Genomic DNA, 56,330 nt, shown 5'->3' with positions numbered 1-56,330 from the left:
TTCGTCGCCGGCGCGATCTTCTCCGGCTTCGCCATGGTGGTGACCCTCATGGTCGTCGCCCGCCAGGTCTTCGGTTTCAAGGACCTGGTAACGATCAGCCACCTCGAGAAGATGAACAAGATCATCCTCCTGACCGGTACGCTCGTCGGCTACGCGTACGGCATGGAGTTCTTCATCGCCTGGTACAGCGGCAACGAGTACGAGGCCTTCGCCTTCGTGAACCGTGCGTTCGGCCCCTACGCCTGGGCGTACTGGATCATGATCTCGTGCAACGTGATCACGCCGCAGTTCTTCTGGTTCAAGAGGATGCGCCGGTCGATCCCGGTGATGTTCGCGCTCTCGATCTTCGTGAACATCGGCATGTGGTTCGAGCGCTTCGTGATCACGATGACGCTGCACCGCGACTTCCTGCCATCGTCGTGGGGCTACTACATGCCGTCCATCTGGGACATCCTCACGTTCATCGGCTCGTTCGGCCTCTTCTTCACGCTCTTCCTCCTCTTCCTGCGCTTCCTGCCGGCGATCGCCATCGCCGAGGTGAAGGGCGTGATGCCGGAGGCGGATCCGCACCACGGCCATGCGCACCACGGTGACGTGCGCCACGCCGAGCACGCGGAGGCTCACTGACATGGCCAAGCTCAAGGTCCTCGTCGCAGAGTTCGACACGCCGGCGCAGATCGTCGAGGCGGCCGGTGCGGTTTCGGATGCGGGGTATCGCGACTTCGATACCCACACGCCGTTCCCCATCCACGGCCTCGACCGGGCGATGAAGGTCCCCGGTTCGAAGCTGGGCTGGATCGTCTTCGCCCACGGCCTGCTCGGCTTCTCGGTCGCGCTGGCGCTGCAGTGGTGGACGAGCGCCGTCGATTACCCGATGGTCATCGGCGGCAAGCCCTACTTCAGCTACCAGGCGTTCGTGCCGGTCTGCTTCGCGCTGACGATCCTCTTCTCGGCGTTCGGCACGGTCTTCGGGATGTTCTTCTTGAACAGCCTGCCGCGGTGGTTCCACCCCGTGCTGGCGCACCCCGACTTCCGTCGCGCGACCGACGACAAGTTCTTCCTCTCGATCGAGTCGACCGACCCGAAGTTCGACGCGACCCGCACCCGTGCGTTGCTCGAGCAGATCGGTGGCAAGCGCGTCGCGCTCGTGGAGTCCCCGTAATGCGTCGCCACTCGATGCTCATCCTCGCGGTGCTGGCGTTGGCCGGCTGCCGGGGCGGCACCTCGGAGGAACCGCCGGTTCTTCCGCCGCCCAAGGCGCTCGACCATTACATCCTGCCGGTCACCAACATGAACGACCAGCCGAAGTACACGGCGCAGGGCAAGAACGACTTCTGGCCCGACGCCTCGGACAACCGGCTGCCGCCCGAGAACACGGTGGCTCGTGGCGCGCTCAAGGCCGACCCGGCCTTCTACCGGGGCATCGGCGCCGACGGGCAGCCCGTCACCGAGTACCCGATGGAGCTGACCCCGGCGCTGCTCGCCAGGGGCCAGGAGCGCTACGACATCTACTGCTCGGCCTGCCACGACCGCACCGGCAGCGGCCAGGGCCTGGTCCCGAAGCGCGGCTGGATCGCACCGCCGAGCTTCTACGACCAGCGGCTCCTCGGCTTCGGCCCGGGCCAGTTCTACCAGGTGATCAGCCAGGGCGTTCGCACCATGCCTGCGTACGCCAAGCAGATCCCCGAGGCGGATCGCTGGGCCATCGTCGCCTACATCCAGGCGCTCCAGACTGCCGCAACCGCTTCGCTCGACGACGTCCCGGCCGAGCAGAGGACCAACCTGCGATGAGCTCCAACCCCACGGCATCCTCGATGACGCCCTCCTACGAGGAGGCGCACGCTCCGGGCACCCAGGGGATCAAGATCCATTGGGAGGCGGCCCGCTCCAAGCGCGCCGCGATGATCGGCTTCGTGGTCGGCGCCATCGGCGTCGCCCTCACGCTGATCGGCATCGGCGTCGATCGCACCGCGGCCTTCGGGTCGTGGATCTTCGCCTACATGCTCTTCCTGGCCATCGCGCTCGGCTCGATGTTCTTCGTGCTGATGCACCACATCACCGCCTCGCGGTGGGGCACCACGGTGCGCCGGCTCGCCGAAGCCTCGATGTCGACCCTGCCGCTCTTCGCGCTGCTCTTCGTCCCGGTGCTGGTCGGTCTCCACGACCTCTTCCACTGGACCCACGCCGAAGACGTGGCGAAGGACGCGATCCTCACCGCCAAGGCGCCCTACCTGAACATCCCCTTCTTCTACATCCGCGCGTTCATCTACTTCGCGGTGTGGATCGGGCTGTCGGTCTACCTGACCCGCAAGAGCGCCCTGCAGGACAAGGGCAACGGCCTCCACATCCTCGGCCAGATGCGCACCGCGTCGGCGCCGGGCATGCTCCTCTTCGCGCTGTCGCTGACCTTCGCTGCGTTCGACTGGCTGATGTCGCTCTCGCCGCACTGGTTCTCGACCATCTTCGGCGTCTACTACTTCGCCGGCGCGGTCCAGGGCGCGCTCGCCATGATCATCATCGTCGCGATGTTCCTGCAGCGCGCGGGGCTCGTGCACCGGATGATCACCGTCGAGCACTACCACGACCTCGGCAAGCTGCTCTTCGGCTTCACCGTCTTCTTCGCCTACATCGCGTTCTCCCAGTACTTCCTGATCTGGTACGCGAACATCCCCGAAGAGACGGAGTGGTTCCTCCACCGCTGGGGTCCCTGGGCGGGCCTCTCCATCGCGCTGATCTTCTTCACCTTCGTGCTGCCCTTCTTCGTCCTGCTCTCGCGGGTGGCGAAGCGCACCGCTCCGATCCTCCTCCTCGGCGCGCTGCTGGTCCTCGTGGGCCGGGCGATCGACATGTACTGGCTGGTGATGCCCAGCCTCGATCACCACGGCCACGGCCCGCACCTGTCGTGGATGAACTTCACCGCGCTCCTCGGCATCGGCGGCCTCTACGTGGGCCTCCTCTGCTGGCGGCTCGGCAAGAACGCCCTCGTTCCGGTGGGCGATCCGCTCCTCCGCTCCTCCATGGGTCACGAGAATGTCTGATACGCACGGACACGATACGCATGGCCACGGCCATGCAGAGGCCGAAGCGGATCGTGCCAACGTCGGCATGATCGGTCTCCTCCTCGCGCTCGTCGCGATCTTCCTGGCGATCGCCTCCTACATGCTCTGGATCTACTTCCAGCGGCAGGCCGAGGCGGTCACCTACGAGCAGGTGCTGTCGCGTCCTTCCGAGGAGCTGCAGGCGCTGCGCGCCAGGGAGAGCGAGTGGCTCTCCACCTACGGCGTGGTCGACAAGGAGAAGGGCCTCTACCGGACGCCGATCGACGAAGGCATGAAGCGCTTCCTCCAGGAGGCCAACGCCCGCCGCTCGGCTGGCCAGCCGCAGGTCGTCGTGCCTGCGGCGGCGCCTGCCCCTGCGGCAGCCGAGGGCGAGGCCACCGAGGCTGCCGGCGAGAACGCGCCGGCAGAGGCCCAGGCGAAGTGAAGCGCCTGGTTGCGATCACCGCTGCCTGGGCGCTCGCCGCCCTGGCGGCGGCGGGTGTTGCCAGTCCCGCCGCGGCGCAGCAGGCGCCGGGCGGGCTGATGCAGCCCTCGGTCCCGAAGAACGTGCTGCCCTCCGATCTGGAGGCGGTGCGGGTCGACGAGCGCCTGGGCGAGATGCTGCCCCTCGACGTGGTCCTGACCGATCACGACGGGCGCCAGGTCAAGCTCGGCGACTACTTCGACAAGGGCCGGCCGGTGATCGTCAACCTGGGCTACTACGGCTGCCCGATGCTCTGCGGGCTCGTGATCAACGGGCTCAACAAGGGGCTCAAAGGTCTCGACTACCTGCCGGGCGACGAGTTCGACATCGTCACGGTGAGCATCGATCCGAAGGAGGGGACCGCTCTCGCGAAGCAGAAGCGCGAGAGCATCCTCGAGGAGCTCGGGAAGGACGGCGCCGGCAAGGGCTGGTTCTTCCACACCGCCACCGAGGTCGAGATCAAGCGGCTCACCGACGCGGTGGGCTTCGGTTACCGGTGGGACGAGAAGGGCAAGCAGTGGGCGCACGCTGCCGTGATCATGGTCGCCTCGCCCGAAGGCAAGCTCGCCCGCTACCTCTACGGCATCGAGTACACGCCGAAGGATCTGAAGCTCGCCGTCCTCGACGCCGCCGAGGGGCGGGTCGGATCGACCACCGAGCAGCTGCTTCTCTTCTGCTACCAGTATGACGCCAAGGCGGGGGGCTACGTCCTCTTCGCTCGCAACATGATGAAGCTGGGGGGCGTCGTGACGCTCGTGACCCTCGGCACCTTTCTGGTTGTGATGTGGCGGCGGTCCCCGCGCCGCGAGAGTTGAGAGTCATGCCGACCAACAACGATTCCATCCTCTTTCCGCCGCAGGCCTCCACGTTCGCCCAGGACGTGGACGCGCTCTACTACTTCATCCACTACCTCAGCGTGTTCTTCTGGGTGGGGATCGTCGCGGCGATCGTCTACTTCGTGTGGCGCTACAAGCGCGGCCACAGGGAAGGTGTCGGTCCCTCGCACAACCTGCCCATGGAGCTGACCTGGTCGATCATCCCGTTGATCCTCGTGATCGCGGTCTTCCTCTGGGGCTTCAAGGGCTTCATGGGGATGTCCCGCGCTCCGAGCGGCGCCGAGCAGATCCAGGTCACCGGCAAGAAGTGGCTCTGGAACTTCGAGTACCCGAACGGCCAGCAGGCGATCGGCGAGCTCCACGTCGAGGTCAACAAGCCGTACAAGCTGATCATGACCTCCGAGGACGTGATCCACTCCTTCTTCGTTCCGAGCTTCCGGAACAAGATGGACGTGGTCCCCGGCCGGATCACCACCTTCTGGTTCGAGCCCACCATGGTCGGCGAGCAGCAGGTCTTCTGCACCGAGTACTGCGGCGACGGCCACTCGGACATGCTCGCCAAGATCGTGGTCCACACCCCCGAGGACTACGCGAAGTGGGTGGAGGAGAACCAGAAGGAGGACACCACCACGCCGCTGCCGGAGCTCGGTGAGAAGCTCTATACGAGCAAGGCCTGCTTCACCTGCCACTCCACCGACGGTTCGGTGAAGGTGGGCCCGACGTTCCAGGGCCTCTTCGGCAAGCAGGAGCAGCTCACCACCGGCCAGACCGTACCGGTCGACGAGGAGTACCTCCGCGAGTCGATCCTCCAGCCGAACGCCAAAGTGGTGCAGGGCTACCAGCCGGTGATGCCCACCTACCAGGGTCAGCTTTCGGACCGTGAAGTCAGCGGTCTGATCGAATACATCAAGACGCTCTAATAAGGCCGGGCCTGCGAACTAGGCCTCAGGAAAGCGATTATGAGCACCACCACCGCTACGCCCGTGCCGGCAACCGAGATGGACCGCTGGCCGGACACCCACTACTGGAACGCGACCAAAGGCTTCAAGTCCTGGGCGCTGACCGTCGATCACAAGCGCATCGGGATGATGTACCTGGTCGCGATCCTCACCGCCTTCTTCCTCGGCGGCGTCTTCGCGATCCTGGTCCGCCTCGAGCTGCTCACGCCGGACCAGACCATCGTCGGCGCGAAGACCTACAACCAGCTCTTCACCCTGCACGGCGCGGTGATGGTCTTCCTCTTCCTGGTGCCGTCGATCCCGGCGGCGCTCGGCAACTTCTTCCTGCCGATGCAGCTCGGCGCGAAGGACGTGGCCTTCCCGAAGCTCAACCTGCTCAGCTTCTACGTCTACGTCCTCGGCGCGGCCTTCGCGATCTTCTCGCTCTTCGCCGGCGCCATCGACACCGGCTGGACCTTCTACACGCCGTACTCGCTGCAGACGAACACCGCCGTCACCTCGATGGTGCTGGCAGCGTTCATCCTCGGCTTCTCGTCGATCCTCACCGGCCTGAACTTCATCGTCTCGATCCACAAGCTGCGCGCCCCGGGCATGACCTGGTTCCGGATGCCGCTGCTGCTCTGGGCGCTCTACGCCACCTCGGTGATCCAGCTCCTCGCCACCCCGGTGCTGGCGATCACGCTGCTCCTCATCGCGATGGAGCGACTGCTCGGGATCGGCATCTTCGACCCGGCCCTCGGCGGCGATCCGGTGCTCTACCAGCACTTCTTCTGGTTCTACTCGCACCCCGCCGTCTACATCATGGTGGTGCCCGCCTTCGGCGTGATCTCCGAGATCATCGCGACCTTCACCCGTCGGCCGATCTTCGGTTACCGCTTCGTGGCCATCTCCTCCCTCGCGATCGCCTTCATCGGCTTCTTCGTGTGGGGCCACCACATGTTCGTCTCGGGGCAGTCCGAGTACGCCGGCATGGTCTTCAGCTTCCTGAGCTTCTTCATCGCCATCCCGACGGCGGTGAAGATCTTCAACTGGACCGCGACCCTCTTCAAGGGCTCGAACTGGCTCGCCTCGCCGATGCTCTACGCGATCGTCTTCCTGATCCAGTTCACCATCGGCGGCCTCACCGGCCTGCCGCTCGCGGCGCTCTCCACCGACGTGCACTTCCACGACACCTACTTCGTCGTCGCGCACTTCCACTACGTGATGATGGGCGGCACCGTCTTCGCCTTCATCGGCGGCCTGCACTACTGGTGGCCGAAGATGACCGGCCGCATGTACAACGAGAAGTGGGCGAAGATCGCGCTGGCGACCCTCTTCGTCGGCTTCAACGTGACCTTCTTCACCCAGTTCATCCTCGGCACCCGGGGCATGCCGCGCCGGTACTACAACTACCTGCCGGAGTACGCCCGCCTGCACGGCTTCTCCACCGTCGGCTCGTGGATCCTCGCGCTGGGCTTCATCATCATCGCGGTCTACCTGCTCAAGTCGCTGCGGAGCGGCGCCGTCGCCGGCGCGAACCCCTGGGGCGCTTCGACGCTCGAGTGGCAGACCGCCTCGCCGCCGCCGACCGAGAACTTCTTCGACACCCCGCACGTCAACACCGGCCCCTACGTCTACCCCGACGAGGAGCTGGCTCCCCGGAGGGCCGCGTGAGCACCCCCAGCGCGTCGATTCCGAGCAACGTCCAGCGCCACCAGGTCGGCCATCACTTCGCCAATGCAGAGCAGGAGTTCAGCTCGGCGAAGCTGGGCTTCTGGCTCTTCCTCTGCACCGAACTCCTGATGTTCGGTGGCCTGTTCGTGGGCTTCATCTACTACCGCACCTTCCTGGCCGAGACCTTCCTGGCGGCGCACCGGACGCTCTCGATCCCGCTGGGCACGGTCAACACCGTGGTGCTGATCACCTCGTCGTTCACGATGGCGATGGCGATCCGCTGCGCCATGGTGAACAAGCAGAAGCAGATGATGGCCTTCCTCTGGGTCACGCTGCTCTGCGCCGGCGCCTTCATGGTGATCAAGCTCGGCTTCGAGTGGCCCTCGAAGTTCGCCCACCACACGCTGCCGGGCCGGTACTTCGACCTGGCCCACGCGGTGGAGGCCTACCCCTTCCTCGAGGGGCTGGCGAGCCCGCACATCTTCTACAGCCTCTACTTCATGATGACGGGCCTGCACGGCATCCACGTGGTGATCGGCATGGGCCTCATCACCTGGCTGATCTGGCGCGGCTACAAGGGCCACTTCTACAGCGGCTTCTACACGCCGCTGGAGATGACGGGCCTCTACTGGCACCTCGTCGATCTGATCTGGATCTTCCTCTTCCCCCTCTTCTACCTGGTGGGCTGAAGCCATGGCGCACAACGAGATGCACGCGAGCCACGCCTCCGAGGAGCTCCACCACGAGCCGCTGCCCGTGAAGGTCTACGTCGGCGTCTTCGTCGGCCTGCTCTTCCTCACCTTCGTCACCGTGGCGATCGCCGGCTTCGATTTCGGCGACTTCAACATGGTGGTGGCGATGGCGGTGGCGCTGACCAAGGCCTCGCTGGTCGTGCTCTATTTCATGAATCTGAAGCACGACCACGACAGGCTGAACGGTGTGATCTTCCTCACCGGCCTCTTCTTCCTGGTGGTCTTCATCGGCCCCACGATGTGGGACGCCTTCACCCGCGACGCGCTCGATCCCGATCGGGCCCGGGCGGTCGAAATGGCGCCTCCGGCCGCTCCTGCGGCACCTGCCGCGGCGCAGTAGCGGGCGCTCCCGCCGGCGGATCGGCGATCATCCGGCCTCGCGAAGCGCCGGCCTCCTGCCCACCGGGCAGGGAGCCGGCGCTTCGTGTTTCATGCGCCGGGACTTCTCGCGGACGGCCAAACGTAGTAATTCCTCTGCCCAAACCGATTCACGGGCCGCCTGCGCGGGTCGATGGATCGCCGACCCGTACCTGCCACTCGTAGAAAGCAAAGGGGCGCGAATGGCCGCACAGGCAACTGCAGCGACCGCAGATCAGAGGCAGCCGAAGGGGCTGTACGTCCTCTTCTCCGCCGAAGCATGGGAGCGCTTTTCGTATTACGGCATGCGCGCCCTGCTGGTGCTCTACCTGGTCAACCACCTGAAGTTCGACCGGGAGAACGCGCTCCAGATCTACGGCCTCTACACCGGCCTCGTCTATCTGACGCCGATGCTCGGCGGCTACCTGGCGGACAAATACCTGGGCGCCCGCAAGGCGGTGCTCATCGGCGGCATCGTCATGGCCCTCGGCCACCTGGCGATGGCCTTCGAGCCGCTGCTCTACCAGGCGCTCGGCCTGCTCATCGTCGGCAACGGCTTCTTCAAGCCGAACATCTCGACGATCGTCGGCGGCCTCTACAACGAGAACGATTCCCGCCGGGATGGTGGCTTCACCATCTTCTACATGGGCATCAACCTCGGCGCCTTCTTCTCGCCGCTCGTCTGCGGCGTGCTCGGTGAGAGCGTCGGCTGGCATTGGGGCTTCGGCGCCGCCGGCATCGGCATGATCTTCGGCCTCCTCGTCTTCGTCTGGGGCCAGAAGCTCCTCGGCACCACGGGCTTCCCGCCGGGCCGCGAGGTGACCAAGGACAGCCGGCTCAACACGAAGGACTGGATGGATGTCGGCCTCTACACCGTCATCTCCTGCCTCGTCGTCTGGGCGGTGATCCTGATCGGCGGCCAGGTGGGCCAGGGCCCGATGCTCATCGGCGGCATCGCCGTCACCGGCGTCGCGCTGGTGGGGCAGCGCGCCTTCACCAAGCCGGATACCAGCGCCACGCCGCTCACGAAGGACGACTGGCAGCGGATCGTCGTCATCGGCATCCTCGCCTTCTTCAACATCTTCTTCTGGATGGGCTTCGAGCAGGCGGGCGGCACGATGACGCTCTTCGCCGACACCCAGACCAACCGGCATCTCCTCGGCTGGGAGATCCCCGCCTCCTTCTTCCAGTCGATCAACCCGATGCTGATCGTCTTCCTCGCGCCGGTCTTCTCGATCGGCTGGAAGAAGCTCGACGAGTCGAAGTACTCGCTCGCCACCCCGGCCAAGATGGCCCTCGGCATGATCCTCCTCGGCCTCGGCTTCGTGGTCATGTACATCGCCCAGGGGGTTGCGCAGGAGACGGGCATGGTCGGCCCGCTCTGGCTGGTCTCGGTCTACTTCCTCCACACGGTGGGCGAGCTCTTCCTCTCGCCGATCGGCCTCTCGATGGTGAGCAAGCTCTCGCCGGCCCGCCTCACGGCGATCATGATGGGCGTGTGGTTCGCCTCCTCCGCCGTCGCCAACTACTCGGCGGCAGCCCTCGAGTCGGCGCTGCACCAATTCCACGTGCCGCTCTACGGCTTCCTCATCTTCAGCTCGATCGGCGCCGGCGTGATCCTCCTGCTGATCACCCCGCTGCTGAAGAAGTGGATGCACGGCCGCGCCTGATCAGGACGGGCGACCGGTAGCATCGAACGGGGCAGCGGGCGACCGCTGCCCCGTTTTCACTTCGGCACCCGCTCCTGGACCATCTCGATCAGCTGATCGAGATCGAAGGGCTTGCGCACGAAGCCGGCGGCGTGGAGCGCCGCGGCCGTGCGCGCCACGTCCGGCGTCGCGGAGAGGATCACCACCGGGATCTCCGCCAGCGCCGGGTCGCGCAGCTGCTCGCTGCGAAATTCCCAGCCGCTCATCTCGGGCATCATCAGGTCGAGGAGGATGAGGCGGGGGCTCACGCCGTTGCGCAGCTGCTCGATCGCCTCACGGCCGTTGGCGGCGATCGCCACCCGGAAGCCCTCGATCTCGAGGAGCTCCCGCAGCGTGTCGCGGATGTCGAAGTCGTCGTCGACGACCAGCACCTGCGTGTCCCCGGCAGCCGTCACGTGCCTCCTAGTCGGCGCTCGGCGCCTCCACGTCCACCAGCGGCGGGCGCTCTTCCTTGCCGGCAAGATGGTGGGCCTGGGCCTCGCCCGGCCGCCGCCGCCGCTCGAAAGCCTCCAGCCGTACCGGCCGCCCCTCCGCTGCCGAGCGGAAGATCGCCTCCACGATCCGCACGTCGGCGAGGCCCTCCTCGCCGTCGGGCTCCGGCTGTCGATCCTCCAGGATGCAGCCGGCGAAGTACTGCAACTCGGGCCCGAATTGATCGACGATCTCGAAGCGCCGTTCCTCCACCTCGCCCCCGTGGTCGAGCTGACGAACCCGGGGCATCCCGTATTCGTAGGCATTGTCGAGGCGGAGATCGCCCTCCGTTCCCACGACCCGGTAGGTGGCCACGGCGCCGCAGTCGAAATCGACGGTGAAGGTGGCGGTGCGGCCACCCGAGAAGCGGAGGACCGCCGTCGCCCCCGCCTCCACCTCGGCGAAGCGCTCGTCCCCGGGCCGTCCCGGCAGGGTCCAGGCGAAGACCTCCTCCGGCTCCGCACGGAAGAGGTAGCGGGCGGCGTTGACGCAATAGACGCCGAGATCCCAGACCGGACCGCCACCCCGCGCCCCGCTGGAGCGGATGTTGCCCCCCTGGAGCTGGTAGCCGAAGGCCGAGGTGAAGAAGCGCGGCGTGCCGATCGCGCCCCGGCGCAGCAGCTCGATCGCCTCGAGGTTCGCCTCCTCGAAGTGGAGGCGGTAGGCGATCATCAACTTCACCCCCGCGTCGTCGCAGGCGCGGATCATCGTCCGGCAGGACGTCTCGTCCAGGGCCATCGGCTTCTCGCAGAGCACGTGGACCCCGGCCCGTGCCGCCCGGACGGTGTAGTCGCAGTGCATGTCGTTGGGCAGGGCGACGTAGACCGCGTCCACCTCCTCGTTGGCGAGGCAGGCGTCGTATTCGTCGTAGCCGTAGAGGTGCCGGACGCCATAGTGGGCGCCCAGCTTCTCGCGCTTCTCCCGCTCGTCCGACACCAGGGCGACCAGCCGTGCGTTCGGCGCGTTGGCGAAGGCCGGCAGCACCTGCTCCTGGGCGATGTGCCCCAGCCCCACCACCGCGTAGCCGACTTTCTCCGCCATCGATTGCCCCCTTCGCCGCCGCCGCCGTGGACGGGGCAAGGCCAACGTTCGGACGACGGCGCGCGGGTGCAACGAGTCCGGGATCAGTTCAGCGGGAGGCGGACGCGGAAGGTCGAGCCGACCCCCGGCTGACTCTCCACCTCGATCGACCCGCCGTGGGCCTCCACGAGCTTCTTGCTGGCGGAGAGCCCCAGCCCCACCCCCGGGATCTCCCCTGCGACGGAGCGCCCCCGGCGGAAGGGCTGGAAGATCCGGGCAAGCTCGGCTGCCGGAATGCCCAGCCCGCGATCCTCCACCTCGACGATCGCCGTGCCCTCGCTCCGTTGGAGCCGCACCTGCACCGGGCCGCCCTCCGGCGAGTATTTGATCGCGTTGCTGAGGAGGTTGCCGAAGACCTGCGCCATCCGGACAGGGTCGAAGGCGAGCTCGACCGGCTCGGCCGGGAGCTGCAGCGCGATCGGGTGGGCGGGGTCCCCGTCGAAGAGCTCGCACGCCTCCTCGATCGACTCCCGCAGGTCGGCGACCTGGAGATCGAGCGCGAGCTTGCCCACCTCGAGGCGGCTGACGTCGAGCAGGTCGTCGACCAGGCGGCGGAGCTTGTCGATCTGCCGCCGCACCACTTCCAGGCGGCGTTGCAGCCGCTCGGGCTGCTCGGCCTCGCGCTCCGCCATCTGCGCCGCGGTCTTCAGGGCGGTGAGCGGGTTCTTGAGATCGTGGGCCACCGCGGCGAGGAAGGTGAGCTGCTGCTCCCGCTGGCGGTCGAGGGCATCGGCCATCTCGTCGAATTGCTCGGCGATCCGCCGCACCTCCACCGGGCCGCTGCGGATCGCCCGTGCCGAGCGATCGCCTGCGCCGTAGCGGGCGATGGCGGCGGAGAGATCGCGGAAGGGGCGGTAGATCGACCGCTGCGCCCAGAAGAGGAGCGCCGCCACCAGCATCGTGAAGAGGCCGGCGATGACGAAGCCGCCGATCGCCGCCGCGTGCCGCCAGAAGCCGGCCCGGTCCACGGCCTCGCGTGCCTGGGCGAGGTTGATCGCGCTGAGACGATCGGACTGGATCAGGGCCTGGTCGAGGATCTCGCTCGCCCGCCGGTATTCGGTGATCGCGTTCTCCTCGTTGGTGTGGACCTCGTCGAGAAAGCGATCGATCGCGGAGCGGAGCCCCTCGAGGACGAGCGCCTCGTTGTCGGAGTTGACGTTCCGCGCTGCGGCGGCGAGTCCGCGCCGCACCTCCTGCTCGTGCAGGTCCGCCGCGAGGCCGTGCCCCTGCCCCGGCGCCACCTGTTGGAGGAAGCGCTCGCGGTTGGCGAGGAGCAGGGCCAGCTCGATCTGCTCCACCGCCCGAACGCTCGCGTCGAATCCGGCGAGCTGCTCGGTGGTGGCGGCGCTCTGCCGCACGAGCAGCAGCAGGCCGATCGCAGCGCCGAGACCGATGAGCAGGATGGCGATCGCCATGGCGGCGATCGCCGAGCGGATGCTCAGCGCACGGGACTCGCGGGGAGCGGGAGCCATGCGCACATGCTATCCCCCCGCGCACGCGGAGGCCCTCGGATTCAGCGCACCGCCTGGACGGTGCCCTGCACGTCGAGGGGCGACGTGGTGAGGAAGCGGACGCTCGGGTTCTCGCGCTCCGCCACGCCGAGCTCCCAGTCGTTGCGAAGCAGCACCACCGGGTGGCCGTCCGTGTCCTCGACGTGGGTGCCGACGATGTCGCGGGCGGCCTTGCTCACGTCGCTCACCCCGTCGAGCCAGCGCGCGTGGGTGAGGCCGAGGCGCTCCACCACCACGTTCACCGAGTACTCGCTCTCGAGGCGGTGCTTGAGCACCTCGAGCTGGAGCACGCCCACCACCGCCACGATCGGATCGACGGCGCCGGCGCCGCGGCGGAAGAAGATCTGCACCGCCCCCTCCTCGGCGAGCTGGCCCAGGCCCTCGACGAGCTGCTTGCGGCGGAGCGGATCCTTGAGGCGCAGGGTGGCGAAGATCTCCGGCGAGAAGCGGGGCACGCCCACGAAGGCGGGGCCCCTGTCGGTCGCCAGGGTGTCGCCGATGCGGAGGAGGTGCTGGGTGTCGACCACGCCGACGATGTCGCCGGCGTAGGCCTCCTCGACGTCGACGCGGTCGCGGCCCATCAGCGTGTGGGCTGCAGCCAGCTTGATCTCCTTGTCGAGGCGCAGGTGCCGGACCTTCATCCCCTTCTCGAAGCGGCCGGAGCAGACGCGGATGAAGCAGAGCCGATCGCGGTGCGACGGATCCATGTTCGCCTGGATCTTGAAGACGAAGGCGGAGAAGGCCTCGTCGTCCGCTTTGCGGCGGCTGCCGTCGCGGGTCTCCCGGTCCACCGGCGGCGGCGCCAGGGTGACGAAGCGGCGCAAGAACGGACCGATGCCGAAGTTGGTCGCCGCGGAGCCGAAGAAGACCGGGGTCTGCTCACCCGCCAGGAACATCTCCATGTCGAAGGGCTCGCCGGCAGCCTCGAGGAGCTCGAGATCCTCCTGGAGCCTGGCGTAGAGCGAGTCGCCGATCCGCGCGGGCAGGGCGGGATCGTCCTTGTCCATGACCTCCTCCTCGACCACGGCGGCGCCATGGTGGCCGCCGGCGAAGAGGTGGACCTTGCCGTCGAGGCGGTCGTAGACCCCGACGAAGCCGCGGCCGGAACCGATCGGCCAGTCGAGGGGCACGGTGTGGATCCCGAGGACCTGCTCCACCTCGGAGAGGAGCTCCAGGGGATCCTTGCCCTCGCGATCGCATTTGTTGATGAAGGTGACGATCGGCGTCTTCCGCAGGCGGCAGACGTGGAAGAGCTTCTTCGTCTGCGGCTCCACGCCCTTGGCGTTGTCGAGGAGCATGATCGCCGCGTCCGCTGCCACGAGGGTGCGGTAGGTATCCTCGCCGAAGTCCTGGTGGCCGGGGGTGTCGAGGAGGTTGCACGCAGCGCCCTCGTACTCGAACTGGAGCACCGACGAGGTCACGGAGATGCCGCGCTCGCGCTCGATCGCCATCCAGTCGGAGGTGACCTGACGCTTGGTCCTGCGGGCCTTCACGTCGCCGGCGAGGTGGATCGCGCCGGAGTAGAGGAGGAGCTTCTCGGTGAGGGTCGTCTTGCCTGCATCCGGGTGCGAGATGATCGCGAAGGTGCGGCGGCGGGCGGCTTCCTGGGAGATGTGCTGCGACATGATCGCTCCCTCAACGGCTTGGAGGGGGCGTTCTATCCGAAAATCGCCGGCAGGGGGCACCTCGCTTCGCGCGCCGCGCCCCGCGACAGGCGACGGGGCCGCCCGATCCAGGCGGCCCCGCCCGGCGCTGCCCGCGTGTTACTGCTGGGGCTGCGGCGGCTGCTGCGCGCCCTCGGGCTGCGGCGCCGCCCCGGGCTGCTGCGCACCCATGCTCTGGATCTCGAGGGTCTGGACCGTGTTCTCCTCGCCCTCCTGCTTGTAGGCGGCGCGCACGCTGGCGCCCTGCTGCAGCTGGTCCTTCTGGACGGGCTGGCCGTTCATCGTGATCTGCGCCTGCTCGCCGAGCTTCATCTCCATCTGCTCACCGGCGGCGGTGCGCACGGTGATCTTCTCGTCCGAGACCTCGGTGATGGTGCCGGTGGCCGTCATCATCTGCTGCTCGGCAGCGGGCTGCTGCGCCGCGGGCTGCTGGGCCTGCGGCTCACCGGCAGGGGCCTGCGCCTGCGGCTCCTGCTCCGCTGCGGGCTCCTGGCCCTGGTTCTGACAACCGGCGACGACGAAGATGGCGGCGAGCGCCAGGAACATTCGCTTCATGCATGCCTCCCGTGCGGCGAAATGCCGCGAACGCACCGCACAACGTGCATCCCGGCGGCAAGCGGTGCCACCGGTGCACGCCCCTCGCGGGCCGGGCTGCCTGCAGGAAAGCCTCGTCTTCCCGGCTCTCTACCGCGCCGGCTGCTGCGTGCCCGCAGGTCCCTGGCTGCCAGGGGTGGCGGAGGGGGTCGGCGTCGGCGCGGGTTCGGCCCTGTCGATGTCCACCCGCCGGGCCACGTTCTCGCCTTCCTCCTCGCGGAAGGAGGCGCGCACCGAAGCGCCCTCCCGGATCGTGGAGGCGGGAACCTCCCTGCCTCCCAGCATCACCTGCGCGCCCTCGGCGATCCGCATCTCGACCACCTCGCCGTTCGCCGTGCGGAGGGTGAGGCCGTCGGGCTGCGCCTCGGTGACCACGCCGCCCACGGTGATCAGGGCCTCGGTCTCGCCGGGCGCCGCCTCCTTGCCGCTCTCGCCCCTGCAACCGGCGAGGGCCGCCACTGCGAGCCCCGCCACGAGCCACCGCTTCATCGTCCACCTCCGTGCGGCATTTCCGTGCCGCTGTGCAGGAAAGCTGCTCCCTCGGCGGCCGAGGTGCCAGCCGGGCGGTAGCCGGCACCCGCCAAAGGGGGGGAGGAACGAAAAAGGCGCCCGGCCAATCTGAGGCCGATGCGCCTTCTTGCCCCTTCCGCCCGAAGCGGCTCAGGGGTGGTTCGCGTGATCCGCGCCCGGTGGCTCGGTCATCTCCTTGCCGATGTTGCCCCGGTGGTTGGGCTCGCGGCTCGGTCCCAGGCCGAAGCCGCCCTGCGCCTCCGCGAACTCCCGGAGCACGTCGTCCGGATCCCGGTATTGCCGGTCCGGCAGCGACTTGAGGAAATTGATGGCGTCGACCGGCGCCTCGCCATCCTCCGCCGCCTGGACGAGATCCTCCCGGGTTGCCGGGTACTCGACCGTCTCGAGGATGTACGACGCGCTGCGCTGCAGCCTCTCTCCTACGCCTCGGGCCATCCGGCGCCTCCCTTCTTCCCGTGGAATGTTACCCACAAAACATGGGCATCCCCGGAGAGCGGGACCACCGTCGTCAGATCTGCACGACCTCGACGACCTCGGGGAGCTCCTCGCGGAGGCGGCTCTCGATCCCCATCTTCAGGGTCGCGGTCGAGGAGGGGCAGGAGGAGCAGGCGCCCTTCATGAAGACGTAGACCACGCCGTCCTGGAAGCGCTCGAAGCTGATGTCGCCGCCGTCCATGGCGACCGCGGGCCGGATCTCCTCCTCGATGATCTCCTTGATCCGGGAGACCACCGGGCCGTCCTCGGCGTTGGCGGCAGCGGCCTGCTCGAGGACCGCGGGATCGACCGGATGCTCGCCGGCGTCGAGGTGCGCGTGCAGCGCCGCGTGGACGCCGTCGTTGAGGGCGGCTGCATCGGCCTCGTCGGCCATGGTCACGGTGACGAAGCTCGGTCCCACCATCACCGCCTTCACCCCGTCCACCTCGAAGAGGCGCAGCGGCAGCGGCGAGGTCTCGGCGGCGGCCTTCTCGGTGAAGTTGGCGGTGCCGCGGGGGAGGAGCGGGCGGGCGACCACGTACTTGAGGGTCGAGGGGTTGGGGGTGAACTCCAACCGGATGAGGTCCTGGCTCTGGGCGTTCATGCGAGTCTCCTTCGGTCGTCCATGGGAACACGAATCGTCCGGCCCAGCTTCCGGGGCGGGCAGATGGCGACCCTGCTGCTTCCCATAGCGGTCCGGAACGCCGATTTCCAGTGAAGTGGCCGGTCTGCTCCGCTGCCCGCCACCCGGATCCCCCCGCCCCGCGAAAAACCCACCGTCCCCACGCTTGTGGCCACCCCGGTGCGGTCTCACCTTCTCCGCCGGGAGGAGCGATGGACGAGCAGATGGACGTAACGAATACCGTCACGCCGGACCGGATCCTCGAGCTGGAGGATCGGCCCGACTGGGCGCTCGATCTCCTCGATTTCGAGCTGCACAGCAACGCCTTCCGGGACGGCCAGCGCATTCCGCCCCGCTATACCGCCGACGGCGACGACCTCTCGCCGGCCCTCGCGTGGGGCAGGCCCCCGGAGGGGACGAAGAGCCTCGCGCTGGTGGTCGACGATCCCGATGCGCCGGGGGGGCTCTTCACCCACTGGATGGTCCTCGGCCTGCCCGCAGCGCCGGGCGATCTGGTCGAGGGCCGGGGCACCGATCCGTCGGACGTCGCCGGGGCGCAGACCCTGACCAACGATTTCGATCGGGTGGGCTGGGCCTCGCCGGCGCCGCCGCGGGGCCATCCGCAGCACCGCTACCGGTTCCGGCTCCTCGCCCTCGACAACGAGCCGCGGCTGCCCTCGTCGTCGCGGCGGGGCGATTTCGACCAGGCGATCGAGGGCCACGTGATCGGCGAGACGATCCTCACCGGCCACTACGGCCGCTGAGCTCGTCGCCCGGGAACGACGAAGGGCCTCTCACTCCCGGTGAGAGGCCCTTCGTGTGTGCGGCTTTTCGCCCGGGAGCCTACTTCGCCTCGACGATCTTCGCGCTCTTCACGTAGTCGAGCTGCGGGAACTCCTTGCGCAGGTAGGCGTTGCCCTCGGTCTGGATCCGGCCCTGGTTGGGGCCGCGGCCCCGGGGGGCCCCTTCGCCGTAGCCCTTGTAGAGACCGTCGACCACGTCCATGCCCTCGACCACCTTGCCGAAGGGGGCGAAGCCCATCCGGTCGAGGAAGGCGTTGTCCTTGTAGTTGATGAAGATCTGCGTGGTGCGCGAGTTCGGGCCGGAGGTGGCGAAGCTCACCATGCCCTTCTGGTTGCTCTGCTTCACCGCGTCGTCGGGAAAGGTGGCGGTGCGCCACTTGCCGGCGACCTGCGGATCGCCGTGGATGCCGAACTGCACCATGAAGCCCTCGACGGCCCGGAAGAAGGCGGTGTCGTCGAAGAAGCCGTTCTTCACCAGGTTGTAGAAGCGGTCGGCGGCGAGCGGGGCCCACTCGCGCTGCACCTCGATCACGAAGTCGCCCTTCGTGGTGGTGAAGTGCGCGCGGTACTGCGCCGGCGCCTGCTCGGTGAGCTGCGCGGGCTGGAGCAGCGGCGAATCCGCCGGCACCGCCGGCTGCGCTGCCGGCGCGGCGGGTGCCTGCTGCTGCTGCTGGGCGGGGGGCTGCTGCTGCGCGGGCTGCTCGGCCTGCTGCTGCTCTTTGCAGCCGGTGAGGGCGAGGAGGACGGTGGCGGCGAGAAGGAGCAGGGTGCGGTTCATGCGGGGCTCCACGTCGAGCGGATGGGGATGTCGGGCAGGCCTTGCCCGTGTGGGGCCGAACCATAACCAGCGGCGCGCGCTCCGTCGCCCTCTCTCGTGACGGACGGGCGGGCGCAGCGCCGATCCGCCGCCCGGCAAACGGGGCAGCCACGGAGCGGCGCGAATGGAGTAGGCTCCCGCGCCATGAGCGGCGACGAGAAAAGCCTGCAGGAGCGCCATGCGCCCGCCTCGATCTGCTTCGGCTGCGGCCCCGCCAACGAGCGCGGCCTGCGGATCCGCAGCTTCCCGCAGGGCGACGTGGTGGTGGCGGACTGGAAGCCGGAAGCCTGGCACGAAGCCTTCCCCGGCATGCTCAGCGGCGGGATCACCGGCACGCTCCTCGATTGCCACAGCAATTGGACCGCAGCCTGGCACCTGATGAAGCAGGCGGGGCTCGCGGAGCCGCCGTGCTGCGTCACCGCCGAGTACGCGGTGCAGCTGCGCCGGCCGATCCCCTCGGGCGAGACGGTCCACCTCGAGGCCCGGGTGGTCGAGTCGAAGGAGGACCGCGCCGTGATCGAGTCGAGCCTCGTCGCCGGGGGCAAGGTCTGCGCGACCTGCCGCGGCACCTTCGTCGCCGTGAAGCCGGGTCATCCCGCGTACCACCGCTGGGGATGAACGTGATCGCTCGCTTCCGCCGCTGGGCCCTGGTCGGCGTCGCCCTCGGGGCGCTGCTCTATCTCGGGCTCTCGCTCCACGCCGGGCTGCCGGCGGTGGCGGACGAGCTGCGCCGCTTCGGCTGGATCTGGGCGGCGCCGATCCTTTTGCTCTCCCTCTTCAACTACGGCCTGCGCTTCGTGAAGTGGCACTACCTCCTCGGCCGCCTCGGCGTGCGGATCGGCTGGGCCGAGGACGTGCAGATCTTCCTCGCCGGCCTGGCGATGACGATCACGCCGGGCAAGGCGGGCGAGCTCCTGAAGCCGCTCCTCGTCCGCTCCTCCACCGGCGCGCCCCTCACCCGCACCGTGCCGGCGCTGGTCGCCGAGCGCGGCACCGACGCGATCGCGGTCCTCGGCCTCGCGGCCCTGGGCGTGACCCACTACTTCGCGGAAGGGGCCTCGGCGCTGCTCACCGTCGGCGTGGTGGGGCTCGTCGGCCTCCTCGTCCTCGCCTCGGAGCGGCTCTCTCTCGGGACGATCCGCCTCACCCGCCACGTGCCGCTCCTCTCCCGCGTCGAGCCGCGCCTCGAGGAGATGTACCGGGCGATGCGCACCTGCCTCGCGCCGGTGCCGCTCATCTTCACCGTGCTCCTCTCGATCGTGGCGTGGGGCGCGGAGTGCGTGGGCTACCTGCTCGTGCTCCAGGGCTTCGGCGTGGAGAGCGCCAACCTCTCGGTGGCCACCTTCCTCTACGCCTTCTCCTCGATCGCCGGCGCGCCCTCGCCCGGCGGCCTCGGCGTCGCCGACACGGCGCTGCAGGAGGGGGCGATGCAGCTCATCGCCGGGATCACGCGCCCCGAGGCGCTGGGCAGCGCGCTCCTCTGCAGGCTCGCCACCCTGTGGCTCGGCGTGGCGATGGGCGGCGTGGTGCTGCTGCGCTACGGCGCCACCCTCGGCGACGCGGCGGCGGATGCTGCAGCGCCGGAGGCGAAGCGGCCCGCAGCCTGATCAGCCGCGGAGCGCTGCGATGGCGAGCAGGAGCCAGGCGGCGAGGAAGGCGAGGCCGCCGATCGGCGTGATCGCGCCGAGGACCCGCACGCCGCTCAAGGCCAGGGCGTAGAGGCTGCCGGAGAAGAGCACGATCCCGGCGAGCATCGTCCAGCCCGAGGCGTCGACCAGGCTGCCGGGGCGCTGCATCGCGAAGAGCCCCACCGCGAGCAGGCCGAGGCCGTGGAACATGTGGTATTGCGCGCCGGTCTGGAAGACCGCCAGCAGGTCCGCCGGAAGCCGTGCCTTGAGACCGTGGGCGCCGAAGGCCCCTGCTGCCACGGCGAGGAAGGCGTTCACCGCGCCGAGTGCCAACCAGATCCGTTCCATGCACGGGCGCTTAGCATGCCGGCAGGGCTCCGGCCGAGCGAAAGCCACCCGTGCGCTGGCGCAGCAGCGCTGCCCCGGCGCGAAACCGTTGACAGATTCGCCGGTCCGGTCCACCGATCCGGCTGGACGCGGCACGTCGCCGCAATAGGATGCGCCCCCATGGCCAACGAACGCAGGGACGGACAGGCAGGAACGCAGGGAGGCGGCCCCGGGGGCCGCGGTGGCTTCGGCGGCGGCGCCGGCGGCAGAGGTCCCGGTGGACCGGGCGGCTTCGGCGGCCGCGGTGGCCCCGGCGGGCCCGGCCGTGGCGGCTTCGGCCGCGACGATCGCGGTGGCCGCGGCGGCAGGCGTGGCGAGGACCGGGGGCCGGTGGGTTTCGAGGGCGCCGCCCTCGAGTTCGCCCGCACCATCGACAAGCCGCTCCTCGCCGCCGACTACGAGGCGCAGCTCGCGCCCCTCGAGAAGCTCGCCACCCAGGCCCGCAAGGGCGGCGGCAAGAACCGCTCGATCGACGAGCTGCCCCACGACTCCCGCGGCAAGCTGCTCACCGCGCTCCTGCGCGTGATGCGGCAGACCAAGCCGGTCGAGGGCGACGAGGAGAAGGAAGGCAAGCGCAAGCAGGTCTTCGCCACCCTCGCCTCGGTGTGGGCCGGCCTGAACGACGAGCGCCGCGCCGAGATGGCGAAGGAGGAGGCGGGCGACGCGCAGATCGCGCCGCACCTGCTCGCGTGGACCGGCGAATGGGACAAGGTCGCGGCGCTCGCCGAGCACGAGCGGCGCTTCGGCGACGCGGCGAAGCTCTACGAGGAGCACGACCGCCTCGACGACGCGGCGCGCCTCTACCGCAAGGCCGGCGACGTGATGCGCGCCATCGGCATCTACACGAAGCAGGGCAACCGCGACGCGGTGGTCGAGGCGGCGAAGGATCTCAAGCCCGAGCAGCAGGAGCAGGTGCTCCTCGATGCGGGGCTCGGCGACGTCTACATGGATCTGCTCGTGCAGGCGGATCGCTGGGAAGACGTGGGCCGGCTCTACGAGCGCGCCGAGCAGTGGGCCGACGCGGCGCGGGCCTACGAGAAGGTGGGCCGCACCCACAAGGCGATCCGCGCCTGGGATCAGGCGGGCGAGACCGCGGAGGCGGAGCGGCTGATCGAGGCCGAGGTGCAGGAGCGGCTCGACGCCAGCGATCGCAACGGCGCCGCGAAGCTCTGGGCCCGCTTCGGCAGGTCGGCGAAGGCGGCGGAGCTCGCCACCAACCCGCTCGATCGCTTCCGCTGGATGCGCGAGGCGGGGCAGGTGGAGGAGGCGAAGGCCCTCGCCCGCGAGGAGCTCGGCAAGGTGCAGGAGGCGAGCAAGGGGCCGCTGGACCAGGCGCCCTGGCTGGCCCGCTCCGGCGACACCGCCAACGCGCTCCGGATCTACGACGAGCACCGCAAGCCGGAGGACGCTGCGGCGCTCTTCGAGGAGCTCGAGGATTGGGAGCTCGCCGCCCGTTGCCACGAGGTGGCGGGGAAGACCCGGCGCGCTGCGGATCTCTTCGAGCGCGCGGGGAATACCGAGGCTGCCGAGCGGCTCCGGGCGATGGAGCCCGAGAAGCCGAAGGCCCCCGCCCGCAAGCCCGGTGGCGGCGGCGGTCGTGGTCCCGGTGGCGGCGGTCGCGGCGGCAGGGGCCCCGGCGGCGGCGGCCGCGGTCGTGGTGCTGGCGGCGGCGGCAGGCGGCCGCCCCGCGGCGAGGGCTGATCGCGGGCCGACGACATGAGGAGAGCGGGCCGGGCCTTCGGGCGCCGGCCCGCTTTCATTTGGCCCCGGGGGTTGCGGCGCAGGGCCGGATCTGGAAGCTTGCGCGCCCTTCTGCGGGTTGATCGCCAGATGGACGCGCGCTACGGAACTGCGCGCACCGCCCACCCGAGACGAAACCGGAGCAACATGGCCACCAGCTGGGAGCTGAAGCAGCAGATCGAGGCGCGCCTCGCCGACGAGCAGGGCACGCTGATCAAGGACGCGCCGGTGCGCGTGGCCCTCTGCTACCCGAGCCCCTACCACGTGGCGATGTCGTCGCTCGGCTTCCAGACGATCTACCGCGAGATCCACCAGCATCCCGCCGCCACCGCCGAGCGCTCCTTCCTCCCCGACGACGTGGAGGCGTGGCGTGCCTCGCGCACGCCGCTCTTCACCTACGAGAGCGGGCGCCCCGTCTCCGAACACGACATCGTCGCCTTCTCGGTGGCCTACGAGATCGAACTCGTCGGCCTGCTCGACGTGCTCGATCTCTCCGGCCTGCCGGTGCTCCGGGAGGAGCGCGGGCCGGAGCATCCCCTGGTGGTCGCCGGCGGGCCGCTCACCTTCTCCAACCCGGTGACGATGGCGCCCTTCGTCGACGTGGTGGTGATGGGCGAGGCGGAGGAGACGATCCACGCGCTCCTCGCCCACTACGAGGGCACCCCCGATCGCGAGCGGCTCCTCGACCAGCTCGCTGCGCTGCCGGGTTTCTGGGTTCCCTCCCGGAGCATGGTGGTGCCGGCGGTGGGCAAGGCGGAGGACGCGCGCCTGCCCGCGCGCTCGCAGATCATCACGCCGCATACCGAGCTGCGCTCGATGTACCTGATCGAGGCGGAGCGCGGCTGCTCCCGCGGCTGCACCTACTGCGTGATGCGGCGCACCACCAACGGCGGCATGCGCACGGTGACGCCGGAGCGCGTGCTCGAGCTCATCCCGGCGGAGGCGCGGCGGGTGGGGCTGGTGGGCGCCGCGGTGACCGATCACCCGAAGCTGCCGAAGCTGCTGCGCACCCTCGTCGAGGACGGGCGCTCGGTGAGCATCAGCTCCCTGCGCGCCAACCGACTCACCGACGAGATCGTCGGGCTCCTGCGCCAGTCGGGGGCGAAGAACCTCACCACCGCCAGCGACGGCGCTTCCGAGCGGCTCCGCGACGCCATCGATCGCAAGACGAAGGAGAAGGATCTCCTCAACGTCGCCGAGCTCTGCAGGAAGCACGGCTACCAGCAGCTCAAGCTCTACCTGATGGTGGGGCTGCCCGGTGAGACGCAGGCCGATCTCGACGAGCTGCTGCGCTTCGGCACCGAGCTCTCGAAGATCATCCCGCTCGCGTACGGCTGCGCGCCCTTCGTGGCCAAGCGCAACACGCCGATGGACGGCGCGCCCTTCGAGGGCATCCCGGCGATCGAGAAGAAGCTCGAGTACCTGCGCCGCGGCTTCAAGGGGCGGGTCGACATCCGCGCCACCTCCGCCCGCTGGGCGTGGGTCGAGTACATGGTGGCGCAGGGCGACGAGCGGGCGGGGCTGGCGGCGATGGACGCGTGGAAGGGGGGCGGGAGCTTCGCCGCCTGGAAGCGCGCCTTCAAGGAGCGGGGCGTGCAGCCCCACGCGGCGCGCCGCGTGGAGGACGGCAGGCTCAAGCTCCCGACGCTGGCCCACTGGCCCCAGGTGGCGGCGCCGGCCTGACAACACCGCGCTTCAGAAGTAGTACGAGGCGCCGACGGTGAGCGGCACGTAGTATTTGTCGCCGGGCAGATCGTAGAAGGGCAGCTCGGCGCGCACGTCGAGGCTCAAGCGCGACTCGTAGAGACGCAGCGCCTCGATGCCGACCTCGACGAAGGCGCCGAGGCCGGTCTTGCTGCCGTTGTAATCGCCGTCCTCCACCTCGAAGGCGGACCAGCCCACGCCGCCGCCGAGGAAGGGCGTGACGTTGGTGGGGAGGAAGAACCAGCGGCCGCCCACGCCGAAGGCGAAGAAGGCCGCCTCGTCGCCGTCGTTGCTGCCGGCAGCGAAGCGCAGGTCGCTCAAGGCGGCGAAATCCTCGCTCTCGAAGCCCCAGCGCAGCAGGAAGCCGGCGCCGGGCACCACGTTTGTCCCCGGCACGGCGATGCCGACGAGGCCGAGGCCGAAGAAGCTCTCGCCGAATTTCTTCTGGTAGCGGCGGGTCTCCTCGCCGACGAGGGTGCTGACCGTAGCGGTCTTGTCCACCGATTTGTCTTCGACGATCGCCCGCACCAGCCGCGGCGCCGCCACGGGCGTCTCCTCGATCCCGGTGAGGAGGAGGTCGCTCTCGGCCTCGATGGCGCCGTTGGCGTCGACGTGCTGCAGCGAGAGGAAGACCTTGTGCCCGAGGGGGCGGAGGTTCACCCGCCACGCTTCGCCGGTGGCCTCGAAGGCCGGCTCGCCCACGGCGATCCCCTCCTTGCGCAGGTGGCTGCAGACGATCCCCGCCACCGTCTCCGCGTCCGCCGGATCGAAGGTCGGCGCCGGACCGATGAGGCAGGCAGCCTGCGCTTCCGCCGCTGCGGGAAGGGCGAGGGTGGTGGCCAGGGCTGCGAGCGCTGCGCGGTACATGCGACCTCCGTAGGGTCCTTTGGTGTAGCAGAGACTGTGCCCGCTGGTGAATCACTTGTGTCGACGCGGGGTTGGAGAACGGCTGCCGGTTCGCCGCCTCCGGTACCCCTGCCATCCATGTCAGCGTCGAGATGCTGGGGTAGAGTGCGCGCCCACGGAGAGACGGATGACCAGGGGAAGACCGGCCATGGAGAGGAAGGAATGAAGCGGCTCCTGGTGGTCGGCTGCGGCGGCATCGGCGGGGTGATCGCCGCCACCCTCGCGGAGCAGCAGGTGCCGCTCGCGGTGGTGGCCCGCGGCCCCATCGCCGAGGCGCTGCACCTGCGCGGCTTCGACCTGCGCGACGAGAAGGGGCGAAGGCTCGTCCGCGGCCCCGTCGAGGTCCACGAGTCCCAGCCTCCAGGGCCCTTCGATTTCGTGCTCCTCGCGGTGCCGCCGGATCGCCTCGAGGAGGCGGCTCGCGCCGCGCTGCCCTCGCTCGGGCCGGACGGCGCCCTCGTCTGCCTCCAGAACGGCCTCGCCGAGGAGCGGCTCGCTGCAGCCGCCGGCGTCGATCGGGTCGTCGGCGCGGTGGTGGCCTGGGGCGCCTCGGCGCCGGAGGCCGGCGTCTACGAGCGCACCTCGAGCGGCGGCTTCACCCTGGGCCGCCTCGACGGCGCTGCCGATCCCCGCCTCGACAGCCTCGCCTCGCTCCTCGAGCACGTGGGGCCGGTGCGGATCACCGAGAACCTCCGCGGCGCCAGGTGGAGCAAGCTCGCCCTCAACTGCGCGGTCTCTTCGCTCGGCGTCATCGGCGGCGACCGGGTCGGCGCGCTCCTGCGCTTCCGCTTCGTGCGCCGCCTCGCCCTCGAGGTGATGAGCGAGGCGGTGGCGGTGGCGGAGGCGGAAGGGGCCCGGCTCGAACGGATCGCCGGCACCGTCGATCTGCAGTGGATCGCGCTCACCGAAGCGGAGCGGGCCGCAGCCGCGGGGACGCCGACGCTGCTGGCCAAACACGGCCTCCTCCTCGCGGTGGGGGCCCGCTACCGGCGGCTGCGCTCCTCGATGCTCGCGGCGATCGAGCGGGGGCGGGTGCCGCCGGTGGACTTCCTCAACGGCGAGGTGGTGGAGCGGGGCGTGCGCCACGGGATCGATGCCCCGGTGAACCGGGCGATCGTGGAGCTGGTCCACGCCATCGCGCGCCGCGAGGAGCGCTCGGGTCTCGCCGCCCTGGAGCGGCTCTACCAGCAGACCCGCGCCGGCCGCCGCGCCGCCTGACGATCGGCAACCTCACGGCACGTCGACCCGGAGCAGCTCCCGGAAGAGCACCTCGCCCACGTCGAGGAAGAGCCGGGCCCCTGCTGCGAGGCCGCCGCAGTGGTAGGGCTCGCGGGCGAGGGTGAGCGCCACGCAGCGGCCGAGCACCGCCTCCCAGAAGGGCTCCGAATCCGGCGGCAGCAGGAAGTCGCGGATCAGCTCCCGGGGCCACGGCAGGATCGACGTGGGATCCGCGTCGCTCGGCGTGGTGAAGCAGTCGAGATCGACGTCGAGGAGCACCGGCCCGCCGCCCTCGAGCCAATCGGCGAGCTGCTTCGCCTCGGGCGTCGCGGAAGGCGTGCCCCAATCCGCAGCGAGCTGGTCCACGGTGCGGGCGCGGAGCAGGCGGTGCACGCCGCCGCGCCGGTCGGTCCAGCTCTCCCCTGCGTGTGCGCCGACCGGCGAGGCCCTGGCGATGGCGAGCACGTCGCCGACGATCCCCGCCTCCATCGCCGCCACCACGTGATCGGTGTTGCGGATGGTGAGCGACCAGCGGGCGTGCTCGTCGATCGCCCGCAGCCCCGCGCTGCGATCGGGGACCGCCGCCGGCGCCTCCGGTGGCACCAGGTCGAAATGCCGGTCGAGGGTGACGAGGAGGGCAGGGGGCTGCCCCTCGAGCGCCGCCGCCCAGGCGGGCAGGGCGAGGCGGTGGGGATCGAAGACCCACGCGGAGGTGGGGCCCCGCCCGCCACGGAGGGAGAGGCGCGTGATCCCGGCGAGCCGGGCTGCGTCGTGCGAGGGTGCCATCGGGCGAGAAGGTAGCCCGGCCTGCGCCGCCCTGGCATCCGAGATCGTGGCGCCTCGCCCCACGTCCCTCCACACCATCGGAAATCCGATGGGGAGCGGGGACGCCCCGTCCACGAAATCCCCACTCCACGTAGCTATCCGCCTCGCTCTGCGCAGCAGGACGCTTTGTCGACTGCGGCACGCCCCTTGCGAAGTCGGCCTGAGCCGTGGCGACCGAGGGGATGGTCCACGGGAGGAGCCTTTCATGACCCAGAAGCGCAACCTGGTCGTGCTGCTCGCAGCGCTGGCCCTCGCCGCCACCGGCTGTGGCGACGACGAGAAGAAGCCGGCGAACGTCGGCGGCAGCGGTGGCGCCGGCGGTGGCGGCGGTGGCGGTGGCAGCGGTGGGGAGCAGCCCCGGCCCGATGGCCCGACCCTCGGGACCAGCGAGCACCTCGGCACCTTCCTGATGTCCCAGCCCCAGGCGGTCCTCGTCGCGGCGTCGAAGTCGATGGTGCTCATGGGCACCAAGGGCGTGATCTACGACCCGGCCAACTTCGGAAAGCCGGCGATCGTCCCCGAGGAGCGGGGCGGGATCGACACCACCGTCGAAGCAGGCCTGCTCGTCCTCGACACCACCACCGGCCAGGCCCGGGTCCTGGGCGAGGACGACGGTCTCCCGAAGATCGTCTACGGCAATCCCTTCGAGAGCTGGGGCGAGCACGTCACCTCGGTGATCGATCTCGACTGGGCGATCACCGATCGGACCTTCGTCGGCGCCGGCTGGAACTACCTGCTCAAGGGAAATATCGCCGACGACCACACGATCACCTTCCAGAGCGCCACCGTCCGCGCACCCGGCAAGGAGAGCGACGCCGTCGTCTTCCACACCGCCGTCGTCGGTGAGACGGTCTTCGCCGGTGGCGATCAGGGCCTCGCCATCGCCGCCCTCGAGAACCTCGAGGTCACCGGCTGGGTCGACTTCGGCCTGCCCGAACGCACCATCCACGCCCTCGATGCCGGCACACTCGCAGGCGAGGGCGTGGTCTCGGTCCTCTACGGCAAGCCCGATTCCCCCTACGCCGAGTGGATCGGCCTCGCGAAGCCCGACGGCAGCTTCACGCAGATCCCCGTGCCCGAGGGCTTCTTCCCCTCGAGCACCCTGGTCCGCGAGAACCGCGTCCTCTACGGCTTCCGGACCCCGGACAAGGCCGGCGCGATCTTCAGCTGGGAGGCGAACGACCAGGGGATCTGGGAGCTCACCCAGGCGATCGGCCCGGTGGAGCTGATCACCGACGGCAAGGAGTGGCCCATCCTTCCCAACCGGATGGTCTACTTCGAGGGCGGCATCGTCGTCGGCGGCGGCCTCTCCGAGGCGACCCTCGGCGGTCCCGGCGGCGGCGTGGCGCACATCCGCTACGACGAGGTGCACGGCTTCGTCGGCCGCGCCACCGATCTGCTCTCGAAGAACAGCCCGCTCTTCGACCAGCTGCCCTGGATCGTCGACGTCCTCGCCCCGACCTCCACCGGCGATCTCTACATCGCCGGCCGCCAGCTCTGCAGCGAGCACAAGACCCGGCAGCTTCCGCTGCTCCGCTTCGAGGCGATCGACGACCGCGATCAGCTGGTGCAGCCGTGGGTGAGCGGCGTGCGCTCGATCGCCGTCGATCCCGTGAACGGAGAGACCTGGATCGGCATGCGCGACGCCGGTGTCGGCGCCTGCGAAGGCCTCTCGATCAACCAGTCGCTCTGCAGGCTCCGCGCGGATGGCGCCTGCGTGATCAGCACCCCGCAGGTGAACGTCAACGCCGACTATTTCGCCGTGACCCCCGGCGTGGTCGACATCGCCTTCGGTGATCCCGACCGCCACCAGGTCGCCCTCGCCACCTACCGCGACGCGCTCTTCCTCCAGACCGGCTCGTCCAGCCGCGCGATCCCGACCCACTTCGCGCCGCACCTGAACCTCACCATGACCGGCATCGACTGGGGCGAGAGCGACGGGACGACCGATCGCCTCTGGGTGAGCTCGATCATGGAGTACGACGACTTCAACGGCCCCGTGGTCAGCGACCGCGGCCCCCATGGCCTCGGCTACATCGAGATGAACGAGATGGGCGTGCCCACCGCGATGCGCCGCTACGTGCGCAACGAATCGGACAGCGCGGTGGAGACCGACGTGCCGGGCCTCCCCTCGAACATGACCTGGGACGTGCTCGCCCTCGACGGCAGCAGCGCCCTGGTAGCGATGGGGATCGAGCGCCTCTCGAAGAACTACGACCACATCCTCGCCGAGCCTGCCGACAACGACACCCACGGCGGCGTGGCCCTCGTCGACGGGGAGTCGGTCGAGCTGATCGCCGCCCCTGAGGGCTTCACCATGAACGAGATGGTGGCCCTCGCCCGCGCCGAGGACGGCACCATCTACGCGCTCGACGCCCACGAGGGCATCTTCACCGTCGACCCGGCCGAGAAGAAGGCGGCGCTGTGGAGCACCGCCACCTGGGAGGCCACCGAGGAGAAGCCGGAGCGCGGCCTCTCCCTGGCGGTGGACGCGAGCGGCAACGTCGCCGTCGGTACCACCCACGGCCTCCACGTCTTCGGCGCCGACACCGGCGTGACCCGGGCGATCGAAGACATGGAGGCGGGCTTCGTGTGGGCGGTGACCTTCGTCGAGCCGGGTGTCCTCTACGCCGGAACCGACGAGGGCCTGCGGCGCATCGCCATCGGCGACGCGGCGCTTCCCGCGAAGGGGCCCGAGCTGCTGGCGAGCTGGCCCTTCCCGCTGCCGATCGAGATCTGCGGCGACGCCGGCGGCTGCGCCTGCGCCACCGACGCCAACTGCGCGCCCAACAGCGACTGCCTCTGCAGCTCCGCAGGCGGCACCTGGGCGTGCATCTGCACCGAGGCCGATTCCTGCAACGGCGCACCGGGCGGCGAGGGCTGCGAGTGCAACCCGGGCAGTGCGGATCCGTGCGCCGGCGACCTCGTCTGCGAGACCGCCGAGAGCGGCCAGAGCCTCTGCGAGAAGCCGGACGAGCCGGAATGCGGCGGCGTTGCCGGCTGCTCGTGTGGCCTCGGGACGCCCTGCGCCGAAGGCTTCACCTGCAACTTCGCCTTCGGCTTCTGCGAGGTCGACCGCGGCTGCGAGGCGGATTGCAGCTGCACCGGCCCCGGCACCGTCGGCGGCTGCCAGGAGGGCCAGGCCTGCGTGCCCATGGGCATGGGCCGCCAGGAGTGCGTCGACACCGGGCCCGCAGGCTGCGAGGCCGACTGCAGCTGCACCGACATCGGCAGCACCACCGACGGCTGCCACGAGGGCCAGATCTGCGTGGAGATGATCGGCGGCCAGCAGTGCGAGCCCGCGCCGAGCTGCGAGGACGATTGCAGCTGCGCGGGCCCGGAGACCGAAGGTGGCTGCCCCACCGGCATGGTCTGCATGGACTCGATCGACGGCACCCGGAGCTGCGAGCTCCAGGGCCGCGGCTGAAAGAAGCGAATACGGCGCCGCCCCGGTCTGCGGCGCCGCAGGGAGGGCGGGTGCTTCGACCCACCCGCCGCCCCTCGCGGATCCGGCACCCCTGGGCCGGGTCCAGGCGAAGAGCCCCCGCCGTCCCCATCGGCGCGGGGCTCTTCGTCTATCCGGCGGTCGATCCCGTGCGAAGCGGTGCACTGGCGCGCGGGCGGAAAATCGCCCTATCTGCGCCCTCGACCTTGCTGCTCTCTTCTCGATCGACGGCTCCCGCTGGCTGCGTTCGCAGCCCGGCAGCCGGACCAGAAGAGGTAGCTGTACATGCGGTCGAAACACGGTGGCGCGCTGCTCGCAGCGCTGGTGGTGGGAACGGTCGGTTGTGCGGACGACGCGCCGAAGCGGGTGCGGGGCGGCGGCGCTGGCGGATCGGGCGGTGGTGGCGGGCAGGAGCGGCCCGCAGGGCCGGAGCTCGGTGCGCGGGAGCAGCTCGGCACCTTCCTCGAGTCGCAGCCCCGGGCGGTCCTGGTCGGTGCGGAGAAGCCCCTCCTGATCATGGCCACCAGCGCGGTGGCCTTCGACCCGGCCTTCTTCGGCAAGGTGGCGCGGACCGAGGAGGCGGTGGCGCTCTCCGCCGGGCTGCTCGTGGTGGATACCTCCACCGGCACCGCCCGCGTCCTCGACGAGAAGGACGGCCTGCCGGCAATGCAATACGGCGATCCGGCGCAGCCCTTCGAGGCGGTGGCCTCGATCTTCGATCTCGACTGGGTCACGGTCGACCAGCGCTTCGTCGCCGCGGGCTACGAATCGCTGATCGCCGGCAGCGTCGCCGCCGACGGCGCGCTCACCTTCCAGCACGCGAAGCTCCGCGCCGAGGGCAAGAGCGCCGACGCGGTGGTCTTCCAGACCGCGGTCCTCGGTGATCTGGTCTTCGCCGGCGGCGACCAGGGCCTCGCCATCGCCGCAGCCGAGAACCTCGCAGTGCAGCGCTGGGTCGACTTCGGCACGCCCGATCGCACCATCCACGCGCTCCACGCAGGCAGCATCGGTGGCGAGGGCGTCGTCGCCGTGCTCCACGGCGCACCGGACGCTCCCGCCGCCGACGCCATCGGCGTGGCGAAGGCCGACGGGACCTTCGAGGCCATCGACCCGCCCGAGGGCTTCCTGCCGATCAGCACCCTGCTCGTCGACGGCCGCGCCTTCTTCGGCTTCGTCACGCCCGACAAGGCCGGCGCGATCTACGAAGCCACCAGGGACGATCGCGGCTGGAGCCTCGAGCTCGCCGCCGGTCCGATGGAGCTGGTCACCGACGGCAAGCGCCATCCGGTGGTGCCGGGCCTGCTCGCCTACGACCCCGACCAGCGCGCGATCCTCGTGGGCGGGCGGATCGTCGAGGGTGCCCCCGGTGGCCCGGGCGGCGGCTTCGTCGCGCTCCCCTACAGCGAGGAGGCGGGGATCCGCGCCCGTGCCACCGACGTCGTCACCAAGAACGATCCCTATTTTGCCGAGCTGCCGTGGCAGTTCGACGCGATCGTCCCCGACGGCAAGGGCGGCGTCTACCTGGCGGGCAGGCAGCTGTGCAACGAGCACAAGATGCGGCAGCTGCCGCTCTTCCATCTTCGCCGCGCCGCCGGCGTCACCGAGCTGGTGCGCCCCTGGATCGACGGCGTGCGGAGCATCTCGGTCGATCCCGTGAACGGCGAGACCTGGCTCGGCCTGCGCAACGAGGTCACCGGTCTCTCGTGCGAGGGCCTCGCGGTGGGGCAGTCCCTCTGCCGCCTCCGCGCCGACGGCGCCTGCGTGATCACCACGCCGCGGGTGAACGCCGACGAGAACCTCTTCGCCGCGACCCCCGGGGCGTCGGCGGTGGCCTTCGGCGATCCCGATCGCAACCAGATCGCCGTGGCGACCCTCCGCGACGCGCTCTTCGTGCAGGACGGCGCGCTCTCCCACGCCATCCCCTCGCAGATCAACCCCGGCCTCAACCTCAACCTGAGCGGCGCCGCGTTCGAGGGCGAGGAGCTCTGGGTGAGCTCGCCGATCGAATACGACGAGATGCACGACGAGAAGGTCAACGATCGCGGCCCCCACGGCGTCGGCATCTTCAGCCTGGGCGACGAGGCGCCTCCCAAGGCACAGCGCCGCTACGTGCGCAACGAATCGGACATCCAGGAGGAGCTCGACGTGCCCGGCCTCCCCTCGAACATGGCGTACGACGTCCTGCCGCTGGGCAAGGGCCGCGCCCTGATCGCGCTGGGGATCGAGCGGGTCTACGTGACCCACGACCACATCCTCCCTGCGCCTGCGAAGAGCGCCGCCGCAGGCGGCATCGCCCTGGTCGACGGGGAGAAGGTGGAGATCATCGCCCCGCCCGCAGGCGTCGCCCTCGAGGAGGTGGTGGCCCTCGCCCGCGGCGGTGACGGCACCCTCTACGCACTGGATGCCTGGGAGGGCATCTTCACCATCGACGTCGAGACGAAGAAGGCGAAGCGCTGGAGCACCGCGACCTGGGAGGCCACCGAGCCCTTCGCCGAGCGGGCGCTCTCCCTGGCGGTGGACGCGGACGGCCACCTCGCCGTCGGCACCACCCACGGCCTCCACGTCTTCGGCGCCGACACCGGCGTGACCCGGCCCCTCGCCGACATGGAATCCGGCTACGTCTGGTCGGTGGAGTTCGTGCAGCCCGGCGTGCTCTACGCCGGCACCGACGAAGGCATGCACCGGATCGCCGTCGGCGATCGCCAGCTGCCGGCGAAGGGCCCCGCCTCGCTGGAGCGCTGGCCCTTCCCCCTCGAGGTGGAGATCTGCGGCCCCGCGGGCGAGTGCGCCTGCGTCCAGGACAGCCAGTGCGCCACCGGCAGCGACTGCCAGTGCGGCGACTTCGGCAAGGGCTTCGAATGCCTCTGCACCCCGGCGGACGCTTGCGTGGCGGAGCCCGGCGCCCTCGACTGCGCCTGCGATCCCACCGCTGCGGACCCTTGCGTCTACGACCTCGCCTGCACCACCGACGACGCGGGCCAGAGCACCTGCCAGTTGCCGGGGCCGCCGCCCTGCGAAGGCACGGAGGGCTGCCCCTGCAGCGCCGAGGGGGAGTGCGCCGAGGGCTTCGAGTGCAACTTCATGTTCGGCCTCTGCCAGGCGGTCCCTGCCTGAAAGGCCGCCTCTCACCACGGGTATGAATCGGGGAGGGCGAAAAATCGCCCTATTCGCCCCCCGACCCCGCCCCCGATCCTCGACGGGCCGCCCGGGAGGCCGCGCAACGTGCGCGGACCTCCGACCGGGCGGCCCGAAGGCAAAGGGGGAGGTGCCCGTACATGTTCTTCAATCGTGGTGGTGTCGCGCTGCTGCTCGCAGCGCTGGCAACGGCTGGCGTTGCCTGTAGCGAGGACGAAAAGCCGCAGCGGGTCGCCGGAAACCCGGGCGGCAGCGGGGGAGGCGGGGGCAGCGGCGGGAGCGGCGGCGAGACGCCGCGCCCGGAGGGCCCCGCCCTCGGCGACCGGGAGCAGCTCGGCGCCTGGCTCGGCGCCCCGCCCCGCGCCGCCCTCGTGGGCAACGAGAAGCCGCTCCTCGTCGTCGGCACCAGCGCCGTGCTCTTCGATCCCGCCCACTTCGGCAGGGCGGAGGTCCCTGCGACCACGGTGGAGCTCGCGGTGGGGCTGCTGGTCGTCGATACGTCGACCGGCGAGGCCAGGGTCCTGGGCGAGGACGACGGCGTGCCGGTGATGCGCTACGGCGACGCCTCGGTGAACCTCGGCGAAGCCGCTACCTCGATCTTCGATCTCGACTGGGTCACCGTGGACGAGCGCTTCGTCGCCGCCGGCTACCAGTCGCTCATCGCCGCCGACGTCGCCGCCGACGGCAGCTTCTCCTTCCAGCACGTGAAGCTCCGCGCCGAGGGAAAGACCGCCGACGCGGTGGTCTTCCAGACCGCCGTGGTCGGTGACCTCGTCTTCGCCGGCGGCGACCAGGGCCTCGCCATCGCCTCCGCCGAGAACCTCGAGGTGCAGGCCTGGGTCGACTTCGGCGCCCCCGACCGCACCATCCACGCCCTCGCCGCCGGCATGCTCGCCGGCGAAGGGGTGGTCGCCGTCCTCCACGGCGATACCGACGCCCCGGTTCCCAACTCCATCGGCCTCGCGAAGGCCGACGGCTCCTTCGTCTCGATTCCAGTGCCCGAGGGCTTCCTGCCCACCAGCGCCGTCGTCACCGAGAGCCGCGCGCTCTTCGGCTTCATGACCCCGGAGAAGACCGGCGCGATCTACCAGTGGAAGAAGAACGCCGAAGAGGTCTGGACCTTCGAGCAGGTGGCGGGCCCGATGGAGCTCACCACCGACGGCGAGCGCTACCCGGTCGTCCCCGGCCTCCTCGTCCACGACCCCACCCGCCGCGAGCTCCTCGTCGGCGGCAGGATCGTGCAGGGCGCCATCGGCGGTCCCGGCGGCGGCCTAGTCTACCTCGCCTACACCGAGGACGCGGGGATCTACGCCCGCGCCACCGACATCCTCCCGAAGCAGGAACCCTACTTCGAGCAGCTGCCCTGGCAGTTCGACGTGATCGTGCCCGACGGCAAGGGGAGCCTCTTCATCGCCGGCAGGCAGCTCTGCAACGAGCACAAGATGCGGCAGCTCCCGCTCCTGCAGCTCCGCCGGGCCGAGGGCGCGATCGAGCTGATCCGGCCGTGGATCGACGGCGTGCGCAGCGTCGCCATCGACCCGAAGAACGGCGAGACCTGGCTCGGCCTCCGCAGCGAGCTGCCCGGCATGGCCTGCGAGGGCATCGCCGTCTCCCAGTCGCTCTGCAGGCTGAAGGCCGACGGCTCCTGCCTCGTCACCACGCCGCGGGTCAACGCCGACGCCGACTTCTTCGCCCCGATGCCCGGCGCCGCGGCCGTGGCCTTCGGCGATCCCGACCGCAACCAGATCGCGGTGGCGAGCGTTCGCGACGCGCTCTTCGTGCAGGACGGCGCTCTCTCCCACGCGATCAGCTCCCAGATCGATCCGGGCCTCAACCTCCGGCTCACCGCCGCCGCCTTCGACGACGAGGTGCTGTGGGTGAGCTCGATCTTCGAGCACGACAAGATGTACGACGAGAAGGTGAACGACCGCGGCCCCCACGGCGTCGGCCTCTTCCAGCTCAACGAGGAGGCGAAGCCGAAGCCCGTCTTCCGCTACGTCCGCACCGAGTCCGATCTCCAGGAGGAGATCGACGTGCCCGGCCTCCCCTCGAACATGGCGTACGACGTCCTGCCGCTGGGCAAGGCGCGGGCGCTGGTGGCGCTGGGGATCGAGCGCGTCCACCAGAGCTACGATCACATCATCCCCGCCCCGGCGGAGAACGACGTGGGCGGCGGCGTGGCGATCGTGGAGGCGGAGACGGTCGAGGTGATCGCCGCCCCAGAGGGCAGCGCGATGCGCGACGTCGTGGCCCTCGCCCGTGGCGAAGGCGACGTGATCTACGCCCTCGACGCGAACGAAGGCATCTTCACCATCGACGTCGAGGCGAAGACGGCGGCGCGCTGGAGCACCGCCACCTGGGAGGCGCCGGTGCGCGCCCTCTCCCTCGCCGCCGACACCGAGGGGCACCTCGCCGTCGGCACCACCGACGGCCTGCACGTCTTCGGCGCAGATACCGGCGTCACCGAGGCGATCGTCGAGATGGCAGCGGGCTACGTCTGGTCGGTCGACTTCGTCGCCCCCGGCGTGCTCTACGCCGGCACCGACGAGGGGCTGCACCGGATCGCCGTCGGCGATCGAGAGCTCCCGGCGAAGGGGCCCGCGACGCTGGATCGCTGGCCCTTCCCGCTCGAGGTGCAGATCTGCGGCACCCAGGGCGGCTGCGTCTGCACCCGGAGCAGCCAGTGCGCCACCGGCAGCGACTGCGCCTGCACCGACGCGGGCGAAGGCTTCGCGTGCACCTGCACCGAGGCGGATCGCTGCGTCGCGGAGCCCGGCGCCGATCGTTGCGCCTGTGATCCCGCCGACCCGGATCCCTGCGTCTACCAGCTCGAATGCCTCACCGACGAACGGGGCAACAGCAGCTGCGAGGTCCCGCCGCCGCCGCCCTGCGACGGCACCGAGGGCTGCCCCTGCAGCGCCGAGGAGGATTGCGCCGAAGGCTACGAGTGCAACTTCGCCTTCCGCCTCTGCCAGCTCGCCGGCGGCCCGCAGGCCTGTATGGACGATTGCACCTGCACCGGCGAGAACACCACGCAGGATGGCTGCCCCATCGGCTACCACTGCCAGGGGCAGCTGGGCGGCGGGAGCATGTGCGAGGTCGACCCGACCTGATCGACCCCAGGCCGATCGAAGAAGGGGCGGTCCACCGACCGCCCCTTCTCCACAGCTTTCGCAAAGTCTGTGGGAAAGCTGCGGATCAGCCCGGCGCGAGGCCCGCCCAGAAGACGCCACCGGCGCCTTCGGGGTGGGCCCGCTTCTCGCCGGCGTGGAAGGAGCGCAGCTCCTCCAGCGTGTCGCGCACCTCGATCGCCGCGCCGAAGCCGCTCGGATCGTCCACGTCGTAGATCAGCGTGCCCGGCGCCTGGAGCCGCCAGACCTCCTCGAGCAGCGTCGCCTCGTGGCGATCCGGCGCGCTGCGCTTGCCGTCCTCGCCGAGGTGGGCGACGCGCACGCCGAGGAGCCTGCCGCGGGCGACCCCCTCGAGCATCTCGTCCACCTCGCGGATCTGCTCGTCGCCGTCGTGGCTCGTGGCGCCCGCCATGTCCCAGCAGAGGCCCAGGTCGCTGGGGAGGCGGCGGACCACCCGCTCGTCCACCCGGGCGAGATCGAGCACGAGCCGGGCCCCGTTCGCCTGCACCCGCAGCTTGAGCGCGTCGAGATCGAGGAAGGTGCCGTCCTCGCGCACGCCCCAGGAGTGGGTGCTGGCGGTGACCACCTCGAGGCGCAGGCCCCGCACCACGTCGGCGAAGGCGGCGAGCTTGCGCTCGTCGGTGAGCTGGTTGAGCACCGCCGGCCCGATGTGGAGCCAGGAGGCGGTCACCCCGGCGATCTGGAGGCAGCTGGCGATCCGCCGGGCCTCGCCGGGATGGAAGACGTCGAAGTGGCGGGGCTCTGCATGGAGCTCGAGGGCGGTGAAGCCGTAATCCCGGGCCATGCGCAGCGGCGCATGGTCGAGGGGCTCCGCGGCGAAGAGGCGCGTCGAGAGCAAGGCACGCATGGAAACCTCCGGGCAGCCCGCGAGGACACGGGCGGCGTCTACCCGGCAACTTAGTTCCGGCCCGGCCGGGAGGGATCTGCCGGTACCGGCACGGCCCGCCGCAGGGGGCCCGTCCAGGCGAGCAGCGCAGGCGGCGCCCGGCGCGGGGTCACGGCGAGGCCCCTGCTGAAGGGCGAGGCTGCAGGCAGGCAGACGCCCCGTGGCCCCGCCACCGCAGCGGGGACGCGGTGGCAGACCCCCGCGCCGTCGATCACCTGCACCGCCGGGTGGAAGTGGCCGATGACGAAGGGGCCCTCCCCCGGGGGCGGCGCCCTGTCGCCGTGGTGGAGGAGGAGCCCGTCCACCGCGCCGTCCGCGATCGCCTCCACCTCGGGGAAGTCGACGAGGAAGCCGCGGTCGTGGTTGCCCAGCACCACGGTGACGGGGACGCCGAGGGCGTCGAAGACCTCGTGCACGTGGGCGCGCTCCTCCGCCGAGGGGCGGGGCGCCTCCACCACGTCGCCGAGGAAGATCACCCGCTCCGCCTCGCTGCGCCGCACCGCCTCGACCAGGCGATCGGGCAGGCCGAGATCGAAGGCGGGGACCAGCGCTCCACGGCGGCGCAGCGTGTGGGCGAAGCCGAGGTGCGCGTCGGCGACGAGCAGGGTGCGGCTCGGCGCCGAGAGCGCGATGCCGCCGGGGAGGAGGAAGAGCCCTTCGCGGATCTCACGCACCTTCGATCTCCCAACCGGCGAGCGCCGCCTCCGAGAGCTCCGCCAGGGCGCGGGAGGGATCCTGCGCGCGGAGCACCTCGCGGCTGATCGAATAGACGATCGGCAGCGCGAAGGGCGAGGGCCTGGGCAGGTCGTGGACGGGAAGGGCGCCTGCGTGGAGCCGCGCCGCCGCCTCGACGGCGCCGGGCAGATCGAGCTCGTCCTCGAGGTAGGCGCGGTGCACCTCGCGGAGCAGCGGGTGCGCCGGATCGTGCGCGCGCAGCGCGCGGTAGAGGGCCCTGCCGCTCCAGAGCTGCGAGCGCCCGGGGCGGCGCCGCAACCGCGGCAGGAGCTGGCCCACCTCCGCCACCGCACGGAAGCGCCGGGCCAGCGACTCACCGTCCTCCAGCGCCCGCTCCATCTCCTCCACGAGCCCTTCCGGATCGAGGGCGCGGTGGAGCGCCTCGTCGTCCTCGGCGACACGGCGATCGACCTGGAGGAGGATGCCGAGATCGTCCACGTTGCCGAGCGCGCTGCCGTCGCCCGCGAGGCGGCGGGCGATCACCTGCGCCAGCACCGCGTTGATCGCCCGGCCTTCGTGGAGGTGGAAGACGAGCTGCGCGGAGCGGCGGGCGACGAGCCGCTCGACGTGGGGACGATCGCGGGAGGGCAGGGCGGAGGCGTGGCGCTGCAGCTCGCAGAAGCGCGCCACCGACGCCGCGAGGCCCGGGGGCATGCCCGCCTCCCGCAGGGCGGCGATGGCGCCCTCACGGCCCGCCGTGTCCAGGCCCCGGTCCACCGCCTCCACCAGATCCGAGAGCACCGCGGCGAGGCCGGGGGTGAGGGGGAACCGGCTGCCGTGCCAGCGGGGCAGCTTCACGGTGCCGCCGCCCGCGGGGGTGGCCAGCGCCTCGCCGCCGCTCATCGAGACGAGCTGGAGCACCTTGCCACCGAGGACGAAGCGATCGCCGGGCTTCATGTCGGCGAGGAAGCTCTCCTCCACCTCGCCGAGCCAGCGGCGCCCCGTAAAGACTTGAATGCGGGCCTCTTCGAAGATGGTCCCGATCGCCTGGGCCCAGAGGCGGAAGGTCTTCGGTGAGACCGGCTCGAGCACGCCGTCGCGCACGCGGATCCGCGCGGCGCCCGGCGCCTCCTCGCCCACCGAGAGCGGCAGCCCGCCGCAGAGGTAGCGCACGGTGGCGTCGAAATCCCCGCGATCGAGCGCGGCCCACGGCGCCGCCCGGCGCACCGCTGCCCAGGCCTCCTCCACCGGCGTGTGCCGCAGCGCGAAGCCCACCAGCTCCTGGGCGAGCACGTCCAGCGGCGCCCGTGGCGGGTGCACCGCCTCGAGCCGCCCCTCGCTCGCGCCCCGGCGGATCGCCGCGCATTCGAGCGCATCGGGGAGCGAGACCGGCACCAGCGCCCCCTCGGCCACGCCGCCGGGCCGGTGGCCCGCGCGGCCGATCCGCTGCAGCGTGCGGGAGACGCCCTTGGGCGCGCCGACCAGCAGCACCTGGTCCACCGCGTCGAGATCGAGGCCCAGCTCGAGCGACGAGGAGGCCACCACCGCCTTCATCTCCCCGGCCGCGAGGCGATCCTCCACCAGCGCGCGCTCCTCCTTGCCCAGCGAGGAGTGGTGCACGCCGATGCGGTCGCCCTCTTCCGGCAGGAGCACCGAGAGGGCGAGGCCGAGGCGCTCGGCGGCGGAGCGGGTGCCGGTGAAGACCAGCGCGCAGTTGGCCTTCTCCACCTCCTGCGCCACCGCGTGGGCGGCGCGGGCGGGGCCGTGTCCGGCGGGGGGCAGCTTGCGCCCCTTCGGCGGCCCGACGATGCGCAGGCGGTGGGTCCGGCGCAGATCCACCTGGGCGATGGTGCAGGGGCGCCCCTCGCCCACGAGGAAGCGCGCCATCCGCTCCGGCGGGTGCGCGGTGGCGGAGAGGCCGATCCGCTGTGCCGGCGCCGTGGCCCCGCCGTCCCTGCGGAGCAGGTCGAGGCGCTCCAGCGCGAGGCTGAGCTGCGCGCCGCGCTTGCTCTCCGCCAGGGCGTGGAGCTCGTCGACCACCACCAGATCGATCGCCCCCAGCAGCCGATCCGCCGCGGGATGGGCGCAGAGCAGCGCCAGCGACTCGGGGGTGGTGAGGAGCACGTCGGGCGGCGCCACCTGCAGCTTCTTGCGGCGGGTGGCGGTGGTGTCCGAGGTCCAGGTGGCGGCGCGCAGCGGGCCTTCCGGCAGATCCCGCGGCGCCGCCTCGAGCAGGGGCTCGAGGTTGCGGGCCACGTCCTGGGTGAGCGCCCGCAGGGGCGAGAGGTAGAGCACGCTGGCGCCGAGGGGGCGCCTGCCTTCCTGCGCAGCGGTGAGGAGGCGCGAGATCCCGGCGAGGAAGCCGCAGAGCGTCTTGCCGCTTCCCGTGGGGGCGAGGACCAGCACGCTGTCGCCAGCCAGCGCCGCGGGCAGGGCCCGGGCCTGGGCGTCGGTCATGCCGCTGCCGAAGCGGCCGCCGAGCCAGCGGCGCAGGGTGGGATCGAGTCCCTCGAGGCGCGTCCAGGGCGCTCTGGTGGGGGAAGTCGCCAAGCGGCAGAGGGAACGCGCGAGGGGCGCGGGACGATCCCGCCTGCGACGAGAAATCGGCCTTACGGATGCGCGCCGATCTCGGCGCACTCGAAGCGGACGGCCCGCTCGAACTCGTCGAGCTCGAAGGGCTTGGAGATCACGCCCTGCGCCCCCTGCTCCTCGGCCATCTTGCGCAGATCACCCGGCGCGATCGCGCTCATCAGCACGATCGGCGCGTTCCCCACCTCGCCGCGGAGCCGCGGCACCAGATCGTCCCGGCTCACGTCCGGCAGGGTGACGTCGGTGACCACCGCGCAGGGATGCCAGGTGGCCAGGTGCTCCTCCGCCTGCCCGATCGAGCCGGCGACCCGCACGTCGTAATCGAAGTCGCGGAGGAGCTCGCCCAGCAATTCGGCGAGCTCGGCTTCGTCTTCGATGAGCAGGACCCGGTGTCGATGCATGCCCTTCCTCCGACCTCTCCGCGGGAGGGTAAGCACGACCCGTCAGGTGCGGCTCGCGTTTTCGCGCAACTGCCGGATCACGGCGCCGTAATCGGGTTTTCCGAAGACCGCGCTGCCTGCCACGAAGACGTTCGCCCCGGCGGCCGCCACCTCGGCGATGTTCTGGGGGCCGATGCCGCCGTCGACCTCGATCCAGAGGTCGTGGAGGCCGCGCGCCTCCGCCATCTCGCGCAGGGCGCGGATCTTGCGGAGGGCCGAGGGGATGAAGCTCTGCCCGCCGAAGCCCGGGTTGACGCTCATCACCAGGACCATGTCGAGGTCCTCGAGCACGTACTCGATCGACGAGACCGGGGTGGAGGGGTTCAAGGAGACCGCCGCCTTCGCGCCCGCCTTGCGGATCTGCTGGAGGGTGCGGTGGAGGTGGGGGCTCGCCTCGACGTGTACGGTGACGATGTCCGCGCCTGCGTCGACGAAGGCCTCCACGTACTTCTCCGGCTCCACGATCATCAGGTGGACGTCCAGGGGCCTGGTCGCCGTCTTCTTCACCGCCTGCACCACCAGGGGGCCGATGGTGATGTTGGGGACGAAGCGGCCGTCCATGACGTCGACGTGGACGAGGTCGCAGCCACCCGCTTCGATGGCGCGCACCTCTTCGGCCAGGCGGCCGAAGTCGGCGGAGAGGATCGAGGGAGCAATCAGGGGGGTGCGGGCCACGGGCGTCTCCACGGGAAGTGTCCTAGCGGACGAAGCGCGGAGCGGTATAGCGCAGCCCTCGGGACGGTGCGAGTTCAGGCGGCCCGGGCAGCGGCGGCGCGGCGCACCAGCTCGATCAACTCGTCGATCTCGTAGGGCTTGGGCAGGGCGAGGCCGCCGCCCCGCTGCCAATCGCTCACGCCCTCGGAGTCGCCGCTGACCAGCACCTGCCTGCAGCGGGGCGCGCGCCGCGCCAGCTCGAGCCCGAGCTCGGGGCCGGTGGTGTCGGGAAGCCGGGCGTCGAGCAGCGCCACCTGCGGGTCGAAGCCCTCCAGCAGGGCCAGCGCCTCGGCGCCCTCCGCAGCGGCGCGGATCACCACGCCCTCCTCCTCCAGGATCATCTGGGTGAGGTTGCGGAGCTCCACGTCGTCCTCGACGACGAGTACACGCAGGCCTGCGAGTACGACCGACATCCATTCTCCCATCTGGTTGGAGGCGGACGGACTCTATCCGATCGGGACGGCCTCCCGGAAGGCCGAGCCGTGTAGGGAAAATTCACCCCTGGCGGGGTTTTCAGCTTGACCGGGAGGGCTTTACGTCCGCCGGAGGCGCGCGGCGTAGAAGCCGTCGATCCCCTGCCGCTGCGGCCAGGCGTCGAGGATCCAGCCGCCTTCGGACCAGCCCGGCGCAGGCTCGAGGGGCGCCTTCACGAAGGCCCCGCCCTGCCGCTCGAGGAAGGCGCGCACCTGGTCGGGGCCCTCCTCCGGCAGGATGGAGCAGACCGCGTAGACGAGGATCCCGCCGGGCCGCACCTCGGTCGCCACGTTGTCGAGGATGAGCGCTTGCGTCTCCACCATCCGGGCCACGTCCTCCGGCGTGCGCCGGTAGCGGAGCTCGGGGTGGCGGCGCAGGGTGCCCAGCGCGCTGCAGGGCGCGTCCACGAGGACCAGATCGAAGGGGCCTTTCGCCGCAGCAGGGAGCGGCTTGCTCGCGTCGGCGCCGAGAGGCCGCACGATCCCGTCCAGGCCCAGCCGCCGCGCCTCGTCGCCGATCCGCCGGGCCTTGCGCTCGTGCACGTCGACCGAGATCACCTCGCCGGCGCCGCGCTCGGCCAGGTGGCAGCTCTTGCCACCGGGCGCCGCGCAGGCGTCGAGGACCCGGGCCCCTGCGGCAGGGCCGCAGAGCTCGCCGACCAGCTGCGCCGCCTCGTCCTGCTGGGAGAAGAGCCCCTCGGCAAAGGCGGGAAGCCGGGCCAGCGAGCCGCCGCCCTCGACCAGCAGGCCGTCCTCCGCCAGCGGCGTCCGGCTGATCCGCGCGCCGGCGGCCTCGGTGGCGAGGCGGGCCTCGAGGGTTTCGCGGGTGGTGCGCTTGCGGTTCACCCGCAGCGTCGGCGGCGCCGGCTGGTCGATCGCCGCGGCGAAGGCCAGGGCCTCCTCGATCCCGAGGCGGGAGAGGAGCCGCTCCGCCAGCCAGCGCGGCAGCGAGCCCTGCACCTCGAGGGCGCCGAGGGGATCACTCGCCGGATCGGGGAGGGCCGGCGCGCCCTCGCGCCCGAGGCGGCGGAGCACCGCGTTGATCAGCCCCGCCGCCCTGGCGAGCCCGACGCGGCGGGCGGTGTTCACCGTCTCGCCCACGGCAGCGTGGGGCGGGATCCGCGTGTAGAGGAGCTGGTAGGCGCCGAGCCGGAGCAGATCCCGCACCCGATCCTCGAGGCCGGCGAGGCCGCCCTTCACCAGCGGCGAGAGGGCCCGGTCGAGGGCCACGCGCCTGCGCAGCACGCCGTAGGCGAGCTCGGTGGCCAGCGCCGCGTCGCGCGGATCGAGCACACCGGCGGAGGAGAGCTCGGCGTCGAGGGCGAGGTTGGCGAAGGCGTCCTGCTCCTCCACACGGCGGAGGACGGCATAGGCGATGGCGCGGGCGTCGGACATCGGCAGGCGGGTAGCAGGGAGCGGGCCGCGCCGCAAGTCAGGGAATGATCTTCCGCGCCCGCAGATCGGCGAAGAGCCGCAGGAACATCCCTTCCGTCTCCACGTACTCGTGGAAGCCGAACCGCCGCGCCTTCGAGCCGTCGGCGATCAGGTCGTAGTCCCAGGAGAAGACCGCGTCGCCGAAGCGCCACGACGAGACCTCGCTCCAGTCGAGGGGACGCAGCCCGTGGCGCTCGACCATCGAACGCCAGAGCGGCTCCTTGTCGGCCATCACGCTCTCCAGCGACATCTGCAGCGGGGGCGCCGTCTCCAGCTCGAAGAAGCGGGCGATCTTCGGCCACATCTCGTTCCACCGGAAGAGGTCGCCATTGGTGATGTTGAAGGCCTGGTTGGCGCAGCGCGGATCGGTGGCGGCCCAGACCGTCGCCTGCGCGAGCAGGCCCGCGTCGGTCATCTCGAGGAGTTTGTCGTACGCGCCCGGCTTGCCGGGGAAGCGCAGCGGCAGGCCGAGCTCCTTCGAGATCGCCGCGTAGATCGCGAGCACCAGGGTGAGGTTCATCGGGTTGCCGAGGGCGAAGCCGCAGACCACCGAGGGCCGGATCGCCGACCAACTCCAGCGCCTGCCCTGCTGCCGCCGCTCGAGGAAGTCCTGCTGATCGACGTTGAACTCCGGCGGCATGTGGGGCGGATCGTCCTCCCGCGCCGGCGTCTTGAAGGGGCCGAGGTGGGCGCCGTAGACCTTGTAGCCCTGCATCAGGCTCACGTGGCGCAGGCCGCTGGCGACGGGCTCGATGGCGTCGAGCACGTTGACCAGCATGGCGAGGTTGGGCGCGACCAGCTCCGCCCAGGTCGGGCGATCCTGGAAGGCCGCGTAGAAGACGTGGGTCACCTGGGTGAGGCCCGCGAGCTTCTCCCTGCTGCCTTCGCGATCGAGCAGATCCACCGAAAGATGGCGCACGCTGCCGCTGGGCTCGCCGCCGCGGTCGGCGGCGGTTTCGACCTGGCCATCCGCGTGGGCAGGCTGCCAGAGAGCCGGCTCGTGGCTCGGAAGCTGGCGCGGGGCCACCGGGTGATCTGCGCGGCGCCGGCCTACTGGGCGCGGCATCCGAAGCCGCTCACGCCCGCCGATCTCGCGGCGCACGAATGCCTGCTCTGGAATACCGACGGACGCAACGAGGCCACCTGGACCTTCGGCACGGAGGCGGTCCGGGTGAGCGGCAGGCGCAGCTCCAACGACGGCGAGCTGGTGCGGACGTGGGCGCTCGCGGGCCTGGGCGTGGTGCGCAAATCCTGGTGGGACGTAGCGGCGGACCTCGCCGCCGGCAGGCTGGAGCCGGCGCTCGCCTCGTTCGTGGAGCCTGCCGATCTCTACGCGGTCTTTCCCGGCGGCCGCGATCTGCCGCAGCGGTTGCGCTGCCTCGTCGACCACCTCGCCGTCGGCCTGCGCACCGCGTAGCCCCTACGCCGCGCGGTTTGCCGTGAGGCGCTCCTCCACGAACTCCCGCAGTGCGCTGGCGCTGAAGGGCTTGTGGAGCACCGGCACGGTGGTCTCGTCGAGGAAGGCCCGGGCCCGCTCGGTGAAGGCGCCGCCGGTGAGGAAGGCGGTGCGGGCGAGGAGCGCCGGATGGGAGCGGGCGAGCTCCTCGTGGATCTCCATCCCGGTGACCTCCGGCATCATCAGGTCGCAGAGGAGCAGATCGAAGGGCTCGCCGGCCCGGAGGCGCTCGAGAGCCTCGCGGCCGTCGCGGGCCACGTGGACCTCGTGGCGGGATCCCAGGCTGCGCTGCACGGCGTTGCAGATCAGCGGCTCGTCGTCGATCACGAGGATCCGGCTGCCGCCGCCCGGTGCCCGTGCCGCAGCAGGGGCGGGCGCTGGCGGGCCAGCCTCGGGCGCCTCCGCAGCTGCCGGCGGCAGCTCGACCACGAAGGTGGTGCCGCGCCCGACCTCGCTGGTGAAGGAGAGCCTCCCGCCCATCTGCGCCACGAGGTTGCGGCAGATGGAGAGGCCCAGGCCCGTTCCCAGCCCAGCGGGCTTGGTGGTGAAGAAGGGATCGAAGATCCGCTCGCGGATCGCCTCGGGGATCCCGGCGCCGGTGTCGTGCACCTCGATCACCGCGCGACCCGACGGCGCGGTGCGGGTCACCACCCGGATCCGCTGCTCACCGGCATTGCCCTCGGGGATCGCCTGCGCCGCGTTGACGAGGAGGTTCAAGAAGACCTGGCCGAGGCGGCCGTCGTTGGCGACGACCGGCGGCGTCGGCCCGAGCTCCTGCTCGAGGAGCGCGCGGTGCTTGAGCTCTTGGCGGGCGATGGAGAGCGAGGCGGCGAGGACCTCGCGCACGTCGAGGGGGCCCTGGCACTCGCCTTCGTCGCTGCGCGAGAAGGTCTTGAGGTCCTGGACGATCTGCCGCACCCGATCGCTGCCGCTCACCGCCTCCTGGAGCGCCACCCGGATTTCGGCGTGCTTGTCGTCGTCCCAGGCGCCGAGCTCGTGCACCGCGTATTGGAGGTTGGAGATCACGTAGGCGAGCGGGTTGTTGATCTCGTGGGCCACGCCGGCAGCGAGCGTCCCCACCGAGACCATGCGGTCCGCCTGCACCAGCTGGCTCTGCAACCTGCGGCGCTCGGTCGAGTCGCGGACCATCAGGAGCAGCGCCGGCGTGCCGTCGAAGAGGATGTCGATCACCGTCGGCTCGCCGTAGCGGATCGACCCGTCCTTGCGCTTCCAGGCGAAATCCCGCGGCGCGAGCTTCTCGCCCATCTTCTTCGCGGCGAGCCGCTCGTAGGCGAGCGCCAGCTCGTCCGGCGGGAGGAAGTCGCCGGGCTCCCGGGCCTGCAGCTCGGCGGTGGTGTCGTAGCCCAGGAACGCGGCGGCGGCGGGGTTGGCGTAGAGCACCCTGCCGCCGACGTAGATCACCATCGCCTCGGGGGCCTGCTCGATCAGCGCCCGGAAGCTCGCCTCGGAGCGCTGCAGCGCGAGCTCGGTCTGCTTGCGCTCGGTGACGTTGGTGGTGATCCCGCGCACGACGTATTCGCCGTCCTCGAGCCTGCTGCTCACCACGCCGTGGAGCCAGATGATCGGGCCCTCCTCGGTGCGGAAGCGGAACTCGATCGCGCCGAACCCGCCTTCCGTCGAGAGGCGGGTCATGAAGTCGGCGACCCGCTGCCTGTCCTCGGTGACCACGCAGGCCGCGAAGAAATCGGCGTCGACGAGGTTCGCCACCGGCCAGCGGAGGAGCTGCTCCGCCGGCTTGCCGTGGGTCCGGTAGCAATTGGCGGTGCGGTCGAGCTCCCAGATGATCCCGGGGAGGTGGTCGACCAGGGCCCTGGTGCGGCGCTCGAGCAGCGCCAATTCCTCGGTGCGGATCCGGACCCGATCCTCGAGGAGGCGCTCGGCTGCTGCGTGGTTCCGGACCACGATCCAGGTGGCCCAGCCCGAGACGAGGAGGGTGAAGACGATGCCGCGGAGGAGATGGAAGCCGCGGTGCGGATCCTGCGCCGTGGGCGTGAGCCACAGCTCCAGGGCGTCCCAGAGGCCGAAGAGCCCCAGGGTGAGGAGCGCACCGGCGCCAAGCGCAGCCAGGGCGGTCTTGCGACCGCTCCGCGCCCGGATCTCGATGCCGAAGAGACGATCCACCGGTGCCCCGCTCCCGCTTCGCTGGAATGTCGGGAGGATGACATAGCCGACGGGGTGGGAGCAAAAGGGCTGCTACTGCTGGTGTTCCCGCTCCGAGGCCTTCTCGAGGAGGGCCTCCCGCCTGCTGGCGAAGATGCTGGTGAGGATCGAGGTGAGCAGCACCCCGAGGATGATCCCGAGGGAGACGTAGACCGGGATCTTGTACCAGCCGCTGAGGAGCATCTTCACGCCGACGTAGGCGAGGATCACCGCCAGGCCGACCTTGAGGTGGACGAACTTCTCCACCACGTTGGCGAGGAGGAAGTAGAGGGCGCGCAGGCCGAGGATCGCGAAGATGTTCGAGGTGAAGACGATGAAGGGATCGAGGGTCACCGCGAAGATCGCCGGGATCGAGTCCACCGCGAAGACGAGGTCCATCGCCTCGATCACCACCAGGGCGGCGAGCAGGGGCGTGGCCAGCCGCTTGCCGTTCTCCACGATGAAGAACTTCTGCCCGTGGTAGCGGTCGGTGGTGGGGACGAAGCGGCGGAAGAGGCGCAGCGCCGTGTTCTTCTGCGGATCCGGATCCTCCTCGCCGGCGAAGAGCATCCTGCCGCCGGTGTAGACCAGGAACGCGCCGAAAACGTAGATGATGAAGTGGAAGCGGTCGATCAGCTGCGAGCCGATCAGGATGAGCACGCCGCGCATCACCAGCGCGCCGAAGATGCCCCAGAAGAGCACGCGGTGCTGGTAGATCTTCGGGATCCCGAAGCTGGTGAAGACGAGCACCATCACGAAGAGGTTGTCGACCGACAGGCTCTTCTCGATCAGGTAGCCGGTGAGGAACTCCAAGCCCTTCTGCGCGCCCATCGCCCACCAGATGTAGGCGTTGAAGAGCAGCGCGAGGGCGACCCACACCACCGTCCACGTCCCCGCTTCCCGGCTCGAGACCTCGTGGGCCTTCCGGTGGAAGACCCCGAGATCGAGGGCGAGGAGGAGGACGACGATGGCGAGGAAAACACCCCACAGAAGGGGGGTACCGGAACCGAGCTCCATGGGCACCTGCCTACGCGAACGGGGGAAGAATCGCCACAGGGAGTTGGCTGGGGCACCCCCCACCCACGCTTTTCAACCGGCCAGCAGATCGAGGGCTTCGAGATAGGAGCCGGCGCCCTTGCCCACGATCTGCGCCTCGCAGACCTCGGCGATCCGGCTCTCCCGCCGCCACGGCTCCCTGGCGTGGATGTCGCTCAGGTGGACCTCGATCGCCCGCACCGCCACCGCGGCGATGGCGTCCCGGATTGCGTAGGAGGTGTGGGTGTAGGCGCCGGCGTTGATCACCAGCGCGTCCATCCAGCGGCGCTCCTCGTGGATGCGGTCGATGAGCGCGCCCTCGTGGTTCGACTGGAAGGTGCGGACCTCGAAGCCGAGCGACGCGGCCTTCTCAAGGACCAGCCCGTCGAGATCGGCCAGGGTCATCGTCCCGTAGATCTCCGGCTGCCGCTCGCCGAGCAGGTTCAGGTTGGGGCCGTGGAGCACGAGGACCTTCACGCTTCCTCCAGCGCCGCGTCGATCGCCTCGCGCAGCATGCCCTCGTCGGCGCGCAGCGTCGCCGCCTGCCCGAGGGCGGGCAGCACCACGTAGTGTACGTGGGCGCCCTCGCGCTTCTTGTCCCGGCCTGCTGCGGCGAGGAGCGCGTCGGTGTCGCGCACGGGAAGCGGGCCTGAGGGAAAGCGGCGCAGGAGCGCCAGGGCCCGCTCCGCGTCCGCGCGGCTGAGCCCGGCGTAGCGCTCCGATATGCGCAGAGCCGCCCGCATCCCGTAGACCACCGCCTCGCCGTGGGTGAGGGCGCCGTAGCCCGCCGCCACCTCGAGGGCGTGGCCCACGGTGTGGCCGAGGTTGAGGACCCGGCGCAGGCCGCTCTCCTTTTCGTCGGCGGCGACGATCCGCGCCTTGATCGCGATCGAGCGGGCCACCGCCTCGGCGCCGGGCCTCTCGGCGATCGCCTCGAGATCGCGCTCGAGGAGGGCGAGGAGCTCGAGGTCGCCGAGCAGCGCCGCCTTCACGATCTCGGCGAGGCCGCTCCAGCGCTCGCGGATCGGCAGGGTTTCCAGCGTGCGCAGATCGGCGAGGACGAGGCGCGGCTGGTGGAAGGCGCCGATGAGGTTCTTGCCCAGCGGGTGATCGATCGCGACCTTGCCGCCCACCGAGGAATCGACCTGGGCGAGGAGCGTGGTGGGCACCTGCACGAAGGGCGTGCCCCGGTGGAGCGTCGCCGCCACGAAACCGGCGAGGTCGCCGACCACGCCGCCGCCGAAGGCGACGATCGTGTCGCTCCTGCCGATCCCGGCCGCGAGGAGCGCGGTCCAGAGGCGCTCCGCCTGGGCGAGTGATTTGCTCGCTTCGCCGGGCGGCACGGAGAGCACCAGCGCGTCCGCCGGGAGGGCCGCGCCGTGGAGCGCGAGCACCGTCTCGTCGGTGATCACCGCGATCCTTCCGTGCAGCCGCGCGGCGAGCGTGTCGAGGAGCCCCGCGCCGACGAGGACCTCGTAGGCGCCGGAGGGCGTCTCCACCGGAACGGTGATCATGGCTCGTCTGGCGCCGTGGGGCTGCCGCGGCCCGAGCCGCCGGCGAGCGGCGCCAGCGGTCCTTCGATGGTGCGGAGCAGGCCGACGATGGCGCCAGCCACCTCCTCCGCGGTGAGGGCGGTGGTCTCGAGGTGGAGGTCCGCGCGGGCGTACCAATGCTCCCGCTCCCGGAGGATCTCCGCGAGCTTGCCTGCGGTATCACCTGCGCCTGCGAGGAGCGGCCGTGCCTCCACCGCCTGCTCGTTGGCGGCGAGGCGCCGGGCCAGCTCCCACGGCGGCGCGTGGAGCCGCACCGTCACGCCGGCCTCGCGCATCCTGCGCCAGGCGAACTCGCCGAGGACCGCGCCGCCGCCGAGGGCGACGACGGCGGGGCCCTGCTCACAGGCCTCCTCCAGCGCGATCTGCTCCAGCCTGCGGAACTCCGACTCACCGGCGCTGCGGAAGATCGCCGCAATCGAGGCGCCGGCCCGGGCCTCGATCCGCGCGTCGAGGTCGACGAAGGGGCGGCCGAGGCGGTGGGAGAGGATGAGGCCCGCGGAGGTCTTGCCCGCGCCCATCGGCCCGAGGAGGAAGACGTGGCCGAGGCGGGCGCGGGTGGAGAGGCGCAGGCGGGCGAAGGGGGCCCGCAGGCCGTGCATCGTGTCGCCGCCCAGCGTCTCGAGCAGCGCGTCCGCCAGCGCCAGCGCCACCATCGCCTCCGCTACGATGCCCGCCGCGGGGACGGCGCAGGTGTCGCTGCGTTCGATGTGGGCCCGGCGCTCGTGGAGCGTGCGCAGATCGACCGAGGGGAGCGCGTTGGAGACGGTGGCGATCGGCTTCATCACCGCGCGGATGATCAGCGGCTCGCCGTTGGTGATCCCGCCCTCGGTGCCGCCGGCATGGTTCGAGCCCCGGCGCAGCCGCTCGTCCACGAGGTGGATCGGATCGTGGACCTGGGTGCCGTGGAGCGCGCCGGCGGACCAGCCGTCGCCCACCTCCACCGCCTTGATCGCGGGGATGGAGAGGAGCGCCTGGGCGAGGCGCCCGTCGAGTTTGCGATCCCACTGCACGTGGGAGCCGAGGCCCGGCGGCACGCCGGTGGCCACCACCTCGATGGCGCCGCCCAGGGTGTCGCGGCGGCGGCGGGCGTCGTCGATCCGCTCGATCAGCTGCTTCGTCGAGTTCTCGTCGAGGGCGCGGACCTCGGAGCAGTCGGCGAAGAGGGCGAGCCCCTCGGCGTCGTGGCGGTGGAGCTCGGGCCTCGCGTCGGCGCCGCCCACCGCCTCGATGCCGCCGATGTTGCGGGTGTAGGAACCGATCGAGATCCCGAGGTTGCGCAGCATCGCCCGGGCCACCGCGCCCAGGGCCACGCGCATCGCCGTCTCGCGGGCGGAGGCGCGCTCGAGCACGTCGCGCAGGTCGCCGGTCTGCCCGTATTTCAGGGCGCCGGCGAGATCCGCGTGGCCCGGCCGCGGCGTGGTCACCGCGGCGGGATCGGGGCCGCCGGGCCCTGCCGACATGCGCTCGGTCCAGTTGGCGTAGTCGCGGTTCTCGATCTGCAGCGCCACCGGCGAGCCCAAGGTGGTGCCGAAGCGGACGCCGGCGAGGATCTTTGCCGCGTCCTGCTCGATCTTCATCCTGCCGCCGCGGCCGTAGCCCATCTGGCGGCGGCGGAGATCGCGATCGATCTCCTCCGAGTCCAGCGGCAGGCCCGCGGGCATGCCTTCGAGGATGCCCACGAGCGCCGGCCCGTGGCTCTCACCTGCAGTGAGAAAGCGTAGGCGCTTCACGTGATCTCCCGGACGAGCTGCTGGTGGAGGCGGGTGGCGAGGAGCGGCGGCGTGGCCTGGCCGGTCCAGAGGCGGAGCTGCTCGATCGCCTGGTGCACCAGCATCCAGAGGCCGTCGATGCTCGCGGCGCCGGCGACGGTGGCCCGGCGGAGGAGCGCGGTCTGCAGGGGCCGGTAGACCATGTCGAGGACGGTGAGGCCGGCGTGGAGCGGGCAGCCGGCGGGCAGCGGATCGGCGTCGCGATCCCGCAGCCCCAGCGAAGTGGCGTTCACCAGGATCTCGGCGTGGGTGATGGCGTTGGCGAGGCTCTTGGCCTCCAGCGGCAGCACGCTCACGAAGCATTTGCCCGAGGGGCCGGCGAGCCCCGGCACCTCGCCGAGGCGGATGGCGCCGGGACGCTCCGGCGGGCGCTCCCCCGCCTCCCAGCTGCGGCGCAGCTCCCCTTCCGGCCAGGCGAGGCCGGTCTCCACCAGCTCGAGGCCGAGGCGCATCGCGCGCTCGGCGCTGCGGTTGGCGATCACCAGGCTCTTCGCACCGGCGGAGACGCTGGCGAAGGCAGCGGCCCTGGCCGCGCCGCCGGCGCCGAGGAGCACCACCCGCGCAGCGGCGAGCCGCTCCCCGCCCTCCTCGAGGGCCTGGCGGAAGCCGGTGAGATCGGTGTTGTAGCCCTGCACCGTGCCGTTGCCCGAGCGCACCACGCAGTTGACCGCGCCGATGCGGCCGGCGAGCGGGTGGACGTCGTCGAGCAGCGGCAGGATCGCCTCCTTGTGCGGCAGGGTCACCGAGACGCCGGCGAGGGCGCCGCGGCGGACCCGCGCCACTGCCTCGGGCAGCTCCTGCGGGGTGACGCGCAAGGCGGTGTAGTGCGCGTCGATGCCGAGCTCGGCGAAGAGCAGGGCGAAGATGCGGGGGGAGAGCGAGTGCTCCACCGGGTCGCCGATCACGGCGTACGTGGTTCGACCTGCCGACATGCGGGGCGGCACGTTAGCACGCGGGGCGGGCCGTCACCCCCGAAGTCGCACCGCACCGCGACAAAGGCCGCCGAGGAGGGAAAAGAAGCCGGGGAAGGAGATGTCGACCCATTCGGCGCCGCGGATCGTCGTCTCGCCTGAGGCGATGAGGCCTGCCACGGCGAGGCTCATGGCGATGCGGTGATCGCCGTGGGAGTCGACGGTGGCGCCGCGCAGGGGGGTGGGGCCGTGGATGCGCAGGCCGTCCTCCTGCTCCTCGATGTCGGCGCCCAGAGCCGTGAGGCCCGCGGCGATGGCGGCGAGGCGATCGGACTCCTTCACCCGGAGCTCGCCGGCGCCGCGGATCTCGGTGGTGCCGTGGGCCTGGGTGGCGAGGGCGGCGAGGAGCGGCACCTCGTCGACGAGGGCGGGGATCTCGTGGGGCTCGACCACGGTGGCGTGCAGGGTGCCGCCATGGCGGGCGGTGCAGTCGATCACCGGATCACCTGCGGCTTCACCTCTCGGCGTGCGGGTGATCCGCGCGCCCATGCGATCGAGCACGTCGAGGAGGCCGGTGCGGGTGGGGTTGCCGTCGACGTGGCGCACGGTGACCGAGCCGCCGGGCACGAGCAGCGCCGCGCCGAGGAGGAAGGCAGCGGAGGAGGGATCACCGGGGACGTGCAGGGTGGCGGGGGCGCGGAGGCTGTCGGTGCGGTGGATGGTGGTCTTTGTGATCGACGCCCCGAACGCCGCGAGCATGCGCTCGGTGTGATCGCGGGAGAGCGAGGGTTCACGAACGGAGGTGGTGCCTTTCGCCCAGAGCCCCGCGAGGAGGAGCGCGCTCTTCACCTGGGCGCTGGCGATGGGGAGCACGTGATCCACGCCGTGCAGCGGGCGGCCCGGCGCGAAGTGGAGCGGCGCCCTGCCGTCGGTGGTCTCGCAGGCCGCGCCCATGGCGCGGAGCGGATCGATCACCCGGGCCATCGGGCGGCGGCGCAGGCTCTCGTCGCCGTCGAGCGTGCCGCCGACGCCGCTGCCGGCGAGCACGCCGGCGAGGAGCCGCATCGTGGTGCCGCTGTTGCCGCAGTCGAGCGGCGCTTCCGGTGCGCGCAGGCCGTGGAGGCCGACGCCGTGCACCGTGCCGTCCGCATCGATGCGCACGCCGAGCTGGCGCAGGCAGGACGCGGTGGAGCGCACGTCGGCGCCGGTGGAGAGCCCCTCGATCCTGCAGCGGCCTTGGGCGAGCGCCGCGAAGATCAAAGCCCGGTGGGAGATCGACTTGTCTCCGGGGACGGTGGCCTCACCCTCCATCCCTGCTGCGGCGCGGACGATCGCATCCATCAAGCGTGCCTGTCGGGATCGAGGATCTGGCCGGGGCTGAGGCGCCGCCCCGCCACGTAGTCCTGCGCCGCCATGCGCCGCTTGTTCTCGGGCTGGATCTCCTGCAGCTCCAGCGCCGTGCCCTCACCGGCAGCGACGAGGAGCGGCCGCAGGGCGATCACCTCGCCCGGCTTTGCGGCGCTCGAGCTCGCAGGCCGCTCCGCCGGCGCGGCGCGAATCACCTTGAGCAGCTCCTTGCCCTCGGGCCCAAGGAAGGTGAAGGCGCCGGGCCACGGGGTGAACCCGCGGATGCGGGTCTCGATCCGGTGGGCAGGGAGGTGAAAGTCGATCCGCCCGTGCTCCTTCTCGAGGATCGGCGCGTGGGTGGCCCGGCTCTCGTCCTGCGGCACGGGCGTGAGCGCGCCGTCGACGTAGGGGACGAGATCGCGCCGGAGGATCGCGCCACCCAGCTGCGCCAGCTTCTCGTGCATCGAGCCCGCGGTGTCCTCCGGCTCGATCGGGATCGTCATCACGCTGATCATGTCGCCGGTGTCGAGCCCCTCGTCCATGCGCATCAGGGTGACGCCGGTCTCCGCGTCGCCGTCGGCGATCGCCCACTGGATCGGCGCAGCGCCCCGCCACTTCGGCAGGATCGAGCCGTGCACGTTGACGCAGCCGCGCCGCGGCAGGTCGAGCAGATCCTTCGGGAGGATGCGGCCGTAGGCTGCCACCACCGCCACGTCCGGCGCGAAGGCCCGCAAGGCTTCCGCCAGCACGCCGTCCCGGAGCTTCGTGGGCTGGAAGACCGGCAGGCCGTGAGCCTCCGCCCAGACCTTCACCGGCGGCGGGCTGAGCTCGCGGCCGCGGCCCTTCGGCTTGTCGGGCTGGGTCACCACCGCCACCAGGTCGGTGACGGCGGCGGTGGCCTCGACGATGGGCACCGCGAAATCCGGGGTGCCGAAGAAGACGCTCCTGGGCCGGTGGTTGCTCATGGGCGCGAGATAAACCAGTCGAGGCTCGTCCTGCAATCGGTGCCGCTCGAGGCGTCGTCTATCGGCGCTGCGCGTGGCCGATCGCCAGCAGGTGCAGATCCGCGAGGTTCGTGCCGGTCTCCCAGGCCGGGATGCAGGCGCCGACGCGGGCGCAGGCAGCGGCGCTCGCTGCGTGGGCGAGGGCCTCGCCGATCTCCACCTCGCCGTCCGCCACCGTGCAGCCGTCCACCGCGGCGCCGGCGTTGTCGCTGTTGCCGTCGCGGCCGTCGCTCCCTGCGGCGAGGAAGGCGGCGTCCCGCCTGCCAGCGAGCGAGAGCGCCACCCGCAGGGCGAGGTGCTGGGAGCGGCCGCCGGTGCCAGCCTCCCGCGGGAGGATCACCGTGGGCTCCGCCGCCACCGCGAGCAGCGTGCCCGGCGGGTGGCTTTCGGCGAAGAAGGCGGCCCAGCGGGATGCCACCACCTCCACGTCGCCGCCGACGAAGTGGTCGAGGGCGGTGGCGGCGAAGCCCCGCTCCCGGGCGATCTTCGCAGCGGCCCGGGGCAGATCGAGGGGGCCTGCGAGGATCCGCTGCTCGATCCGCGGGTCCGGCTTTTTCGGCGTCTCCGCGCCGCGTTCGAGGTGGGCCCGCACCGCGGGTGGCACGGCGAGCCCCTCGATCACCGCCAGCGCGTCGGCGCAGGTCGAGTCGTCGGGCGCGAAGGGCCCGCTGGCGATCACCCGCGGATCGTCCCCCGCCACGTCGGAGAGGGTGAAAACGCGGATCCGCCCGGCGCCGCAGGCAGCGCCGAGCCTGCCGCCCTTGAGCTGGGAGAGGTGTTTGCGCACGGCGTTGATGCGATCGATCGAGACGCCGCCCCCGAGGAGCCGCTTCGTCGTCGCCTGCAGATCGGCGAGGGTGAGCCCTTCTGCCGGCAGCTCCGCCAGCGCCGAGCCGCCGCCGGAGAGGAGCACGAGCAGCTCGTCCTCGGGCCCGAGGGCGCGGACGAAATCGAGGACGCGTGCGCCTGCTTGGAGCGACCCGCGCCCCGGCACCGGATGCTCCCCGGCCACGAACTCGATCCCCTGCGGGATCTCGCTGCCCGCGTGGGCGACCGCGAGGCCCTGCAGCGGACCCCACGCCTCTTGCGCGCCGCGGAGCATCGAGCCGGCGGCCTTGCCGAGGGCGAGCACCGACAGGCGCCCGGGGCGCGCCGTGCCCGCGAGCGCCTCGCACACCAGGCGGTTGCCGGCGAGCGAGCGCACCGCGTCCCGGTAGATCGACACCAGCTCTTCCCGCAGCGAGACCATCGGCTCAGCGGCCGGAGAAGGAGGGCGGCCGCTTCTCCACGAAGGCGGTGACGCCCTCGATCGCGTCGTCGCTGCCGATCCCCATCGCCGCGTGCTCCACCGCAGCCGAGAGTTCGTGGCCGAAGGAGTCGTTCGCCTTG

At 71.0% G+C, this 56,330-nt stretch carries 51 protein-coding genes (2 of these 51 only partly in view); 21 read left to right on the top strand and 30 right to left on the bottom strand.

What is annotated here, in order from left to right; translation table 11 throughout:
* From nrfD to ACESMR_RS10900, 11 genes are all read left to right on the top strand, one after another.
* Positions 1-627, top strand: the end of a protein-coding gene (gene nrfD, locus ACESMR_RS10950; protein ID WP_373047097.1) for an NrfD/PsrC family molybdoenzyme membrane anchor subunit. Its footprint begins 813 nt before the window's first position; the window shows 627 of its 1,440 coding nt (coding positions 814-1,440); the start codon falls outside the window, past its left edge; its stop codon occupies positions 625-627.
* 1 nt (position 628) lies between these two features.
* A complete protein-coding gene (locus tag ACESMR_RS10945; protein WP_373047096.1) occupies positions 629-1,162 on the top strand; it encodes a DUF3341 domain-containing protein in 534 nt (177 codons plus the stop codon).
* The gene (locus ACESMR_RS10940) at positions 1,162-1,791 is read left to right on the top strand and encodes a c-type cytochrome (protein ID WP_373047095.1); all 630 of its coding nucleotides are present in this window, start codon (positions 1,162-1,164) and stop codon (positions 1,789-1,791) included. Before ACESMR_RS10945 ends, ACESMR_RS10940 begins: the two co-directional genes overlap by 1 nt.
* Positions 1,788-3,038 (top strand): hypothetical protein, encoded by a 1,251-nt coding sequence (locus ACESMR_RS10935; RefSeq protein WP_373047094.1) that lies wholly within the window; start codon positions 1,788-1,790, stop codon positions 3,036-3,038. Before ACESMR_RS10940 ends, ACESMR_RS10935 begins: the two co-directional genes overlap by 4 nt.
* Positions 3,039-3,105: 67 nt before the next feature.
* Entirely contained in the window at positions 3,106-3,483 is a 378-nt protein-coding gene (locus tag ACESMR_RS10930) for a hypothetical protein (RefSeq protein ID WP_373047093.1), read from the top strand.
* Entirely contained in the window at positions 3,480-4,337 is an 858-nt protein-coding gene (locus ACESMR_RS10925) for an SCO family protein (protein ID WP_373047092.1), read from the top strand. The genes ACESMR_RS10930 and ACESMR_RS10925 overlap by 4 nt, the downstream gene beginning before the upstream one ends.
* Before the next feature lie 5 nt (positions 4,338-4,342).
* Positions 4,343-5,278, top strand: a complete 936-nt coding sequence (gene coxB / locus ACESMR_RS10920) for a cytochrome c oxidase subunit II (RefSeq protein WP_373047091.1) — start codon at positions 4,343-4,345, stop codon at positions 5,276-5,278.
* A gap of 39 nt (positions 5,279-5,317) precedes the next feature.
* Positions 5,318-6,970 carry a cytochrome c oxidase subunit I gene (gene ctaD / locus ACESMR_RS10915; RefSeq protein WP_373047090.1) on the top strand — a complete coding sequence of 551 codons (1,653 nt, stop codon included), beginning with the start codon at positions 5,318-5,320 and terminating at the stop codon, positions 6,968-6,970.
* Complete coding sequence (locus tag ACESMR_RS10910; RefSeq protein WP_373047089.1) at positions 6,967-7,659, top strand: cytochrome c oxidase subunit 3 family protein; 693 nt, start codon at positions 6,967-6,969, stop codon at positions 7,657-7,659. The genes ctaD and ACESMR_RS10910 overlap by 4 nt, the downstream gene beginning before the upstream one ends.
* Before the next feature lie 4 nt (positions 7,660-7,663).
* The gene (locus ACESMR_RS10905; protein WP_373047088.1) at positions 7,664-8,062 is read left to right on the top strand and encodes a cytochrome C oxidase subunit IV family protein; all 399 of its coding nucleotides are present in this window, start codon (positions 7,664-7,666) and stop codon (positions 8,060-8,062) included.
* Positions 8,063-8,282: 220 nt separating this feature from the next.
* A complete protein-coding gene (locus tag ACESMR_RS10900) occupies positions 8,283-9,749 on the top strand; it encodes a peptide MFS transporter (protein WP_373047087.1) in 1,467 nt (488 codons plus the stop codon).
* 56 nt (positions 9,750-9,805) lie between these two features.
* Here ACESMR_RS10900 and ACESMR_RS10895 read toward each other — a convergent pair whose 3' ends face one another.
* The 8 genes from ACESMR_RS10895 to ACESMR_RS10860 all read right to left on the bottom strand — a co-directional run bounded on the left by ACESMR_RS10895 (position 9,806) and on the right by ACESMR_RS10860 (position 16,717).
* A complete protein-coding gene (locus ACESMR_RS10895; RefSeq protein WP_373047086.1) occupies positions 9,806-10,183 on the bottom strand; it encodes a response regulator in 378 nt (125 codons plus the stop codon).
* 7 nt (positions 10,184-10,190) lie between these two features.
* Positions 10,191-11,300: a Gfo/Idh/MocA family protein gene (locus tag ACESMR_RS10890; RefSeq protein WP_373047085.1), complete on the bottom strand. Its 1,110-nt coding sequence runs from the start codon at positions 11,298-11,300 to the stop codon at positions 10,191-10,193.
* 83 nt (positions 11,301-11,383) lie between these two features.
* Complete coding sequence (locus ACESMR_RS10885; protein WP_373047084.1) at positions 11,384-12,811, bottom strand: sensor histidine kinase; 1,428 nt, start codon at positions 12,809-12,811, stop codon at positions 11,384-11,386.
* A 41-nt stretch (positions 12,812-12,852) separates the two neighbouring features.
* Positions 12,853-14,475, bottom strand: a complete 1,623-nt coding sequence (locus ACESMR_RS10880) for a peptide chain release factor 3 (RefSeq protein WP_373047083.1) — start codon at positions 14,473-14,475, stop codon at positions 12,853-12,855.
* 138 nt (positions 14,476-14,613) lie between these two features.
* Positions 14,614-15,069 carry a lipoprotein gene (locus ACESMR_RS10875; protein ID WP_373047082.1) on the bottom strand — a complete coding sequence of 152 codons (456 nt, stop codon included), beginning with the start codon at positions 15,067-15,069 and terminating at the stop codon, positions 14,614-14,616.
* 129 nt (positions 15,070-15,198) lie between these two features.
* A complete protein-coding gene (locus ACESMR_RS10870) occupies positions 15,199-15,597 on the bottom strand; it encodes a hypothetical protein (RefSeq protein ID WP_373047081.1) in 399 nt (132 codons plus the stop codon).
* Between the two features lie 171 nt (positions 15,598-15,768).
* Positions 15,769-16,074 (bottom strand): DUF2795 domain-containing protein, encoded by a 306-nt coding sequence (locus ACESMR_RS10865; RefSeq protein WP_373047080.1) that lies wholly within the window; start codon positions 16,072-16,074, stop codon positions 15,769-15,771.
* A gap of 73 nt (positions 16,075-16,147) precedes the next feature.
* Entirely contained in the window at positions 16,148-16,717 is a 570-nt protein-coding gene (locus ACESMR_RS10860; RefSeq protein WP_373047079.1) for a NifU family protein, read from the bottom strand.
* A 230-nt stretch (positions 16,718-16,947) separates the two neighbouring features.
* Here ACESMR_RS10860 and ACESMR_RS10855 point away from each other — a divergent pair, with 230 nt between their 5' ends.
* Positions 16,948-17,499: a YbhB/YbcL family Raf kinase inhibitor-like protein gene (locus tag ACESMR_RS10855; RefSeq protein ID WP_373047078.1), complete on the top strand. Its 552-nt coding sequence runs from the start codon at positions 16,948-16,950 to the stop codon at positions 17,497-17,499.
* Positions 17,500-17,578: 79 nt separating this feature from the next.
* Here the strand turns inward: ACESMR_RS10855 and ACESMR_RS10850 are convergent, their stop codons facing one another.
* Positions 17,579-18,316, bottom strand: coding sequence for a peptidylprolyl isomerase (locus tag ACESMR_RS10850; protein WP_373047077.1), 738 nt, complete (start codon positions 18,314-18,316; stop codon positions 17,579-17,581).
* Between the two features lie 183 nt (positions 18,317-18,499).
* Between ACESMR_RS10850 and ACESMR_RS10845 the strand changes: the two genes are divergently transcribed.
* Together ACESMR_RS10845 and ACESMR_RS10840 are read left to right on the top strand one after the other, a co-directional pair.
* The gene (locus ACESMR_RS10845) at positions 18,500-18,973 is read left to right on the top strand and encodes a PaaI family thioesterase (protein ID WP_373047076.1); all 474 of its coding nucleotides are present in this window, start codon (positions 18,500-18,502) and stop codon (positions 18,971-18,973) included.
* A 2-nt stretch (positions 18,974-18,975) separates the two neighbouring features.
* Positions 18,976-19,962: a lysylphosphatidylglycerol synthase transmembrane domain-containing protein gene (locus tag ACESMR_RS10840; protein WP_373047075.1), complete on the top strand. Its 987-nt coding sequence runs from the start codon at positions 18,976-18,978 to the stop codon at positions 19,960-19,962.
* On the opposite strand, the gene ACESMR_RS10835 is transcribed toward ACESMR_RS10840, so the two are convergent.
* A complete protein-coding gene (locus ACESMR_RS10835; protein ID WP_373047074.1) occupies positions 19,963-20,331 on the bottom strand; it encodes a DUF423 domain-containing protein in 369 nt (122 codons plus the stop codon). It lies immediately after the preceding gene.
* Between the two features lie 159 nt (positions 20,332-20,490).
* Here ACESMR_RS10835 and ACESMR_RS10830 point away from each other — a divergent pair, with 159 nt between their 5' ends.
* Together ACESMR_RS10830 and ACESMR_RS10825 are read left to right on the top strand one after the other, a co-directional pair.
* Positions 20,491-22,071, top strand: a complete 1,581-nt coding sequence (locus ACESMR_RS10830; RefSeq protein ID WP_373047073.1) for a hypothetical protein — start codon at positions 20,491-20,493, stop codon at positions 22,069-22,071.
* A gap of 186 nt (positions 22,072-22,257) precedes the next feature.
* Entirely contained in the window at positions 22,258-23,793 is a 1,536-nt protein-coding gene (locus tag ACESMR_RS10825) for a radical SAM protein (protein ID WP_373047072.1), read from the top strand.
* A gap of 12 nt (positions 23,794-23,805) precedes the next feature.
* On the opposite strand, the gene ACESMR_RS10820 is transcribed toward ACESMR_RS10825, so the two are convergent.
* The gene (locus ACESMR_RS10820) at positions 23,806-24,681 is read right to left on the bottom strand and encodes a hypothetical protein (protein ID WP_373047071.1); all 876 of its coding nucleotides are present in this window, start codon (positions 24,679-24,681) and stop codon (positions 23,806-23,808) included.
* A 201-nt stretch (positions 24,682-24,882) separates the two neighbouring features.
* On the opposite strand from ACESMR_RS10820, the gene ACESMR_RS10815 reads away from it, so the two are divergent.
* Entirely contained in the window at positions 24,883-25,938 is a 1,056-nt protein-coding gene (locus ACESMR_RS10815) for a ketopantoate reductase family protein (RefSeq protein WP_373047070.1), read from the top strand.
* 12 nt (positions 25,939-25,950) lie between these two features.
* Here ACESMR_RS10815 and ACESMR_RS10810 read toward each other — a convergent pair whose 3' ends face one another.
* Entirely contained in the window at positions 25,951-26,724 is a 774-nt protein-coding gene (locus ACESMR_RS10810; RefSeq protein ID WP_373047069.1) for a hypothetical protein, read from the bottom strand.
* 244 nt (positions 26,725-26,968) lie between these two features.
* Between ACESMR_RS10810 and ACESMR_RS10805 the strand changes: the two genes are divergently transcribed.
* From ACESMR_RS10805 to ACESMR_RS10795, 3 genes are all read left to right on the top strand, one after another.
* A complete protein-coding gene (locus tag ACESMR_RS10805) occupies positions 26,969-30,190 on the top strand; it encodes a hypothetical protein (protein WP_373047068.1) in 3,222 nt (1,073 codons plus the stop codon).
* Positions 30,191-30,493: 303 nt separating this feature from the next.
* On the top strand, positions 30,494-33,322 hold the full coding sequence (locus ACESMR_RS10800; protein WP_373047067.1) for a hypothetical protein: 2,829 nt from the start codon (positions 30,494-30,496) through the stop codon (positions 33,320-33,322).
* 161 nt (positions 33,323-33,483) lie between these two features.
* A complete protein-coding gene (locus tag ACESMR_RS10795; RefSeq protein WP_373047066.1) occupies positions 33,484-36,456 on the top strand; it encodes a hypothetical protein in 2,973 nt (990 codons plus the stop codon).
* 85 nt (positions 36,457-36,541) lie between these two features.
* Here ACESMR_RS10795 and ACESMR_RS10790 read toward each other — a convergent pair whose 3' ends face one another.
* From ACESMR_RS10790 to ACESMR_RS10755, 8 genes are all read right to left on the bottom strand, one after another.
* Entirely contained in the window at positions 36,542-37,342 is an 801-nt protein-coding gene (locus ACESMR_RS10790) for a hypothetical protein (RefSeq protein ID WP_373047065.1), read from the bottom strand.
* A gap of 50 nt (positions 37,343-37,392) precedes the next feature.
* The gene (locus ACESMR_RS10785; RefSeq protein WP_373047064.1) at positions 37,393-38,055 is read right to left on the bottom strand and encodes a metallophosphoesterase; all 663 of its coding nucleotides are present in this window, start codon (positions 38,053-38,055) and stop codon (positions 37,393-37,395) included.
* Positions 38,048-40,606, bottom strand: a complete 2,559-nt coding sequence (locus ACESMR_RS10780) for a DEAD/DEAH box helicase (protein WP_373047063.1) — start codon at positions 40,604-40,606, stop codon at positions 38,048-38,050. The genes ACESMR_RS10785 and ACESMR_RS10780 overlap by 8 nt, the downstream gene beginning before the upstream one ends.
* Before the next feature lie 59 nt (positions 40,607-40,665).
* A complete protein-coding gene (locus tag ACESMR_RS10775; RefSeq protein ID WP_373047062.1) occupies positions 40,666-41,046 on the bottom strand; it encodes a response regulator transcription factor in 381 nt (126 codons plus the stop codon).
* 42 nt (positions 41,047-41,088) lie between these two features.
* Positions 41,089-41,760, bottom strand: a complete 672-nt coding sequence (gene rpe / locus ACESMR_RS10770) for a ribulose-phosphate 3-epimerase (RefSeq protein WP_373047061.1) — start codon at positions 41,758-41,760, stop codon at positions 41,089-41,091.
* Positions 41,761-41,834: 74 nt separating this feature from the next.
* Entirely contained in the window at positions 41,835-42,212 is a 378-nt protein-coding gene (locus ACESMR_RS10765; protein WP_373047060.1) for a response regulator, read from the bottom strand.
* Positions 42,213-42,332: 120 nt separating this feature from the next.
* On the bottom strand, positions 42,333-43,667 hold the full coding sequence (gene rsmB / locus ACESMR_RS10760; protein ID WP_373047059.1) for a 16S rRNA (cytosine(967)-C(5))-methyltransferase RsmB: 1,335 nt from the start codon (positions 43,665-43,667) through the stop codon (positions 42,333-42,335).
* A gap of 37 nt (positions 43,668-43,704) precedes the next feature.
* Positions 43,705-44,625 carry an SDR family oxidoreductase gene (locus ACESMR_RS10755; protein WP_373047058.1) on the bottom strand — a complete coding sequence of 307 codons (921 nt, stop codon included), beginning with the start codon at positions 44,623-44,625 and terminating at the stop codon, positions 43,705-43,707.
* Between ACESMR_RS10755 and ACESMR_RS10750 the strand changes: the two genes are divergently transcribed.
* On the top strand, positions 44,617-45,123 hold the full coding sequence (locus ACESMR_RS10750) for a substrate binding domain-containing protein (RefSeq protein WP_373047057.1): 507 nt from the start codon (positions 44,617-44,619) through the stop codon (positions 45,121-45,123). The two genes, ACESMR_RS10755 and ACESMR_RS10750, sit on opposite strands and share 9 nt — an antisense overlap.
* 3 nt (positions 45,124-45,126) lie before the next feature.
* Here ACESMR_RS10750 and ACESMR_RS10745 read toward each other — a convergent pair whose 3' ends face one another.
* From ACESMR_RS10745 to ACESMR_RS10700, 10 genes are all read right to left on the bottom strand, one after another.
* Positions 45,127-47,304, bottom strand: coding sequence for an ATP-binding protein (locus ACESMR_RS10745; RefSeq protein WP_373047056.1), 2,178 nt, complete (start codon positions 47,302-47,304; stop codon positions 45,127-45,129).
* Positions 47,305-47,376: 72 nt separating this feature from the next.
* On the bottom strand, positions 47,377-48,339 hold the full coding sequence (locus tag ACESMR_RS10740) for a TerC family protein (RefSeq protein ID WP_373047055.1): 963 nt from the start codon (positions 48,337-48,339) through the stop codon (positions 47,377-47,379).
* A gap of 72 nt (positions 48,340-48,411) precedes the next feature.
* Complete coding sequence (gene aroQ / locus ACESMR_RS10735; protein WP_373047054.1) at positions 48,412-48,834, bottom strand: type II 3-dehydroquinate dehydratase; 423 nt, start codon at positions 48,832-48,834, stop codon at positions 48,412-48,414.
* Entirely contained in the window at positions 48,831-49,871 is a 1,041-nt protein-coding gene (gene aroB / locus ACESMR_RS10730) for a 3-dehydroquinate synthase (protein ID WP_373047053.1), read from the bottom strand. Before aroB ends, aroQ begins: the two co-directional genes overlap by 4 nt.
* Entirely contained in the window at positions 49,868-51,640 is a 1,773-nt protein-coding gene (gene aroC / locus ACESMR_RS10725) for a chorismate synthase (protein ID WP_373047052.1), read from the bottom strand. The genes aroB and aroC overlap by 4 nt, the downstream gene beginning before the upstream one ends.
* The gene (locus ACESMR_RS10720; RefSeq protein WP_373047051.1) at positions 51,637-52,611 is read right to left on the bottom strand and encodes a shikimate dehydrogenase family protein; all 975 of its coding nucleotides are present in this window, start codon (positions 52,609-52,611) and stop codon (positions 51,637-51,639) included. The genes aroC and ACESMR_RS10720 overlap by 4 nt, the downstream gene beginning before the upstream one ends.
* A 33-nt stretch (positions 52,612-52,644) precedes the next feature.
* Positions 52,645-53,931 (bottom strand): 3-phosphoshikimate 1-carboxyvinyltransferase, encoded by a 1,287-nt coding sequence (gene aroA, locus ACESMR_RS10715; RefSeq protein ID WP_373047050.1) that lies wholly within the window; start codon positions 53,929-53,931, stop codon positions 52,645-52,647.
* Positions 53,931-54,902, bottom strand: a complete 972-nt coding sequence (gene fmt / locus ACESMR_RS10710) for a methionyl-tRNA formyltransferase (protein ID WP_373047049.1) — start codon at positions 54,900-54,902, stop codon at positions 53,931-53,933. Before fmt ends, aroA begins: the two co-directional genes overlap by 1 nt.
* A gap of 58 nt (positions 54,903-54,960) precedes the next feature.
* On the bottom strand, positions 54,961-56,166 hold the full coding sequence (locus tag ACESMR_RS10705) for a glycerate kinase (protein ID WP_373047048.1): 1,206 nt from the start codon (positions 56,164-56,166) through the stop codon (positions 54,961-54,963).
* A gap of 28 nt (positions 56,167-56,194) precedes the next feature.
* A protein-coding gene (locus ACESMR_RS10700) for an enoyl-CoA hydratase/isomerase family protein (protein ID WP_373047047.1) crosses the window boundary here: on the bottom strand, positions 56,195-56,330 show its 3' end. Its footprint extends 665 nt past the window's final position; 136 of the gene's 801 nt are visible here — the last part of the coding sequence; the start codon falls outside the window, past its right edge; its stop codon occupies positions 56,195-56,197.

It is taken from the genome of Vulgatibacter sp., assembly GCF_041687135.1.
Classification (GTDB): domain Bacteria; phylum Myxococcota; class Myxococcia; order Myxococcales; family Vulgatibacteraceae; genus JAWLCN01.
This window is presented reverse-complemented; position numbering and strand designations above follow the sequence as displayed.

What these genes read in the sequence shown, in the direction of transcription:
- ACESMR_RS10885 (WP_373047084.1), bottom strand. Translation starts at nt 12,811, where the DNA reads ATGGCTCCCGCTCCCCGCGAGTCCCGTGCGCTGAGCATCCGCTCGGCG.
- aroA (WP_373047050.1), bottom strand. Translation starts at nt 53,931, where the DNA reads ATGGATGCGATCGTCCGCGCCGCAGCAGGGATGGAGGGTGAGGCCACC.
- ACESMR_RS10805 (WP_373047068.1), top strand. Translation starts at nt 26,969, where the DNA reads ATGACCCAGAAGCGCAACCTGGTCGTGCTGCTCGCAGCGCTGGCCCTC.
- ACESMR_RS10810 (WP_373047069.1), bottom strand. Translation starts at nt 26,724, where the DNA reads ATGGCACCCTCGCACGACGCAGCCCGGCTCGCCGGGATCACGCGCCTC.
- ctaD (WP_373047090.1), top strand. Translation starts at nt 5,318, where the DNA reads ATGAGCACCACCACCGCTACGCCCGTGCCGGCAACCGAGATGGACCGC.
- ACESMR_RS10845 (WP_373047076.1), top strand. Translation starts at nt 18,500, where the DNA reads ATGAGCGGCGACGAGAAAAGCCTGCAGGAGCGCCATGCGCCCGCCTCG.
- ACESMR_RS10795 (WP_373047066.1), top strand. Translation starts at nt 33,484, where the DNA reads ATGTTCTTCAATCGTGGTGGTGTCGCGCTGCTGCTCGCAGCGCTGGCA.
- ACESMR_RS10935 (WP_373047094.1), top strand. Translation starts at nt 1,788, where the DNA reads ATGAGCTCCAACCCCACGGCATCCTCGATGACGCCCTCCTACGAGGAG.
- ACESMR_RS10890 (WP_373047085.1), bottom strand. Translation starts at nt 11,300, where the DNA reads ATGGCGGAGAAAGTCGGCTACGCGGTGGTGGGGCTGGGGCACATCGCC.
- ACESMR_RS10815 (WP_373047070.1), top strand. Translation starts at nt 24,883, where the DNA reads ATGAAGCGGCTCCTGGTGGTCGGCTGCGGCGGCATCGGCGGGGTGATC.
- ACESMR_RS10750 (WP_373047057.1), top strand. Translation starts at nt 44,617, where the DNA reads ATGGCGCACGCTGCCGCTGGGCTCGCCGCCGCGGTCGGCGGCGGTTTC.
- ACESMR_RS10835 (WP_373047074.1), bottom strand. Translation starts at nt 20,331, where the DNA reads ATGGAACGGATCTGGTTGGCACTCGGCGCGGTGAACGCCTTCCTCGCC.
- ACESMR_RS10765 (WP_373047060.1), bottom strand. Translation starts at nt 42,212, where the DNA reads ATGTCGGTCGTACTCGCAGGCCTGCGTGTACTCGTCGTCGAGGACGAC.
- ACESMR_RS10800 (WP_373047067.1), top strand. Translation starts at nt 30,494, where the DNA reads ATGCGGTCGAAACACGGTGGCGCGCTGCTCGCAGCGCTGGTGGTGGGA.
- ACESMR_RS10850 (WP_373047077.1), bottom strand. Translation starts at nt 18,316, where the DNA reads ATGAACCGCACCCTGCTCCTTCTCGCCGCCACCGTCCTCCTCGCCCTC.
- ACESMR_RS10825 (WP_373047072.1), top strand. Translation starts at nt 22,258, where the DNA reads ATGGCCACCAGCTGGGAGCTGAAGCAGCAGATCGAGGCGCGCCTCGCC.
- ACESMR_RS10940 (WP_373047095.1), top strand. Translation starts at nt 1,162, where the DNA reads ATGCGTCGCCACTCGATGCTCATCCTCGCGGTGCTGGCGTTGGCCGGC.
- ACESMR_RS10740 (WP_373047055.1), bottom strand. Translation starts at nt 48,339, where the DNA reads ATGGAGCTCGGTTCCGGTACCCCCCTTCTGTGGGGTGTTTTCCTCGCC.
- ACESMR_RS10830 (WP_373047073.1), top strand. Translation starts at nt 20,491, where the DNA reads ATGGCCAACGAACGCAGGGACGGACAGGCAGGAACGCAGGGAGGCGGC.
- aroB (WP_373047053.1), bottom strand. Translation starts at nt 49,871, where the DNA reads ATGATCACCGTTCCGGTGGAGACGCCCTCCGGCGCCTACGAGGTCCTC.
- ACESMR_RS10775 (WP_373047062.1), bottom strand. Translation starts at nt 41,046, where the DNA reads ATGCATCGACACCGGGTCCTGCTCATCGAAGACGAAGCCGAGCTCGCC.
- ACESMR_RS10945 (WP_373047096.1), top strand. Translation starts at nt 629, where the DNA reads ATGGCCAAGCTCAAGGTCCTCGTCGCAGAGTTCGACACGCCGGCGCAG.
- ACESMR_RS10875 (WP_373047082.1), bottom strand. Translation starts at nt 15,069, where the DNA reads ATGAAGCGAATGTTCCTGGCGCTCGCCGCCATCTTCGTCGTCGCCGGT.
- rsmB (WP_373047059.1), bottom strand. Translation starts at nt 43,667, where the DNA reads ATGTCCGACGCCCGCGCCATCGCCTATGCCGTCCTCCGCCGTGTGGAG.
- ACESMR_RS10865 (WP_373047080.1), bottom strand. Translation starts at nt 16,074, where the DNA reads ATGGCCCGAGGCGTAGGAGAGAGGCTGCAGCGCAGCGCGTCGTACATC.
- ACESMR_RS10820 (WP_373047071.1), bottom strand. Translation starts at nt 24,681, where the DNA reads ATGTACCGCGCAGCGCTCGCAGCCCTGGCCACCACCCTCGCCCTTCCC.
- ACESMR_RS10930 (WP_373047093.1), top strand. Translation starts at nt 3,106, where the DNA reads ATGATCGGTCTCCTCCTCGCGCTCGTCGCGATCTTCCTGGCGATCGCC.
- fmt (WP_373047049.1), bottom strand. Translation starts at nt 54,902, where the DNA reads ATGAGCAACCACCGGCCCAGGAGCGTCTTCTTCGGCACCCCGGATTTC.
- coxB (WP_373047091.1), top strand. Translation starts at nt 4,343, where the DNA reads ATGCCGACCAACAACGATTCCATCCTCTTTCCGCCGCAGGCCTCCACG.
- ACESMR_RS10900 (WP_373047087.1), top strand. Translation starts at nt 8,283, where the DNA reads ATGGCCGCACAGGCAACTGCAGCGACCGCAGATCAGAGGCAGCCGAAG.
- ACESMR_RS10870 (WP_373047081.1), bottom strand. Translation starts at nt 15,597, where the DNA reads ATGAAGCGGTGGCTCGTGGCGGGGCTCGCAGTGGCGGCCCTCGCCGGT.
- ACESMR_RS10790 (WP_373047065.1), bottom strand. Translation starts at nt 37,342, where the DNA reads ATGCGTGCCTTGCTCTCGACGCGCCTCTTCGCCGCGGAGCCCCTCGAC.
- ACESMR_RS10905 (WP_373047088.1), top strand. Translation starts at nt 7,664, where the DNA reads ATGGCGCACAACGAGATGCACGCGAGCCACGCCTCCGAGGAGCTCCAC.
- ACESMR_RS10720 (WP_373047051.1), bottom strand. Translation starts at nt 52,611, where the DNA reads ATGTCGGCAGGTCGAACCACGTACGCCGTGATCGGCGACCCGGTGGAG.
- ACESMR_RS10860 (WP_373047079.1), bottom strand. Translation starts at nt 16,717, where the DNA reads ATGAACGCCCAGAGCCAGGACCTCATCCGGTTGGAGTTCACCCCCAAC.
- ACESMR_RS10880 (WP_373047083.1), bottom strand. Translation starts at nt 14,475, where the DNA reads ATGTCGCAGCACATCTCCCAGGAAGCCGCCCGCCGCCGCACCTTCGCG.
- ACESMR_RS10855 (WP_373047078.1), top strand. Translation starts at nt 16,948, where the DNA reads ATGGACGAGCAGATGGACGTAACGAATACCGTCACGCCGGACCGGATC.